Consider the following 54,798-nt stretch of genomic DNA (forward strand, 5'->3'; position numbering starts at 1 on the left):
TCACGTGGAGTTTGAACGCACCGCCGACCCGCGAGATGTAGGCCAACCACCGGCCATCGCCGCTGACAGATGGAGAAATGTTGTAGGTGCCGCTGAAGGTGACCCGTGTCGGATTGCCGCCGCTGGCGCTCATCTTGTAGATCTGGGGCGCGCCGCCACGGTCACTCACGAAGTAGATCGTGCTGCCGTCGGCCGAGTACACCGGCTCGGTGTCGATGCTCGAGCTCTGGGTGAGGCGGCGCGGTTCGCCGCCGCTGGCCGGGATGGTGTACAGCTGCGAGCCGCCGTCGCGGCTGAGCGTGACGGCCAGTGACCCGCCGTCGGGTGCCCAGGCCGGGGCGCTGTTGGAGCCCTTGAAGTTGGCGAGCAGACGGCGCTGGCCGCTGGCCACGTTGTGCACGTAGACCACGGGCTTGCGCGACTCGAAGGACACATACGCCAGCTGCTGGCCGTTGGACGACCAGCAGGGCGAGATGATCGGCTCGGGACTGGCAAGCGCAGCCTGCGCGTTCTCGCCGTCGGCATCGGCCACCCACAGCGAGTAGCGGCTGCCACCCTTGGTGACGTAGGCGATGCGGGTCGAGAAGATGCCCTTCTCGCCGGTCAGCTTCTCGTACACGTAGTCGGCGATGCGGTGCGCTGCCAGGCGCAGGTCGCCCTGCGGCACGGTGTAGCTCTGGCCGCCGAGGTCGCGGTCTTTCACGACGTCCCACAGGCGAAAGCGCACGTCGTAGCGGCCGTCGCCCAACCGGCTCACGCTGCCCACCACGAGCGAATCGGCGGTGCGCTGGCGCCACAGGGCGAGGTCGGGGCGCGAGGATTCGTCGAGCGCCTGGCCCGAGGCATCGACGCCACGGAACTGGCCGCTGCGTTCGAGGTCGGCCTGGACGATGTCGGAGATCTTCTGGGGCGAGGCGTCCTGCCCCCGGAAAGGCACGAGCGCGATCGGCAACTGCGTCAGCCCCACGCCCGACACCTCGACCCGGAACTGGGCCATGGCGGGAAGCATGGGAGAGGCAGCAAGGGCCGCGATGAGGCTGCGGCGTGCAATCAACGATGAAGAAGGAGTTGGGGAAAGATCTGGCAACGGCTTGTTCATGCGGTTCGGAGAGGTTTCCGGGTAAAAAGTTTCTCCCCGGCGTTTCACGGGCCACATGTTACACACTGGGTTGAACCCGCCGTCACAAAACGTTTATCCGGCGAAATGGTCCTACAGGCCTCTCGAAAGGCGGCCGGAGCGGCCCCGTAAAATCCGCCGCCATATGCAAGCATCCCCCGGCAGCGAGAGCGCCCGCCCTCCCCTCATGCGCCGGCTGGCGCGACTCATGACCTGGTTCGGCAGTTCGCGCCAATGGTGGGCCGTGGGGCTGATCGGCGCCCTGCTGGCCGCGCTCACCGAGCCGCTCATGGCCGCCCTGCTCAAGCCGCTGCTCGACCGGGGCTTCACGCGCGGCGAGATGCCGCTGTGGTTCATTCCGGCCGCCGTGCTGCTGCTGTTCGCGGTGCGCGGCATCGCGCAGTTCATTTCGCAGTACGCGCTCTCGCGCATCGCCAACGAAGGCATGCAGAAGCTGCGTCGCGTGCTGTTCGAGCGACTGCTCGGCGCCGAGCTGGCGCTGTTCGCGCGGCAGTCGGCCAGCGCGCTGTCGAACACGGTGGTGTACGAGGTGCAGACCGGCGCCATGCTGTTGGTGCAGGCGCTGCTCGGGCTCTCGCGCGACGGCTTCACGCTGATCGCGCTGCTGGGCTACCTGGTCTACCTGAACTGGAAGCTCACGCTCATCGTCGCCTTCCTGGTGCCCAGCATCTCCTGGATCATGAAGGTGTTCTCCAAGCGCCTGTACAAGCTCACGCAGCAAGGCCAGCAGGCCACCGACGAGCTGGCCTACGTGGTCGAGGAAAACGTGCTGGCCCACCGCGTCGTGCGGCTGCACGGCGCGGAGCAGGCGCAGGAGCGCCGCTTCGAACAATTGAGCCAGCGCCTGAATCGCCTGGCCGTGAAATCGACCATCGCCCAGGCCGCCACCACGCCGCTGACGCAGATGATGGCTTCGCTGGCGCTGTCGGTGGTGGTGATGATCGCGCTGTGGCAAAGCGGCAAGCAGGGCTTCACGGTGGGCGGCTTCGTCGCCTACATCACGGCCATGCTGATGCTGATCGCACCGATCCGCCGCCTGGCCGAAGTGGCCGGGCCGATCACGCGCGGCCTTGCAGCGCTGGAGCGCGGCTTGATCCTCATCGACGAGGTGGCGCCGGAATCGCAGGGCACCTTCAGCATCGCGCACGCGCAAGGCCACATCGAGCTACGCAACGTGCAGGTCAGCTACCGCGGCGACGACGAACAGCGCGCGCTCGACGGCGTGAACCTCGTCATCGAGCCCGGCCAGGTAGTGGCCTTCGTCGGCCCCTCGGGCTCGGGCAAGACCACGCTGGTCAACCTGCTGCCGCGCTTCGTGCAGCCCAGCGGCGGCCAGGTGCTGCTCGACGGCCACGACACCAGCGAGTGGCAGCTCAAGAGCCTGCGCGCCCAGTTCGCGATGGTGAGCCAGGACGTGGTGATGCTCAACGACACACTCGCCGCCAACGTGGCGCTGGGCGGCGACATCGACATCGCGCGCGTGCAGTCCTGCCTCGAGGCGGCCAACCTGAGCACGCACGTCGAGACGCTGCCGCAGGGCATCGACACCGTGCTGGGCCACAACGCCACGCAGCTCTCGGGCGGCCAGCGCCAGCGGCTGGCGATTGCCCGCGCGCTCTACAAGAACGCGCCCGTGCTGCTGCTCGACGAAGCCACGTCGGCGCTCGACACCGAATCGGAACGGCTGGTGCAGGACGCCTTGCAGCGCCTGATGCAGGGCCGCACCACGCTGATCGTGGCGCACCGCCTGTCGACCATCCAGCATGCCGACCGCATCATCGTGATGGAGCAAGGCCGCATCGCCGAGCAAGGCAGCCACGAGCAGCTCATGGCGAGCGACGGGCTCTATGCGCGGCTGCAGACGCTGGCGGTGCGCAGCGCGGCGCCGGGGCAGGACCCGACGCTCTGACCCTCAGCGCGCGCCGCGCGCTTTCTTCGCCGCCGGCGCAGCGTTCTGCGGCGGCAGCGTGCCATCGGACACCAGCACGCCCGTCGACAGGATGAATTCCGCGGCGCTTTCGATGTCGCCCTGCAGCGCGGCCCGGGCCTTGGCGCCATCGCGGCGCTTCAGCGCGGCCAGCAGCGCCGCATGGTGCGACATCGCCACCTTGTCCCCGACGCGGCGCGAGCCGGCCCGCAGGTCGTAGTTGAGGATGGGGCCGATGCGCAGCCACAGCGCCTCGATCATCTGCAACAACACCGGCATGTCGGCCGCGGCGTAGACCGCGAAGTGGAACTCCTTGTTGAAGGTGACGAGCTTCGAGCCGTCCGGGCTCGCCGCATTCATCTCGGCCGCGAACTCGTCGTGCCAGCGCGTGATGTCGCGCAGCGCCACCGCGCCCGACGCCGAGGCCGCCAGCTCCGTGGCCAACCCTTCGAGGTTGGTACGGATGGTGGTGATTTCCTTGAACTGCGCCGCCGTCATCCGGGGCACGCGCAAGGTGCGGCTGGGCGTGAGTTCGAGCGCCTGCTCGGCCACCAGGCGCTGCATCGCCTCGCGCACCGGCATCACGCTCACGCCCAGCGCCTCGGCCGCGCTGCGCAATGAAATCTGCTCGCCCGGCATCATCTGCCCGCTCATCACGAGGTCGCGCAACTGGTCGTAGACGTTGGCGCTGAGCGTCTGGCGCTTCAGGGGGGTGACGAGATCGGTGAGGCTCATGCGTCGAAGTATATGGCCGGGGTATTCCCTATGAATTATCTGTGATCACAGATATACGATCCCCGTCATTCCGAAATCGACCTCAAGGATCTCTTCAGCATGTGGAACAACAACTCCCTCGCCGGCCGGCGCGTGCTCGTCACCGCCGGTGCCAACGGCATCGGCCTGGACATCGTGCGCAGCTTCGCGGCGGCGGGCGCCAAGGTCTTCGTCTGCGATGTGCAGGCTGCCAGCCTCGACCAGCTCGCGCGTGAACTGCCCGAGGTGGGTCGCTGCGTCGCCGACGTGTCCAACGAGGACGACGTGGCCCGCCTCTTCGAGGCCGTCGACCGCGAACTCGGCGGCCTCGACGTGCTGGTGAACAACGCCGGCGTGGCCGGCCCCACCGGCCCGGTCGAGGCCGTCTCGCTCGCCGACTGGGAACGCACGATGGCCGTCAACGTCACCGGCCAGTTCCTCTGCGTGCGTCTGGCCGTGCCGCGGCTGCGCAAGGGCCGCCTGCCCGCCATCATCAACCTGTCCTCGGCCGCCGGGCACCTGGGCATGCCGGGGCGCTCGCCCTACTCCGCCTCGAAGTGGGCCGTCATCGGCTTCACGAAAACGCTGGCACTCGAGCTCGGGGCCGACGGCATCCGCGTCAACGCGATCCTGCCGGGCGCGGTCGACGGTCCGCGCATCCGCGCCGTGATCGCCGCCAAGGCCGAGGCGCTGGGCAAGCCGCTCGACGAAGTGACGCGCGCCTACACCGCGCAGGCCGCGCTGGGCCGCATGGTCACGGCCACGGACATCGCGAACATGGTGCTGTTCGCCGCCAGCGACCTGGCCGCCAGCGTCACGGGCCAGGAGCTCGTGGTGGACGGCCACACGCAAGCACTGAGCTGATCCATCCGCTCGCGCTCCCTTTCTTTCCCACTTCTTCTTTCCGGACACCTCATGGCCCAACGCCCCAAAGCCATCATCACCTGCGCCCCCACGGGCGCCATCCACACGCCCAGCATGTCGCCGCACCTTCCCGTGACGGCCGACGAGATTGCGCAAGCTTCGATCGAAGCCGCCCGCGCAGGCGCCGCGATCCTGCACCTGCATGCGCGCGACCCGAAGGACGGCCGCCCGTCGCAGGACCCGGACCTGTTCCGCCCCTTCCTCTCGAAGATCAAGGCCGCAACCGATGCGGTGATCAACATCACCACCGGCGGCAGCCCGCACATGAGCGTCGAGGAGCGCATGCGCCCGGCCACCACCTTCAAGCCCGAGCTCGCCTCGCTCAACATGGGCTCGATGAACTTCGGCCTCTTTCCGATGCTGGAGCGCTTCAAGTCCTTCGCGCATGAATGGGAGCGCGAGCACCTGGAGAACAGCCGCAACCTGATCTTCAAGAACACCTTCGCCGACATCGAGAACATCCTCAAGCTCGGCAACGCCAACGGCACGCGCTTCGAGTTCGAGTGCTACGACGTGAGCCACCTCAACAACCTGCGGCACTTCCTGGACCGCGGGCTGGTGCAGGTCCCGGTCTTCGTGCAGACGGTCTTCGGCATCCTGGGCGGTATCGGCGCCGATCCCGAAGACCTGATGCACATGCGCCGCACCGCCGTGCGGCTGTTCGGCGACCGCTTCGAGTGGTCGATCCTCGGCACCGGCCGCAACCAGCTGCCGCTGGCCACCATCGGCGCGGCCATGGGCGCGCATGTGCGCGTCGGGCTCGAAGACTCGCTGTGGATCGGCCCGGGCCGGCTCGCCGCGTCGAGCGCCGAACAGGTGCTGCGCATCCGCGCCGTGCTGGAGGCCCTGAACATCGACATCGCGACACCCGCCGAAGCCCGCGAGATCCTGGGCCTCAAGGGCGCGGCGAACGTCGACTTCTAGCCCTGCGCCAGAACCACTGACCCGACTCGGCCCGGCCCATGACCGGGCCGCATCTGCACGCCCGCCGGCGCCCGCCGACGACCTTCCGCCAGAACACGACAGGACAGGAGAGAGACATCCCATGCAACACCCATCCATCCCCGCCACGCCGCCGGGCCTGCGCGCCCGCCAGGCCGTCGACGAGCAGGCCTCGCTCAATGCGCTGATCTTCCGCAAGCTCATGCCGCTGCTGGTGCTGGCCTATGTGATCAGCTTCATCGACCGCACCAACATCGCGCTGGCCAAGAGCCACATGGCCGTGGACATCGGCATCTCGGCAGCCGCCTACGGGCTGGGCGCCGGGCTGTTCTTCCTGAGCTACGCGCTGCTCGAAGTGCCCAGCAATCTGGTGATGCACCGCGTGGGCGCCCGCTGGTGGATCGCCCGCATCATGATCACCTGGGGCCTGCTGTCGGCCGGCATGGCCTTCGTCACGGGCGAGACCTCGTTCTACGTGATGCGCATCCTGCTCGGCGCGGCGGAAGCCGGCCTGTTCCCGGGCGTGATGCTGTACCTGAACTACTGGTTCGGCAGCAAGGACCGCGCACGCGCCACGGGCTACTTCCTGCTCGGCGTGTGCATCGCGAACATCCTCAGCGGCCCGGTCGGCGGCGCGCTGCTGCAGATGGACGGCCTGTGGGGCTGGCACGGCTGGCAATGGATGTTCGTGCTCGAAGGCCTGCCCGCCGTGGCGCTGGCCTTCGTGGTCTGGCGCAAGCTGCCTGACGGCCCCTCCAGCGCCAGCTGGCTCACGCGCCCGCAGGCGCAGGCCATCGAACGCCAGCTCGCCGCCGAACGCGCCGAGGACGTGGCCAACGGCCAGGTCGGCGAATCATTCCGCGCCTGCCTGGTCGACCGGCAGATCTGGCTGGCGATCTTTGTCTACTTCTGCCACCAGATCAGCATCTACACGGTGATCTTCTTCCTGCCGAGCATCATCGGCACCTACGGCAAGCTCTCGCCGCTGGAGATCGGCGCGCTCAACTCGCTGCCCTGGGTGGCCGCCGCCGTCGGCGCCATTGCGCTGCCCCGGCTCGCGGTCACACCGCAGCGCGGCCGGCGCCTGCTGCTGGTCGGGCTGGTCTCGATGGCGGTGGGCTTGCTGATCGCAGCCTTCGCGAGCCCGGCCGTCGCGCTGGCCGGCTTCTGCCTCACGGGCTCGATGTTCTTCGTGGTGCAGTCCGTGATCTTCCTGTTCGCGTCGTCACGGCTGGCCGGCGTGGCGCTGGCAGGTGGACTCGCGCTGGTCAACACCTGCGGCCTCGTGGGCGGCTTCATCGGGCCGTCGGTGATGGGCTGGATCGAGCAGAGCACGGGCAGCACGAAGAACGGGCTGCTGCTGATTGCCGGGATGCTGGTGGCCGCCGCGCTGGCCAGCGTCTGGATGCGCCAAGGCCAGGAATCGAAGCGCTGACCCGTCGTTGCAACGGGCCGCGCGCTCCTGTCGTCAGAGCAGCACGATGTCGTACTGCCCCTGCCCGATCGCCGGCTCCGACTGCAGCGAGATCGGCTTGCCGATGAAGTCGCTCAACCCGGCGAGGTGCTGGCTTTCCTCGTCGAGGAACAGCTCGATGACCTGCGGCGACGAGACGATGCGGAACTCGCGCGGCGTGAACTGCCGCGCCTCGCGCAGGATCTCGCGCATCACGTCGTAGGCCACGCTGCGCGCGGTCTTCACGATGCCCTGCCCGCCGCAGGCCACGCAGGGCTCGCACAGCATGTGGGCCAGCGATTCGCGCGTGCGCTTGCGCGTCATCTCGACCAGGCCGAGCTGCGAGAAACCGCCGGCCGTGGTCTTCACGCGGTCGCGCGCGAGCTGCTTGCGGAACTCGGCCAGCACCTGCTCGCGGTGGTCGTCGCGCGCCATGTCGATGAAGTCGACGATGATGATCCCGCCCAGATTGCGCAGGCGCAGCTGCCGCGCAATGGCCTGCGCGGCCTCCAGGTTGGTCTTGAAGATGGTGTCGTCGAAGTTGCGCGCACCGACGAAGCCGCCGGTGTTCACGTCGACGGTGGTCAGCGCCTCGGTCTGGTCGACCACGAGGTAGCCGCCCGACTTCAGGTCGACGCGCCGGCCCAGCGCCTTCGCGATTTCCTCGTCCACCGAGTACAGGTCGAAGATCGGCCGCTCGCCCTTGTAGTGCTGCAGCTTGCCGGCCGCCTGCGGCATGAATTCGAGGCCGAACTTCAGCAGCACCTCGAACTGCTCGCGCGAGTCGATGCGGATGGTCTGCGTGTCTTCGCTCGTCATGTCGCGCAGCACGCGCTGCAGCAGGCTCAGGTCCTGGTGCAGCAGCGACATGGCCGGCATCCGGCTCGAGGCCTCGCGGATGCGCGTCCAGGTCTTGCGCAGGTAGGCGATGTCTTCGGCCAGTTCGGCATCGGCCGCGTCTTCGCCGTTGGTGCGCAGGATGAAGCCGCCGGTGTTGACCGGCACCACGCCGCCGCTCTCGGCGGCCGCGGCCGCTTCGATGAGCGCCAGCATGCGGTTGCGCAGCGACTCGCGCTGGTCGGGCGGGATCTTCTGCGACACGCCGATGTGGTTGTCCTGCGGCAGGAACACCAGCAGCCGGCCCGCGATGCTGATCTGCGTGGACAGCCGCGCGCCCTTGGTGCCGATCGGGTCCTTGATGACCTGCACCAGCAGCGACTGGCCCTCGAACACCTGCTTCTCGATGGGCACCATCGGCCCGCCGTTGCGGTGGTCGCGTTCGGGCGGCGCGGCGCTCGGGCGCGAGCCCGGCGTGAACGGCGAAACGATGTCGGCCACGTGCAGGAAGGCGGTGCGCTCCAGGCCGATGTCGATGAAGGCCGACTGCATGCCCGGCAGTACGCGCGAGACCTTGCCCAGGTAGATGTTGCCGACCAGCCCGCGCTCGAGCGTGCGCTCGACGTGCAGCTCTTGCACCGCGCCGTGCTCGACCAGCGCCACACGGGTCTCCTGCGGAGACCAGTTGATCAGGATGTCTTGCATGGATGTCTTAAGTATTGAAACCGACGCCTCGAAGCAGCTGCGCGGTCTCGAACATGGGGAGTCCCATGATGCCCGAATAGGAGCCGCTGATGTGCTCCACGAACGCCGCCGCCGCGCCCTGGATGGCGTAGGCGCCGGCCTTGCCGAACGGCTCGCCGCTGGCGGCGTAGGCCGCGACCTGCTTCTTCGTGAGCGTGGCGAAGCGCACGCGCGACACGCTCAGCGCCGCATGGCGGCGACGGCCGTTCTGCAGCGCGACCGCCGTGAGCACACGGTGCGTGGCGCCGGACAGGTGCGCCAGCATGCGCTCGGCATCGCGCGCGTCCTCGGGCTTGCCGAGGATGGTGCGGCCGAGCGCGACCGTGGTGTCGGCGCAGAGCACGGGCGCATCGGCCAGGCCCAGGCGCTTGCGGCGCGCAACGGCGGCATCGAGCTTGAGCGCGGTCACGCGCTGCACGTACGCTGTGGGCGACTCGTTCGGCAGCAAGACCTCGAGCGCCTCGGCGTCTTCGTCGGCGCCGGCCAGCAGCAGTTCGTGACGCACGCCGAGCTGGCCGAGCAATTGGGCGCGGCGCGGGCTTTGCGACGCGAGGTAGATGAAGTCAGGCAAGTTCAGGTCTCCGAGGTGGGCCCCACCGCCGGCCCCGTGGTCATTCCCGGTGGTACGGATGGCCCGCGTTGACCGACCACGCCCGATAGAGCTGCTCGACCAGCAGCACGCGCGCCATGGCATGCGGCAGGGTCAGGTCGGACAGGCGGATGCGTTCGTGCGCCGCGGCCTTGAAGGCCGGGTCGAGCCCGTCGGGGCCGCCGATGACCAGCGCGACGTCGTCGCCCTCGCCCTGCCAGGTCTGCAGCCGTGTGGCCAGCGCCTTGGTGGTGAGCGCGGTGCCGCGCTCGTCGAGCACGACGATGCGCATGCCGCGGGCAATGGCGCCTTCGATGCGCTCGCGCTCGGCGGCATACAGCGTTTCGAGTGTCTTGGAGCCGCGCGGCTCGGTCTTGACGGCGCGCAGCTCGAGCTTGAGCTCGGGCGGGAAGCGCTTGGCGTAGTCGTCCCAGGCAGTCTGCGCCCAGTCGGGCATGCGCTGCCCGACGGCGACCACCAGCAGCTTCATGCGCGGCGGGCTGGCGCCTTCTTGGCCGGCGCCTTCTTCGCAGCGGTCTTCTTGGCGGCCGGCTTGCCGACCACCTTCACCGGCACGCGTGCGGTGCCCGTGGCGGACTTCTTCGCAGGGGCCTTCTTGGCGGCGGTCTTGCCCGCGGTCTTCGATGCGGCCTTCTTCGCCGGGGCCTTGGCGGCCTTGGCTTCCTGCTCGGCCGCGCGGATCGCGGTCTTGGCGGCGCTCGAACGGCGCAGGCTCGGCGTCTTGGCGGCGGCCGTCTTCTTCTCTTCGGCGCCCTTGACGACGGACGAGGCGGTGGCCAGCGCGGGCTTGGTGGCACCGAGCTTGGCGCGCACCGGCTTGTCGCCCCAGATCTCTTCGAGGTGGTAGTACTGGCGGATGGCGGGCTGCATGATGTGCGCCACGGCCGCGCCGCAGTCCACGATGATCCACTCGCCGTTTTCCTCGCCCTCGGTGCGCGGCTTGGCAAAGCCGGCTTCACGCACGGCGTCGCGCACGCTCGACGCGAGCGCCTTGGTCTGGCGGTTGGAGGTGCCCGACGCCACGATCACGCGCTCGAACAGCGGCGAGAGGTGCTCCGTGTCGAATACCTGGATGTCCTGCGCCTTGACGTCTTCGAGACCATCGATGATGGCTCGCTGGAGTTTTTGGATGTCTTTTTTGGCGGCGGCTTCAGTGGTCATCAGGCAGAGCGGTAGAGGTGGTGTTGGTCAATATAGCGTGCAACCGTGGGCGGAACCAGCGAGGAAATGTCCACACCCGACGCCACACGCCGCCGGATATCGGTGGCGCTGGTGTCCATGGCGGCAGGCAGTTCAAGCGCCTCGAAACGCGCGCCAGCCGGGAGGCCGGGCAGCTGTTTCGGATCAAAACGAGTGACGTCACCCGTCGATAGTGCGCGATACGCTACAGAAACGATAGCAATACCGAGTATATCCTGCCAGCCGTGCCAGGTCGGCAAGGCCGCCGCCTGGTCCGCGCCCATCACCAGCACGAGCTGTGCGCCGGGTTGCTCTTTCTGCAATTCATGCAGCGTGTCGAGCGTGTAGGTCGGGCCGTCGCGCAACACCTCGCGGCTGTCGATGACGACCTTGCCTTGCAAGTTGCCGAAGGCCAGCCGCGCCATCGCCAGGCGGTCTTCCTTCGGCGTGAGCGTGCGGCTCTTGTGCCAGGCCTGCCCCGTGGGAATGACGTGCAACTCCGTCAGATCGAGTTGTGCCAATGCGGCTTCGGCCAAGGCGACGTGGGCGTTGTGCGGCGGGTCGAAGGCCCCGCCGAAGACGCCGATGCGCAAAGCGGAACCGGTGGGGCTCACACCCAGTCCCGGCGCACGATGAAGTCGCTGTACAGCGCGGCTTCGGGGCTGCCCGCTTCGGGCTGTTGCCGGTAGGCCCAGCTCGCGAGCGGCGGCATCGACAGCAGGATCGATTCGGTGCGTCCGCCCGACTGCAGGCCGAAGTGCGTGCCGCGGTCCCACACGAGGTTGAACTCGACGTAGCGTCCGCGCCGGTACAGCTGGAATTCGCGCTCGTGCTCGCCGTACGGCATGCCGCGGCGGCGCTCGACGATTGGCAGGTAGGCCTGCAGGAAGGCATCGCCGACCGAGCGGATCAGCGCAAAGCCGTTCTCGATGCCCCCCTCGGCGAAGTCGTCGAAGAAGATGCCACCGATGCCGCGCTGCTCGTTGCGGTGCTTGAGGAAAAAATACTCGTCGCACCACGTCTTGAAGCGCGGGTACTTGTCGGCGCCGAAGGGAGCGAGCGCATCGCGGCACACGGTGTGAAAGTGCACCGCGTCTTCTTCGAAGCCGTAGCACGGCGTGAGGTCCATGCCGCCACCGAACCAGCACACGGGATCGCCGCCGCCCGCGGGCTGCGCGGCCAGCATGCGCACGTTCATGTGGACGATCGGCACGTAAGGATTGCGCGGGTGGAACACCAGCGACACGCCCATGGCCTCGAACGGCGCGCCCGAGAGTTCGGGGCGGTTCTGCGTGGCCGAGGGCGGCAGCTTGGCGCCGCGCACCTGCGAGAAGCCGACGCCGGCGCGCTCGAACAGCGCGCCGCCTTCGAGGATGCAGGTCAGGCCGTTGCCCTGCAGCGGCTCGCCGGGCTCTTTCTGCCAAGCGTCGCGCACCGCACTGCCGCCATCCGCCGCCTCGACCGCCGAGATGATCGATTGCTGCAGTCCGCGCAGGTAGTCGCCGACCGCCTTCGGCTGGGTGGCAGGCATCAGGCGTGGGGCGTGTTGCGCGCGTTGACGGCGCGGTAGCCGATGTCCTTGCGGTACTGCGCACCGTCGAACTGCACGCGCGCCGCGACCTCGTAGGCGCGCTGCTGCGCCTGCTTGACGCTGTCGGCCAGCACGGTCACGCAGAGCACGCGGCCGCCGCTGGTCTTGAGCTCACCGTTCTCGAGCGTGGTGCCCGCATGGAACACCACGGCATCGGGTGCCTCGGCCGGGATGCCGCTGATGCGGTCGCCCTTGCGCGGCGACAGCGGGTAGCCGTGCGCGGCCATCACCACGCCCAGCGCCACGCGCCGGTCCCACTGCAGCTCGACCTGGTCGAGCGTGCCGTCGGTGGCGTGCCAGAACACCTCGAACAGGTCGGACTTCAGGCGCATCATGATCGGCTGCGTCTCGGGGTCGCCCATGCGGCAGTTGAATTCGAGCGTCTTGGGCTGGCCGGCCGCGTCGATCATGAGACCGGCATAGAGGAAGCCGGTGAACGGAATGCCGTCCTTTTCCATGCCGCGGATGGTTGGCAGGATGATCTCGCGCATCGCACGCGCATGCACCTCGGCCGTGACGACCGGTGCGGGCGAGTACGCGCCCATGCCGCCGGTGTTCGGGCCTTCGTCGCCATCGAGCAGGCGCTTGTGGTCCTGGCTGGTGGCCAGCGCGGCAACGTTCTTGCCGTCGCACATCACGATGAAGCTGGCTTCTTCGCCCTGCAAGAATTCTTCGATGACGACGCGCGCGCCGCCTTCGTTGTGCGACACGCCAAACTTGTTGTCGACCAGCATGAAGTCGACGGCCTCATGGGCTTCCTGCGTGGTCATGGCAACCACCACGCCCTTGCCGGCGGCCAGGCCGTCGGCCTTGACGACGATCGGCGCGCCCTTGGCGTCGATGTACGCATGGGCCGCGGCGGCGTCGGTGAAGGCCTCGTATTCGGCCGTTGGGATCTTGTGGCGCTTCATGAAGGCCTTCGAGAAGGCCTTGGAGCTTTCGAGCTGCGCAGCCGCCTGCGTCGGGCCGAAGATGCGCAGGCCGTGCGCGCGGAACTCGTCCACCACGCCGGCCGCCAGTGGCCCCTCGGGGCCGACCACGGTCAGCGCGATTTTCTCGGCCATCGCCCACTCGCGCAGCGCGGCGGGTTCGGTGATGTCGATGCAGTCGTAGCGTTCGTCGCTCACGGTGCCGCCGTTGCCGGGCGCCACGTAGACGCGGCTGACCCGGTTGCCCTGCGCCAGCCGCCACGCCAGTGCGTGCTCGCGGCCCCCTCCTCCAATCACCAGTACCTTCATTCGCGGGCTTTCGTTTGTCGCTGTGGATCCATCATTCATTCGTTCAGTCGGACAGTGCGGCGTTGTGATACACGTCCTGCACGTCGTCCAAGTCCTCGAGCACGTCGAGGAGCTTCTGCATCCTGGCGGCGTCTTCGCCGGTCACGTCCACGGTGTTCTCGGCACGCATCGTGATTTCGGCGGCGTCGGGCTTCAGGCCTGCGGCTTCGAGCGCGTTTTTCACGGCCTCGAAGTCGCCGATGGCGGTGAGCACCTCGATGGCGCCGTCGTCGTCGGTGATCACGTCCTCGGCGCCGGCTTCGAGGGCCACTTCCATGACCTTGTCCTCGCTGGTGCCGGGCGCAAAGATGATCTGGCCGCAGTGCTTGAACTGGAAGGCCACCGAGCCTTCGGTGCCCATGTTGCCGCCGTGCTTGGAGAAGGCGTGGCGCACTTCGGCCACGGTGCGCACGCGGTTGTCGGTCATGGTGTCGACGATGATCGCCGCGCCGCCGATGCCGTACCCTTCGTAACGAATTTCTTCGTAATTGACGCCTTCGAGGTTGCCCGTGGCCTTGTCGATGTTGCGCTTGACGGTGTCGATGGGCAGGTTGACCGCCTTGGCCTTTTCGACCGCCAGCCGCAGCCGGGGGTTGGCGCTGAGGTCTGCGCCGCCGGCGCGTGCCGCCACCGTGATTTCACGGATGGCGCGGGTCCAGAGCTTGCCCCGTTTCTCGTCCTGGCGGCCCTTGCGGTGCTGAATATTTGCCCACTTGCTATGTCCGGCCATGGCTATCTCTCTCGCTGTCGTGTGTTTTCAAAGCAAGTGTGGAGTTTACTGTCCGGCGCACACAACGCTCCCCCGGCGCCCGGGATTTCCGCCCGGACCTTTTGGTGATAATTGTTCGATGACGCCATCGCCCATTGCCGGTACGGGAAATCCCGACGCCCTGCCGCCGCACGCCCCGCTGCCGCTGTACTACAACACCGAAGCGGAGCATCAGGCGTTCCTGCGGCGCATCTTCGACAGCACGGCCGCGGACTACGACCGCATCGAAGCCGTGCTGGCCTTCGGCACCGGCCCCGCGTACCGGCGCGACGCGCTGAAGCAAGCCGGCCTCGCGGCGGGCGCGCAGGTGCTCGACGTGGGCATCGGCACCGGGCTCGTCGCCCGCGAAGCCCTGAAGCTCATCGGATCCACCGGCAAGCTCACCGGCGTCGACCCCAGCGTGGGCATGATGGGCCAGGTCCGGCTGCCCGGCGTCGAACTGATTCAAGGCGTCGCCGAGGCCCTGCCCCGGCCCGACGCCAGCTGCGATTTCGTGAGCATGGGCTACGCCATGCGCCACATCAGCGACGTGGCCGCCGCCTTTTCCGAATTCCACCGCGTGCTGCGCCCGGGCGGGCGCGTGGTGGTGCTCGAGATCACCAAGCCCAAAGGCCGCATCGCGACCGCGCTGCTCAAGGGCTACATGCGCGCCGTGGTGCCGCTGATCGCCCGCGTGGTCGGCCGCCGCAGCGACACCTCGGAGCTGTGGCGCTATTACTGGGACACGATCGAGGCCTGCATCCCGCCCGAGCGCGTCATGCAGGCGCTGGGCGCCGCCGGCTTCAGCGACGTGCGCCGGCATGCGAGCCTCGGGGTCTTCTCTGCCTACACCGGCCGCAAGCCCGAATCCACCGCCGACGAGGTTCGCTGAACGTGCGCCCCCAGGACGACCGCCTTCATTCCCCCCTGCGCGTGGAGCGCCTCTCGCTGCCGGACAGCCTCGCGCTGGCCACGCACAGCCATGCGCCCTTCGCCGCGCTCGGCTACGGCACGCCGCACGGTGTCGCCTGGATGCCCACGGTCAACGCGCGCGTGCTGTCGCCGCAAGGCGCGATGGCCGATGTGTGGCACGTGGGCGACGGCACCCAGGTCCGGTCGGGCACCACCGGCATCGCGCGCTGGCGCACCGACGGGCACTGGCTGCTCGGCGCCATCGACCTCGATGAAGCCGTCGAAGGCCAGGGCCTGACCGAACTCGCGCAGCGTGCCTACCGCGACCTGTTCCGCACGCTCGAGCAGGCGGGCACGCCGCACCTGCAGCGCATCTGGAACTACCTGCCGCGCATCAACGCCGATGGCGGCGGGCTGGAGCGGTATCGCCAGTTCAACCTCGGTCGGCAAGAGGCCTTCTTCGAGGCCGGCCGCGCCGCCTTCGAGGGTGCCCCGGCTGCCTGTGCGCTGGGCATCCGCCAGGGCGCGCTGTCGATCCGTTTTCTCGCGGGACGCGCCGCGCCGCTGCCGGTCGAGAACCCGCGGCAGGTGTCGGCCTACCGCTACCCCGAAACCTACGGCCCGCGCTCGCCGACCTTCTCGCGCGCCGCGCTGGCGGACATCGGCGACGGCCAGGTGGCGCTGTTCATCTCGGGCACGGCGAGCATCGTCGGGCACGAAACGGTGCACCACGGCGACGTGCGTGAGCAGGCCCGCGAAACGCTGCGCAACCTCGAGGCCGTGATCGCCTCCGCCCATGCGCAGACCACGGCGCGCTTCTCGCTCGATGCGCTCGACTGCGTGGTGTACGTGCGGCATCCGTCGGACACCGACGCCGTTCGCGAGGTGATCGAAGCCGCGCTCGGCGCCCAGTCGCCGATGGCCCGCCATGCGGTGTACCTGGAAGCCGACATCTGCCGCAGCGATCTGCTGGTCGAGATCGAGGCCCACACGGTTGCCGCCGGCCGGCTGCAGGCCGCCTGAGCGGCCCGCCGTCCGCCTGCTCGACCGACACCACCCATGAACGTGCTGCGTCTTCTCACGTCGATCCCGCTCGCGCTGATGCTCTATGCGCTGCTGCTGTTCCTCGGCCTGATCTCGCTGGTCTGGAACTTCGTCGCCATGCTGCTGTACCCGGTGATGCCGGCCGCGCCGGCGCGCGCGCTGGGCCGCATGACCATCGCCTTTGCCTACCGGATGTTCTGGTGGCTCGCCTCGGTCACCGGCATGATGCGCATCGACGCCGCGTGCCTGGACCCGATGCGCAACGAGCCCGGCGTGATCTTCGTGGCCAACCACCCGACCATGCTCGATGCGCTGCTGCTGGTGGCGCGGCTGCCGCGCAGCGCCTGCATCATGAAGGCCGAGCTGATGGGCAACATCTTCCTCGGCGCCGGAGCCCGGCTGGCGCGCTACATCAGCAACAAGTCGGCCCGCACGATGGTGCGCCTGGCGGTCAACGACCTGCGCCAGGGCGGCCAGCTCGTGATCTTTCCCGAGGGCACGCGCACGGTGACGCCGCCGCTGAACCCCTTCCGCCCCGGCACCACGCTGATCGCCAAGCTGGCGCAGGCGCCGATCCAGACCGTGTTCATCGACACCGACTCGCCCTACCTCGGCAAGGGCTGGCCGCTGTGGCGCGTGCCGCCGCTGCCCATCGTCTTCACGTTGCGGCTGGGCAAGCGCTTCGCGCCGACGCAGGACAGCGACGCGTTGCAGGTCGAGCTGGAACACTATTTCCGTCAACACATGGAGCAGCGCGCCACCGACGCGTCCCCCGAATGCCAGCAGACGCCTCGCGCACCCACCTTGTCCTGATTCCCAGCTACAACACGGGCGAGCGCCTGTTCTCGACGGTCGCGGCCGCGCGGGCGCAATGGAACCCGGTGTGGGTGGTGATCGACGGCAGCGACGACGGCACGGGCGAGCGGCTGCAGCAGATGGCAGCCAGCGATCCGGGGCTGCGTGTGTGGGTGCTGCCGCAGAACCAGGGCAAGGGCTCGGCGGTGCTGCACGGCTTGCGGGCCGCGAAAGAAGCGGGCTTCACGCACGCGCTCACGATGGATTCCGACGGGCAGCATCCGGCGGACCTGATCCCCTCTTTCATGAACGCCTCGCTGGCGCGGCCCGAGACGATGGTGCTGGGTCGACCCGTGTTCGACGCCAGCGCGCCGCTTTTGCGGGTGCGCGGGCGGCGGGTGTCGAACGGCTGGACGCAGCTCGAGACGCTGTTCGCGGGCGTGGGCGATTCGCTCTACGGCTTTCGCGTGTACCCGGTGGTCGACCTGATCGCCGTGATGGCGCGGCAACCGTGGATGCGGCGCTTCGACTTCGACACCGAAGCGGTCGTGCGGCTGGCCTGGCGCGGGGTCAAGCCGGTGAACATCGATGCGCCTGTGAAGTACCTGACGGCGGAGGAAGGCGGGGTGTCGCACTTTCGCTATGGGCGGGACAACGTGCTGCTGACTTGGATGCACACGCGGTTGATGGTGGAGTTTGTTTTGCGGTTGCCTGGGTTGCTCTTTCGCAAATTGCGGGGGGCGCCGCCGTTTCAGGCCTAGCCTCTTTTTGAGGGGCGCCCGGCAGGCGGTACGGCGCGGTCGACCCCACTGTGCCGGCCGCTTCGCGGCTGCCCTGCGGTGCTCGCGTTTCGCGGGGTCTCGCAGAACTCGCTTCGCTCAAACAGCTGCGAGCCCTGATCCGCGAAACGCTGCGCTCCTCGGCGGCACAGAGGGGCCGCCCACACCGCACCGCCTGCCGGGCACCTGCCGTGGCTTGGGAGCCGTTCCTCTCTTCCTACTCGACGGTGGCCGCGCCGCCCAGCGCCTTGTACAACGTCATCGTGGCGTTGAGCTGGTTCAGCCGGTTCTGTGCCAGTGACACCTCCGCGGCGCGGCGCTTGTCCTTGGCGTCGAGCACGGGCTGCAACGCGGTGGCGCCGGCGCGGTAGCGCACTTCCGACAAGGCTTCCGCGCGTTGCGCTTGCTGCAACGCCAGGGCCAGCTTCACGCTTTCGTCCTGCAGCTGGGTGCGCGACGACAGCGTGTTCTCGACCTCGGACAGCGCGGTGTACAGCGACTGGCGGAACCCGACGACCGCTTCTTCGTACTGCGTCTGCGACACGGCGACGGTCAGCCGCGCGGTGTTCCATTGCAGGAAGGGCAACACCAGACCGGCGCCCAGCGTGGCGATCGGGTTCTTCAGCACCTCGCCCAGGGCATTGCTCCCCCCGCCCAGCGAACCCGTGAGGCTCAGCACCGGATAGAAACTGGTGCGCGTGGCATCGACGTTCGCCAGCGAGGACCGCAAGCGCTGCTCCGCGGCGCGCAGGTCGGGCCGGCGGCCCAGCAGGCTGGCGGGCAGTCCGGCATCGATCACGGGCAAGGCGGCGTCCGGCAGCTGCGAGGGTTCCTCCCTCGGGGTCTCAGGCGGCATGTCGAACAGGATGGCCAGTGCGTTGCGCGCCTCGACGCGCTGCTGCAGCAGCTGCGTGTGCGCGGCCTCCTGGCTCGCAAGGTTCTGGCCCGCCTGCGCGACATCGAGGCCGGACACGGCGCCCGCCGCGTACTTGGCGCGCACCAGCGCCTGGATGCGCCGTGCATCAGCCATGCCGGCTTCGCTCAGTGCGATACGGTGGTTCAGGTAGCCGGTCTGCCAGTAGAGCCCGGCCGTCGTGCCCACCAGCGCCAGCGCCGTGGCTTCGCGGTCGGACTGGGTGGCCTGCAGTTCCCAGTCGGCAACGCTGCGCTGCGCCGACAGGCGGCCCCACAGGTCGACTTCGTAGCTCAGGCTCAGTGAAGAGTTCGCGCTCGATGCGGCCACGCCGCCGCGCTTCAGGTCGAAGCTGCGTTGGGTGCCCAGTTGCCCCGTCACGCCCGGCGTGAGGTTGGTGTTCGCCAGGCCGGCCTGCAGCTGCGCCCGCTGCACGCGGATGCCGGCGGCGGCGAGGTTGTTGTTGGTGCGCAAGGCGCTGTCGATGAGGGTGTCGAGCCGCGCGTCGTGGAAGGCGGTCCACCAGCGGGCCTGCGGCACGGCCGCTGCGTTCTGCGGCAGGGGCTGTTGCTGCTGCCAGGCCTGCGGCACGCCGAGCGGTCGGTGTTCGCGCCGTTCCGGCGCGAACAACGTGCAGCCGCCGAGCGCCAGCGCGATGGCGAGGCCCGCCAGGGTCGGTCGCGCGCTACTCACGCGCCAGCGCCTCGATGGGGTCGAGCCGCGCGGCGTTGCGCGCCGGCAGGTACCCGAAGAGCACGCCGATGAGCGACGCGCACAAAAAAGCCGACACCACGGCCCCGAGCGAAAAGATCATTTGCCATTGCTTCACGAACAGCGAGAACACAAAGCTGATGCCGTACGACAGCAGCACGCCGATGAAACCGCCGACCAGGCACACGAGCACGGCCTCGGTCAGGAACTGCTGCAGCACGTCGCTCTGGCGCGCGCCCACGGCCATGCGGATGCCGATCTCGCGGGTGCGCTCGGTCACCGACACCAGCATGATGTTCATCACGCCGATGCCGCCCACCACGAGCGAGATCACCGCGATCAGCGACAGCAGCAGCGTGAGCGACTGGCTCGTGCGCTCGGCCGTCTTCACGATGCTGTCCATGTTGAATGTGAAGAAGTCCTTGCCGCCGTGGCGCAGCGTGAGAAGCCGCACGATGCTCTCTTCGGCCGCCTTGGTCGGCTGGTCGTCGCGGATGCGCACGGTGATGCTGTCGAAGTGCTGCTGGCCGAACAGGCGGCTTGCACCCGTGCTGTAGGGCAGCCAGATGTTGAGCGACTTGTTCTCGCCGAACATGCTCTTCTTTTCCTGCGCCACGCCGATCACGGTGCACGGCAGGCTGCCCACGAGGATGATCTTGCCCACGGGGTCGGTGCCGTCGGGAAAGAGCTTGCGCCGCGTGTTCTGGTCGATCACCACCACCTGCGACTGGTGCCGCACGTCGTTGGCGTCGAAGTCCGTGCCGCTGGCCATTTGGATGTCGCGCACGCTGAAGAAGTTGTCGCTGACGCCGTTCACGTTGCCGTTCACGTCGGCGCTGCGGTAGCGCAGGCGCAGGCTGCGCATGGTGGTCGGCGTGACGCTGTGCACGTAGGGCTGCGCGGCGATGGCCTGCAGGTCGGCGGGCAGCAGCGTGCGGATGCTCGCGGCCTTGTCGTCGCCGAAGTCGTGGCCCGGGTAGATGTCGAGCGTGTTGGTGCCGATGGCCTTGATGTCGGCCAGCACGAAGCGCTTGGCGCCCTCCCCGATGGCCACGATCGACACCACCGAGGTGATGCCGATGATGATGCCCAGCATGGTCAGCGCCGTGCGCATGCGGTGCGCCATCATCGAGCGCCAGGCCATGCGGAAGGCTTCGGAGAAACGCGCCCAGCCGGTGCTGAAGCGCGCGATACCCAGCGTGGGGCGGGTCATCGCGGGCGGCGTGGGGGTGTCGTCGCCGACGGTCTGCGCGGGCGCGGCCACGGTCGGCACGTTCGGCCGGTCGCCCACGATCGCGCCGTCGGCGATCTCGATGATGCGTTCGGTGCAGCGCGCCACCTGCATGTCGTGCGTCACGATGATGATGGTGTGCCCCTGCGCATGCAGCTCGCGCAGGATGCCGATGACCTCCTGGCCGCTCTTGCTGTCGAGCGCGCCGGTGGGCTCGTCGGCCAGGATGACCTGCCCGCCGTTCATCAGCGCGCGCGCGATGCTCACGCGCTGCTGCTGGCCGCCCGAGAGCTGGCTCGGCCGGTGCTCGGTGCGGTCTTCCAGGCCCAGGCGCGCGAGCAGTTGCCGCGCCCGCGCGTCGCGCGCCGAGCCCTCGGTGCCGGCATACACGGCGGGCACCTCGACGTTGCCGGTGGCCGTCAGGTGCTGCATGAGGTGGTAGCGCTGGAAGATGAAGCCGAAGTGCTCGCGCCGCAGTGCGGCGAGCGCGTCGCTGTCGAGCGTGCCGACGTCCTGGCCCGACACGGTGTAGGTGCCGGTGGTCGGCCGGTCGAGGCAGCCGAGGATGTTCATCAGCGTCGACTTGCCCGAGCCCGAGGCGCCGACGATGGCCAGCATTTCGCCGTGGCCGACGTCCAGGTCGACGTCCTTCAGCACCTGGACCTCCTGCTCGCCCGAGGGAAAGCTGCGGCCGATGCCGCGCAGGGTCAGCAGCGGTTGCGTCACTGGCGCGGCCTCCGGTTGCCGCTGTCATTGCCGTCGGTTTTCTCCAGCGCCGAGGCGTCGCCGGTGATGACGTTGTCGCCCTCCTTCAGGCCTTCGAGCACCTGCGCCTGGAAGTTGTTGCTGATGCCCACGCGCACCTGCCGCTTTTCCACGCGCTGGTCGGGCAGGAGCACGCGCACTTCGTGGCGGCCATCCTTGTCGCGCGTGCCGAGCGCGGTGAGCGGCACGGTCAGCGCCTGCTTGGCCTCGCCCAGCAGGATGGCGACCTGCGCCGTCATGTCGACGCGCAGCGTGCGCTCGGGGTTGGGCACGTCGAACAGCGCGTTGAAGAACACGGCGTTGTTGATCTTCTCGGGCGAAGGTTGCACCGCGCGCAGCGTGCCGTGGTAGCGCGTGTCGGGGTCGCCCAGGATGGTGAAGTAAACCGGCTGGCCGGCCTTCACGCGCACCACGTCGGCCTCGGACACCTGGGCCTTCACGGTCATGGTCGACAGGTCGGCCAGCTTCATCAGCGTGGGCACCTGGAACGAGGCCACCACGGTCTGGCCTTCGAGCGTGCTGATGGACACCACGTCGCCGTCGATGGGCGCGACGATGCGCGTGTACGACAGGTTGGTCTGCGCCGAGGCCAGGGCCAGCTTCTGCTGGCGGATCTGCGCGTCGAGCGAGACGGCGTCGGCGCGCAGCGCGCGCAGCTCGGTGTCGGCGCTTTCCAGGTCCTGGCGCGCGGCGGCGTCCTGCGCCAGCATCTCGCGCTGGCGCGCCCAGGTGAGTTCGGCCTGCTTCACGCGCACTTCCTTCGCGAGCTTCTGGGCCTGCAGGTTCTCCAGCTTGGCCTGCTCCTGCGCGAGCGTGTTCTGCGAGATGACGGGGTCGATCTCGGCCAGCCAGTCGCCCTTCTTCACCGTCTGGCCGAGCACCACCTTCAGCGACTTGAGCTGGCCGGACACCTGCGCGCCCACCTCGACCTGCTTGAGGGCCTGCAGCACGCCGGTGGCGAGCACCGCGTTCTCCAGGTCGCTGCGCTGCACGGTGGCGGTCAGGTAGTCGCTTTTCTTCGGCGGGCTCAGCCAGAAGAAGGCCGCGATGGCCAGCACGATGAGCAAGGCCAGGCCGACAAGGAGCTTGCGCGATCGTCGCGAAGGAGTGGTGGGCATGCAGTGAAGAAGTGGGATGAAACGGGCGGCGAGGCCCGGGAAAGGATGCGGTTCATCCTAGCCCCGGTTGCTGAAGGCCTGCTAAAGCATGCGTTTTGGTGGGCTTTTTGCACGGGCCTGCGCAGCGACCCATGAAAACGGCGTGGCCCGCTGCCCTCGAAGGACAGCGGGCCACGCCGCAACAACTACTGAAAAAGAACTCAGCGCGCGGTGCGCCGGCGCAAGAGCAAGGTGAGGAGCAACAGCGCCAGCACCGTGAACGCGATGAACGACCAGTTCGCCAGCGTCAGGCCGAACAGCGACCAGTCGATCTTGGAACAGTCGCCGCCGCCGCGGAAGATCATCGGCAGCGCGCGCTTGAGCGGGAAGGTCTCGATCATCCCGTACAGGTCGCGCCCGCACGAGACGACTTCGGGCGGATACCACTGCAGCCAGCTCTGCTGCGCCGCCGTGTAGGCACCGCCCACCGCCGCCGCCAGCGCCAGCACCCCGCCCGTCACCTGCAGGCCGCGGCTGCTGAACAGCGCCGCCAAGCCGGTGAACAGCGCCACCAGCATCAGCGCATAGCGCTGCACGATGCACATCGGGCAGGGTTCGAGCCCGACCACGTGCTGCAGATACAGCCCGAAGGCCAGCATGAGGACACAGGCCAGGCAGATCAGCCCGAGCGCGCGGCGCGGCGCGCCGAAGTACCAATGGATCAAGGAGATACCCAATCTTCTTCTACGAACACCCTGGCCTTGCGGGGGTTGGCGACGACGGTGTCGCCTTCCTTCAAGCCCAGGTCGCGGAACTGTTGCGCAGGGAGTTGCGCTTCGATGATGGTTCCGGAGCCCGGATTATCTGGATTCGTTTCGGTGGGCTCAAGTTCCAGCCGCGCGATCGGTCCGACCACGATCGCACGCGACAGCGTGGCGACGATGCCCGTGGCACCCGACACGTAGCGTGTCACATCCAGGTCATGCGGACGCACGTAGGCCAGCGCCTTGGCGTCGCGCGCGCTGCTGTGCTCGGGCGAGTCGATCCGCATGCCGTCCAGTTGCACGGCACCGTTGTCGGCCCGGCCGTGGAACAGGTTCACGTCGCCCAGGAAGCCGTAGACGAACGGGCTCGCGGGCTTGTCCCACACGTCCTGCGGCGAGCCGACCTGCTCGATGCGGCCCTTGTTGATGACCACCACGCGGTCGGCCACTTCGAGTGCTTCTTCCTGGTCGTGCGTGACGAAGATCGAAGTGACATGCAGCTCGTCGTGCAGCCGGCGCAGCCAGCGGCGCAGTTCCTTGCGCACCTTGGCGTCGAGCGCGCCGAAGGGTTCGTCCAGCAGCAGCACCTTGGGCTCCACCGCCAGCGCGCGGGCCAGCGCGATGCGCTGGCGCTGGCCGCCGGACAGCTGCGACGGGTAGCGGTCGGCCAGCCAGTCGAGCTGCACCAGCTTGAGCAGGTCGGTCACCTTGGCCTTGATCTGCGCGTCGCTCGGGCGCTCCTTGCGCGGCTTCACGCGCAGGCCGAAGGCCACGTTCTCGAACACGGTCATGTGGCGGAACAGCGCGTAGTGCTGGAACACGAAGCCGACCTGGCGTTCGCGCACGTGCACGTCGGTCGTGTCTTCGCCCGAGAAATGGATGCTGCCGGTGTCGGCCGTTTCCAGGCCCGCGATGATGCGCAGCAGCGTGGTCTTGCCGCAGCCCGAGGGGCCGAGCAGCGCGACCAGTTCGCCCGACTCGACGTCGAGGTTCACGTTGTTCAGCGCGCGGAAGTCGCCGAACTGCTTGCTGATGTTGCGGATTTCGATGCTCATGGTCTTGTTCTCTCGTCTTCTCAGGCCGCCGAAGGCTCGGGGGGACGCTCGGGCGGCAGCTCGGCGATGGATTTCATTTCGCGCTCATGGCGCCACTCGATGACCGACTTGATCACCAGGGTGACCAGCGCCAGGATCGCCAGCAGCGAGGCCACCGCGAAGGCGGCCACCGACTGGTATTCGTTGTAGAGCACCTCGACGTGCAGCGGCATGGTGTTGGTCTGGCCGCGGATGTGGCCCGACACCACCGACACCGCGCCGAACTCGCCCATGGCGCGCGCGTTGCACAGGATCACGCCGTACAGCAGGCCCCACTTGATGTTGGGCAAGGTCACGCGCCGGAAGGTCTGCCAGCCGGTCGCGCCGAGCACGATGGCGGCCTGTTCCTCGTCGGTGCCCTGCGCCTGCATCAGCGGAATGAGTTCGCGCGCAATGAAGGGAAAGGTCACGAACACGGTGGCCAGCACGATGCCGGGCACGGCGAAGATGATCTTGATGTCGTGCTCCGCCAGCCACGGGCCGAACCAGCCCTGCGCGCCGAACACCAGCACGTAGATCAGGCCCGCCACCACCGGCGACACCGCGAACGGCAGGTCGATCAGCGTGGTGAGAAAGGCCTTGCCGCGGAACTCGAACTTGGCGATGGCCCAGGCCGCGGCCACGCCGAACACGAGGTTCATCGGCACCGCGATGGCGGCGGTGATCAGCGTGAGGCGGATCGCGCTCCACGCATCGGGTTCCTTCAGCGCCTCGAGGTAGGCGTTCAGGCCCTTGCGCAGCGCCTCGACCGCCACGGCCGCCAGCGGCAGCACGAGGAACAGGAACATGAACGCCAGGGCGATGCCGATCAGCGTCCAGCGGACCCAGGCCGACTCGGTGGTGCCGGCCTGCGCGCGGCGGATGATTTTCGAAGGTGCGCTCATGTCATGCCCCCGCGCGCTTGCGCTGCCACGCTTGCAGGCCGTTGATGACCAGCAGCAGGATGAACGACAGCACCAGCATCACCAGCGCGACCGCGGTGGCGCCCGTGTAGTCGTACTGCTCCAGCTTGCCGATGATGATGAGCGGCGTGATCTCGGAAATCATCGGCATGTTGCCGGCGATGAAGATCACGGAGCCGTACTCGCCGATGGCGCGTGCGAAGGCCATCGCGAAGCCCGTCAGCAGCGCAGGCGCGATCGACGGGAAGATCACCTTCGTGAAGGTCTGCAGGCGCGTGGCGCCCAGCGAGGTGGCGGCTTCTTCGAGTTCCTTCTCGGCGTCTTCGAGCACCGGCTGCACCGTGCGCACCACGAAGGGCAGTCCGATGAAGATCAGCGCGATCACGATGCCCGCCGGCGTGAACGCCAGCTTGATGCCGTGCGGCTCCAGCAGTTGCCCGATCCAGCCGTTGCCCGCGAGCAGCGCCGTCAGCGAGATGCCGGCCACGGCCGTGGGCAGCGCGAACGGCAGGTCGACCAGCGCATCGACGATGCGCTTGCCCGGGAACTTGTAGCGCACCAGCACCCAGGCCACCAGCAGGCCGAACACCGCGTTCACCATCGCGGCGATCAGCGATGCGCCGAAGGTCAGGCGGTACGAGGCCATCACGCGCGGCGCGGTCACCGACACCCAGAAGTGCTCCCAGGTCATCGTGAAGGTCTTGAAGACCAGCGCCGACAGCGGGATCAGCACGATCAGGCACAGGTAGAAGACCGTGAAGCCGAGCGTGATGTGGAAACCGGGCAGCACGCGCTTGGCGCCCCCTGCCCGGTTGGCACGTGAAAAAGGCGCTCCCGCTGCCGGGAGCGCCGAAGAAGCAGCGCCGCTCATTTACTTCGCGCCGGGCGTGTAGAGCTTGTCGAACTGGCCGCCGTCATTGAAGTGCACCTTCTGCGCTTCGCTCAGGCTGCCGAACAGTTCCTGCACCGTGAACAGCTGCAGCGGCTTGAAGGTCGAGGCGTACTTCTTGAGCACGGTCTGCGAACGCGGGCGCAGCGCATGCTTGGCGGCGATTTCCTGCGCTTCTTCGGAGTACAGCCAGTCGAGGTAGGCCTTGGCCAGCTCGCCCGTGCCCTTCTTCTTGACGGTGCGCTCGACGATGGCGACCGGGTTCTCGGCCACGATGGAGATCGACGGGTACACCGAGTCGACCTTGCCGGTGCCGAATTCGCGGTCGATCGAGACCACTTCCGATTCGAAGGTGATCAGCGCGTCGCCGATGTTGCGTTGCAGGAAGGCGGTGGTCGCGTCGCGGCCGCCGCGTGCCAGCACCGGCACGTTCTTGAACAGCTTGCCGACGAACTCGGCGGCCTGGGCGTCGGTGCCGCCCTTCTTCTTGATGTAGCCCCAGGCGGCCAGGTAGGCGTAGCGGCCGTTGCCGCCGGTCTTGGGGTTGACGATCACGACCTGCACGCCCGGCTTGACCAGGTCGTCCCAGTCCTTGATGCCCTTGGGGTTGCCGTTGCGCACCAGCAGCAGCATGGTCGAGGTGGTGGGCGATGCGTTCTCGGGGAACTTCTTGTTCCAGTCCTTGGCGACCACGCCGGCGTTGGCCAGGAAGTCGATGTCGGTCGAGGTGTTCATGGTGACCACGTCGGCATCGAGGCCGTCGGCCACGGCGCGCGCCTGGGCGCTGGAGCCGCCGTGCGACTGGTCGATCTTGACGTCCTTGCCCGTGGCCTTCTTGTAGTTCGCCACGAAGGCCGCGTTGTAGTCCTTGTAGAACTCGCGGGCCACGTCGTACGAGGCGTTCAGCAGCCCCGTGCCTTGTGCGAAGGCGGTGCTGCCGGCGAGTGCGGAGGACGCCAGCGCGAGCACGGCGACGAAGGTCTTGATTCTGGAAGTCATGTGGTTGCCAGGTTTTCTGAAAATTCACGTCCCGCCGACCAGGCGGCGGGTTCGTCGGTCAACGATTGCAGCAGGGCCAGGCCGAGCGGCCAGTCTCCGTGCCCCGAATCGATGTTGATGTGCCCCGCATTCTGCATGCGCACGAACTCGCTGCCCCAGGCGCGCGAATAGGCGCCCGCCAGGCGGATCGGGCAATAGGGATCGTTGCTGCTCGCCACCACGATGCTGCGGTACGGCAGCGCCGCGTAGGGCACGGGTGCGAAGTCGGACAGCACCGCGCGGCGCTCGGGGTCGGCCGGCGCCACCAGCAGCGCGCCCTGGATGCGGGCGGCGGCCTCGGGCGGCAGGTGCGCCGTGGCGATGCAGCCCAGGCTGTGCGCCGCGATGACCACCGGGCCTTCGCTTTCGAGCACCAGTTTGGCCAGCGCGGGCACCCAGGCGTCGCGCTTGGGCGAAGCCCAGTCGTCCTGCGCCACCCGCGCCGCGCCCGGAATGCGTTCTTCCCACAGGCTCTGCCAATGGCCGGGCCCGGAGTCGCGCCAACCGGGCACGATGACGACACGAGTCTGCATGACGGCGCGGTCCTGCGGCTTCTTACTTGTTGGGCTGCGGCGTGATGCGCAGGTAAGGCTTGACGGCCTTGAAGCCCTTGGGGAAGCGCTCGGCCAGCTCGGCCGGGTCCTGGATGCTCGGCACGATCACGACGTCGTCGCCGTCCTTCCAGTTCACGGGCGTGGCGACCTTGTGGCTGTCGGTGAGCTGCAGCGAGTCGATGACGCGCAGGATCTCGTCGAAGTTGCGGCCGGTCGACGCCGGGTAGGTGATGGTGGTGCGGATGACCTTCTTGGGGTCGATGATGTAGACGCTGCGCACCGTGGCCGTGGTCGAGGCGTTCGGGTGGATCAGGTCGTACAGGTCGGCCACCTTGCGGTCGGCGTCCGCAATGATCGGGAAGTTGACGGTGGTGTTCTGCGTCTCGTTGATGTCGCCGATCCACTCCTTGTGCTTGGTGGCCGGGTCGACGCTCAGCGCGATGGGCTTCACGCCACGCTTGACGAACTCGCCCGACAGCGCTGCCGTCTTGCCGAGTTCGGTGGTGCACACGGGCGTGAAATCGGCCGGGTGCGAGAAGAACACGATCCACGAATCGCCGGCCCACTGGTAGAAGTCGATCGGGCCTTCGCTGGAGTCCTGGGTGAAATTGGGGGCGGTGTCGCCGAGTCGCAGGGTTGCCATGGTCGCTCCAAGGAGGGGGTGAAGCCCTGGATTGTGCGAATCGCTGCTTCAATGGCAAACGAATATCTGTTTGTTTGGATATGACGTTTTTCGCATATAGAACCTGCGCAGGCCCACTATGGCGCTATCTTTTAGATAGCAATCTGCCTCAAAACATCCGCATCTGCTCGCTTTGCAGGTGTTCGGACAGGAAGTCGATCAGCCGCCGCACCGCCGGCACCAACGCCCGCCGCGCCGGAAACACCATGTGCGCCACCACCGGCGACGGCCCCCAGCCGGGCAGCACCCGCACCAGCCGGCCCGCCTCGATGTCGGCGCTGCACATGTAGTCGGGCAGCAGGGTCACGCCGACGCCGCCCAGCGCGCCGAACTGCAGTGTGGCCAGGTCATCCGCCACGTAGCGCGGCGTGTGCACATGCACGTGGCTGCGGCCTTCCGGGCCTTCGAGCCGCCACTCCGAGCGCCCTTCCCCGTTGACCGACATGGCCGCCGTGGGCAGCTTCGCGAGGTCGGCGGGCGTGTCGACCGGGCCCTGGCTGGCCAGCAGCGTCGGGCTCGCGACCAGCACGCCGCGGCTGTGGCCGAAGGTCTTGGCCACCAGCACCGTGCTGTCCTCGATGGTCGGGCGCACGCGCAGCGCGATGTCGATGCCCTCCTCGATCAGGTCCACCGGCCGGTTGATGACGCGCATGTCGACGCGCACCGCCGGGTGGCGCGCCATGAACACCGGCATCAGCTGCGCCAGCCCGCTGTGCGAGATGGTGACCGGGCAGGTCAGCCGCACCAGCCCGCTCGGCTCGGTCTGCACCTGCGCCACCGCCTCGGCCGCCGCCTGAGCCGCGTCGCGCATCGCCGAGGCATGCCGCAGGTAGATCTCGCCGGCCGGCGTGAGCGACAGGCGCCGCGTGCTGCGCTGCATCAGCTGCACGCCCAGCCGTTCCTCGAGCTCGGCCACGCGGCGCGACAGCCGCGATTTGGGGATGCCCAGCGCCCGGCTGGCGGCGGCAAAGCCGCCCCGCTCGGCCACCTCGGCGAAGAACACCATGTCGTTGAGGTCTTGCATGGCTTCATTGTCCTGCAAACAGAACGATCTGATCAAATTTTGGCTACTTATCAGCCACTCACATCAAAAATAGAATTCTCCCAACGCCGGCCACTTCTCAGCGCCGACACCTTGCACAGAAAGTGATTGATTGACATGAAGCTGCTCCACATCGACTCCAGCATCCTCGCCGCCGGCTCCACCTCGCGCCAGCTGACCGCCGAAACCGTCGCCGCATGGCGCGCCGCCCACCCCGACACCCAGGTCGAGTACCTCGACCTCGCCGTGGACGCGCCCTCGCACTTCGGCGTCGACGCCCTCGGCATCAAGACCGGCGTGCAGGCCCAGCCGACCGAAGCGCAACTGCGCGAGAACGCCCTGTCGGAAAAGCTGGTGAGCCAGTTCCTGGCCGCCGACGTCGTCGTGCTCGGCGCGCCGCTGTACAACTTCACCATCCCGACCCAGCTCAAGGCCTGGATCGACCGCCTCGCGCAAGCCGGCCGCACCTTCAAGTACACCGAGAAGGGCCCCGTGGGCCTGGCCGGCGGCAAGACGGTGATCGTGGCTTCGAGCCGCGGCGGCATCTACTCGACCTCGGAAGGCGGCCAGGCGGCCGAGCACCAGGAAAGCTACCTGAAGGTGATCTTCGGCTTCTTCGGCGTCACCGACGTGCGCTTCGTGCGCGCCGAGGGCATCGCGATGGGTGACGCGCCCAAGGCCGCCGCGCTGGCCGCCGCCCGCGCCGACATCCTCGTGGCCACGACCGAAGCTGCGAACCAGACGACGGTCGCGCAAGCGGCCTGAGTCTTCCGCCGCCGGAACGAAAAAGCCGCCCCACGGGGCGGCTTTTTCATGGGCGATGGCCTTGCGATCAGGCCGCGGAATGGGCCTTGACCCACGCCACGTACTTGTCCATCCAGCCCTGCAGGAATTTCTGCGTGCCTTCGTTGCCGATATGGCCCTTGTCGTCGAACAGGCCGTCCTTGGCCTGCAGGAAGACCTCGGGGCCGCCCATCGTGGGCGCGTCGAGATACGCCAGGATGTTGCGCAGGTGCTGCTGCGCCAGCGCGGTGCCGATGGCGCCCACCGAAATGCCGAGCACGCCGGTCGGCTTGCCGGCCCAGACGCTCTGGCCATAGGGGCGCGAGGCGTGGTCGATGGCGTTCTTCAGCACGCCGGGGATCGAGCGGTTGTATTCGGGCGTGACGAACAGCACGCCCTGCGCGGCAGCCACTTCGCTCTTGAGGCGCTTCACGGGGGCGGCCTGGTTGCCGTCGTCGTCCTGGTTGTACAGCGGCAGGTCGTCGATGCGCAGGGTCTCGAACGTGAAGTCCGACGGCGCGAGATGCGCCAGGGCCAGGGCCAGCTTGTGGTTGAACGAATCCTTGCGCAGGCTGCCGACGATGACGGCGATCCGGGTCTGTGCCATGGGTGGAACTCCTTGAAATGGAAAAGGCTGTCGGAATGACCGGGACGATTATGCGAAGCGCTCAAGACCTTTTCCAGAAAAGTTCATGACAACCGGCGCACCCGCCTGCGCGCGGCGCACGACCCCGTGGGCCAGCCGGTCCAGCCCGGTGCACAGCAGCCAGTAGATCGCGCCCACCAGCACGAAGATCTCCGCCGGGTAGACCATGGTGCGCGCATTCACCTGCGAGGCCACGAACGACAGCTCGCCCACGCCCACCACGTACGCCAGCGAGCTGTCTTTCACGAGCGTGACCCATTGGTTGACGAACGACGGCAGCATCATCCGCAGCGCCTGCGGCAGCACGACGTGGCGCAGCGTGCCCCAGCGCGTGAGCCCGAGCGACAGCCCCGCCGCCCACTGCCCCGCCCCGATGCCGCGGATGCCCGCATGCACGGCGTGCGCCAGGTAGGCGCCGCCCACCAGCGAGAGCGCGCACATCACCGACAGCACGCCCGGCACGCTCACGCCCAGCGCGAACGGCAGCAGGAAGTAGGTCCAGAAGATCAGCATCAGCACCGGGATCGCACGCAGGAAGGCCAGCCCCAGCGTCAGCACGCGCTTGAGCGGCCCCCGCGCCATGGCCAGCCCGATGCCCCACGCCAAGCCGAGTAGCGCCGACGCAATGCCCGAGCCTGCGCTCAGCAGCACCGTCAGCGCCGCACCGCCCAGCTCGCCCTGCGGAAAGGCGCCCCACAGCAGGTACGGCAGGCTGTCCCACAGCATGTGCAGCGCATCGGTCATGCCGTCGCCCTCCCCGGCACCGCCGACTGCCGACGCGCAGCCCACGCCGCCAACAGCTCGATCGCGCCGATGGTCACGATGTAGAGCAGCGTCGCCACGCCGAAGGCCTGGAAGGTCTTGAAGGTTTCCGCCTCGACCTGGCGCGAGGCGTACGACAGCTCGACCAGCCCCACGGCCATCGCGAGCGAGGTGTTCTTGACGATGTTCATGTACTGCCCCAGCAGCGGCGGCAGCGCGATGCGCAGCGCCTGCGGCAGCACCACCTGCGCCAGCACCTGTGCGCGCGTGAAGCCCAGCGCCTGCGCCGCCAGCGTCTGCCCCTCGGGCACGCCGCGGATGCCCGAGCGGATGTCCTCCCCCACGTAGGCCGCCGCATACAGCGTGAGACCGAGCAGCGCCGACAGAAGTTCGAAGGAAATGAAACGCCCGGCCAGCAGCCCTTCGCGCAGCGCCTCGGGCAGCAGGCTGGGCGCGCCGAAGTACCAGAAGAAGAGCTGCACCAGCAGCGGCGTGTTGCGAAACAGCGAGACGTACGCACCGCTCGCGCGCAGCCACACGGGCCGGCTCGACGAGCGCCCCGCCGCCACGACCACACCCAGCAGCGTGGCGCCCGCCGCCACCAGCAGCGAGGCGCCCACGGTCACGAGCCAGCCGTCGAGCAGCCAGCCGAGGTAATGGGGCGCGAGCAGGTGCTCGCGCAGGAAATCGCTCAAGGCCTCATCGATCCGGTCGTTGCGTGCCCCATCAGTTGGCGGCCACGCGCTGGTCGCCGATCTTCAGCAGGCGCGGCAGCGGCGCCTTGCTGTTGGGGCCGAACCAGGTGTCGTAGATCGCCACGGCGCGGCCGTTCTTCTCGCTGTCGACCAGCCAGGCGTTGAGCGTCTCGAGCAGGCGCGTCTCGCCCTTGGCCACGGCTGCGCCGAGGTACTCCTTCGACACCGTGATCGCCGGGATCTCGTACTTCTCCTTGTCGGGAATCGCGTTCCACTGCGCCGTGAGCTTCACGCCGTCGTTGGTGATGGCCTGCACGTTGCCGTTGCGCAGCGCGGCCAGCGCAAAGGGCGAATCGTCGTAGAGCACGACCTTGGCGTCGGGGTAGTTCTTGCGCAGGTTCGACTCCATCGTCGTGCCCTTCTCGGTGCCGATGCGGATGTCCTTGATCTGCGCGGCCTCCTTCAGCACGCCCTTCTTCGCCAGGAACTGCTGGCCGACCAGGAAGTACGGCGTGGTGAAGTCCACTGCCTTGGCACGCTCGTCGGTGATGGTGAAGCTGGCGAACACCACGTCGGCCTTGCCCGAGGTGAGCAGCGGGATGCGGTTGGCCGGGTTGGTCGGCACCAGCTCGATCTTCACGCCCAGGCTCTTCGCGAACTCGGTCGCCAGGTCGATGTCGTGGCCCACCTGCTTCTTGCTGGCCGGGTCGATGTAGCCGAAGGGCGGGTTGCCGTCGAACGCGGCCACGCGCAGCACGCCGGCCTTGCGGATGTCGTCGAGCTTGTCGGCCCAGGCGATGTTGCCCAGGGTGGTGAGAGCGCCGATTGCCAGGGCCAGGCTGGAAACGGTGAAAGAGTGGGTGTTTCGGGTCATGCCTGCGCTTCGCTGGAAGTGGAAAAAGAGAGCGCGACTCTAGGCAGCGCCGCGTGCGGCGCCAACGAAGCAATTTCCGCTTGCATATGCAGCGATGAGTTGCGCATGAACAAATGACAAAAGCTTCGTGGCGCGCGAAGGCATCGATCCCTAGAGTGGCCAGCCTCTGCCTTCCGACTGACTGCTTTTTTCTTCTTCGGCCGCGCGACGCGGCCCCGCTCTTCTCATGCACTTCCCACGCTCTTCCTCGCCCGCCGTCTCCCGGCGCCTTCTGCTTCGCGCCGGCGTCGGCGCTGCCGCCGTGGCCGCGTCGGCCCCGCTGTTCGCGCAGACGCGCGCCCGCACGCTGCGCATCGGCTACCAGAAGTTCAACACGCTCAACATCCTCAAGGGCACGGGCCAGCTCGAGAAGGCGCTCGCGCCGGCCGGCGTGAACGTCGAGTGGCGCGAGTTCCTCGGCGGCAGCCAGCTGTCGGAAGCGCTGGCGGCCGGCGCCATCGACTTCGGCCACGCCTCCGACGGCATCGGCGTGTTCCAGCAGGCCAGCGGCAAGGGCCTGGCCTACCTCGCGGCCGAAAGCCCCTACCCCGGCGGCGTCGGCTTCCTGGTGCCGCGCGACTCGCCGATCCGCAGCGTGCGCGACCTCAAGGGCAAGAAGGTCGTCACCGGCCGCGGCTACAACACGCAGTACGTGCTGATCCGCGCACTCGAGGCGGCCGGCCTGCGCTACGAAGACATCGAGCCGGTCTACATCGTCACGGCCTCCGATACCGTGGCCGCCTACCAGTCGGGCAGCGTCGCGGCCATCGGCCTGTGGGACCCATTCCTGGCCGGCGCACAGGTGGCAACCGAATCGCGCCTGCTGTTCGACGGCACCGGCCTGAGCGGCAACCGCACCTACCACTTCGCGCAGCCCGCCTTCGCGCGCGCCAACGCCGCCACGCTGCGCACCGTGTTCGCCGAACTGCGCAAGGCCAACGACTGGGCCCAGGCCCACCCCGGCGAGGTGGTGGCCACGCTCGCGCCGCAGCTGAAGGTCGAACCCAAGGTGCTGGCGCTGGCGACCGAACGGCGGCACTATGGCGTCGTGGCGCTCACGCCCGCCATCGCCCGCGAGCAGCAGGGCCTGGCCGACGTGTTCGCGCAGCTGAAGCTCATTCCCCAGCCCATCGCGGTGAAGGATGCGTTTCTCGACCTGAACCTTGTGTGACGACGAAACCTCTCGCCCCGTGACCCGTTCTCCTACCCACTACGACGCGATCGTCATCGGCCTGGGCGCCCTCGGCGCGGCCACCCTCTACCAGCTCTCGCAACGCGGTGCGCGCGTGCTCGGCATCGACCAGTTCGCACCGCCGCACGACCGCGGCTCCTCGCACGGCGATTCGCGCATCACGCGGCTGGCCGTCGGCGAAGGCGACGAGTACGTGCCGCTGGTGCACCGCTCGCACGCCATCTGGCGCGAACTCGAGGCGCGCACCGGCCGACCGCTGATGACCATCACCGGCGGCCTCATCCTCGCGCCGCGCGACCGCGTGGCCGCGCACCACGGCAAGTCCGACTTCGTGCGCCGCACCATCGCCTGCGCCGAGCGCTTCGACATCGCGCACGAGGTGCTCGACGCGGCCGGCATCCGCGCGCGCTACCCGCAGTTCCACCTGCAGGGCGACGAGATCGGCTACCTCGAGCGCGACGCCGGCTTCGTGCGCCCCGAAGACGCCATCGCCGCGCAACTCGCCGTGGCCCGCGCCGACGGCGCACAGACCCGCACCGGCGAGCGCGTGCTGGGCGTCGAGCCCGTGGGCAACGGCGACACCGTGCGCGTGCGCACCGAGACCGCGAGCTTCACCGCCGACCAGGTGGTGGTCGCGGCCGGCGCCTGGCTGCCCGAGTTCCTCGGCCGTCAGGCGCGCACCGACTGGCAGGCCCACTTCTCGGTGCACCGCCAGGTGATGCACTGGTTCGACACCGGCCCCGCCGCCGCGGCCGACTTTGCGCCCGGGCGTTTTCCCATCTTCATCTGGATGTTCGGCGACGCGCAGGAAGACTACATGTACGGTTTTCCGGCCTCCGACGCGTCGCAGCCCGCGCTGAAGGTCGCCACCGAGCAGTACGTCGACGCCACCACGCCCGACGCGCTCGACCGCGACGTGAGTGCCGAAGAAACCGCCGCCATGTACCGCCACCGCGTCGCCGGGCGCTTTCCGCAGATCGGGGGGCATGCGCTCAAGGCCCGCGCCTGCATGTACACCGTCACGCCCGACCGCCGCTTCGTGATCGACGCGCTCGACGGCCTGCGCAACGTGCTGATCGTCTCGGCCTGCTCCGGCCACGGCTTCAAGCACTCGGCCGGGCTGGGCGACGCCATCGCCGACCGGGTGCTGGGGCGCGAAAGCGCGCACGGCCTCGACCTGCGGCCCTTTGCCCGCGAGCGGCTGGCGACCTCGCAACACCCCTGAGGCGCCCGCGCGCGATCCGGGGCATCATCGCTTCCGATCTTCAGTTTCTTCGGAGGCAGCGCGCGATGCGATTCCTGATGGTGGGTGCGGGAGCACTCGGTGGTTACTTCGGCGCACGCCTGCTCGCGGCAGGCCGCGATGTGACCTTTCTACTGCGTCCCGGCCGCGCGGCCCAGCTGGCCACGACCGGGCTCGTGGTGCGCAGCCCCTTCGGCGACCTCGACCTGCCCACGCCGAAGCACGTGCTGGCCGAGCAGATCGATGGCCCCTACGACGTGGTCGTGGTCGGCTGCAAGGCCTACGACCTCGACGCCACCATGGATTCGTTCGCGCCCGCCGTCGGGCCCGACACCGTCATCCTCCCGCTGCTCAACGGCCTAGGCCACATCGACCGGCTGGTCGCGCGCTTCGGCGAGGCGCGCGTGCTCGGCGGCCTGTGCATGATCTCCGCCACCCTCGACGACGAGGGCCGCGTGCAGCACCTGAACGACATGCACAGCCTGAGCTACGGTGAACGCGCGGGCGGGCGCTCGCCGCGCATCGACGCCATCGCGGCCCAGTTCGCCGGCGCGAACTTCACCGCCACCGCGAGCGAGACCATCGCGCAGGACATGTGGGAGAAGTGGGTCTTCATCGCCTCGGCCGCGGGCCTCACGAGCCTGATGCACGCCTCCATCGGCGACATCGTGGCGGCCGGCGGCGAAGACGTGGCGCTGGCGATCTTCGACGAGTGCTGCGCCATCGCCGCCCACAACGGCTTTGCCCCACGGCCCGGCGCCATCACGCGCGGCCGCGCGGTGGTCACGACCGCCGGCTCGCCCATGACCGCCTCGATGTACAAGGACATGGCCCGCGGCGCGCGCGTCGAGGCCGACCACATCCTGGGCGACCTGCTGGCCCGCGCGCCGCGCAGCGCATCGGCCACGCCGTCGGTGCTGCGCACGGCCTACGTGCACCTGAAGGCCTACGAGTTCCGGCGCGCCCGCGAGGCCGGTTGAACGGCAGCCACGTCATGGCCGACACGCTCGCCTTCCTCCATACCGCGCAGGTGCATGTGCAGACCTTCGGCAGCCTGGCCCGCGAGATCGCGCCCGAGCTGCGCGTGCAGCACCTGGTGATGGAAGAGCTGCTCGCCGATGCGCGCACCCTGGGCGTCGACCACGCCGGCCTGGTGGCGCGCGTCCACGAAGCCATGCGCGACGCCGCCTCGGACGGCGCCTCGGTGGTCGTGTGCACCTGCTCGACCATCGGCGGCATCGCCGAAAAGACCGCCACCGGCGGCGCCTTCGCCGCCCTGCGCATCGACCGCGCCATGGCCGACCGCGCCGTGCGCAACGGCCCGCGCGTGCTGATCGTCGGCGCCGTCGAAAGCACCATCGACCCGACGCTGTCGCTCGTGCTCTCCGCTGCCCGGCAGGCCGGCGTCGGCATCCGCGCCAGCACGCTGCTCGTCGAGGATGCCTGGGTGCATTTCCAGTCCGGCGACATCGCGCGCTACGTGGCCACGCTGGCCGAATCGATCCGCGCCGCAGCCGATGGCACTGATGTGATCGTGCTGGCGCAGGCGTCGATGGCGCCGGTGACGGGGTTGCTGGCGGACCTCAAGGTCGAGGTGCTCAGCAGCCCGCAACTGGGGGTGGCGCATGCGGTGGCGACGTTGCGAGCGTCGAACACCGCGTGGGCATCCGCCCGTACCGGCCTGACGGGCTGGTAGCCCCGCGGCGCGAACCCGGCCCGCGGCCCGCCTAGTCCGACTTGAGGATCGTCTCCCCCTTCAACGCCCCCATGTCGCGGATGTTGAAGCGGTGACGCTTCCACCCCGCCCAGGTGCGGCGGAAGTTGGCGAGGGAGATGCCGTAGTACAGCACCTTGAACATGCGCAGCGCGCCCCACATCGGCGTGCCCTTGTAGATGTCGCCGGCCAGCAGCGACATCAGCGCCTCCTTCACCCGGAACGGGTTGCCGGGGTACATGAACATGTCGCGGATGGTGGGGTTGGTCACGCGGTAGATGAACCACGAGTACTCGCGCGGGCCCTTGCGCATCATGGCCTCGAAGCCTTCTCGGGCGCGGGCCAGTTCGGCCGGCTGGTCGAGCGCGGTGGCCACCAGCTCGGCGCCGTCGAAGGCGCTGTGCATCGCCAGGTACACGCCCGAGGAGAACATCGGGTCGATGAAGGTGAAGGCGTCGCCCAGCAGCAGGTAGTTGTCGCCGGTGGCGTGCGTGCTCGAGTACGAGAAGTTGCCCGTGGCGTGCACGGCGTCGTCGACCAGCGTGGCGTTCTTCAGGCGGTCGGCCAGCACGGGGCACAGCGCGATGGTGTCGTAGAAGAATTCCTTCAGCGATTTTTCGCGCGTCTTCAGGTAGTAGGGCCAGCACACCGCGCCCACGCTGGTCGTGCCGTCAGCCAGCGGAATGAACCAGAACCAGCCGTGCGGAAACCAGCAGATGCTGATGTTGCCTTCCTTCTTGCCCTCGAGCCGCTCGGCATTCGTGAAGTGGCCGAACAGCGCGGTGCTGTTGTGGTCGGGGTTCTTCTGCTTGCAGCGGAATTTGTTGGCCAGCAGCGTGTCGCGACCCGTGGCGTCGACCACGAAGCGTGCGCGCCAGCTGCGCTTGGCGCCGTCGTCCATCACGGCCTGCACGGTGGCGCCGTCGGCGTCGAAGGCCACGTCGCGCACCTTGCAGCCCTCGAAGGCCTGGGCGCCGCGCGTGGCGGCGTTGCGGAACAGCAGCTCGTCGAGCTCGGAGCGGCGCACCTGCCAGGCGGAGTCGAGCGACTTGTCCCAGCCTTCGGCGAACTCGACGTAGCTGCGGTGCTCATGCTCGGGCGAGACGAACTCGATGCCGAACTTCGGCATGCCGATCTTCTCGACCTGGTCGCGCACGCCGAGCTTGTCGAACAGCTCGACGTTCGCGGGCAGCAGCGATTCGCCGATGTGAAAACGCGGGTGGTGCTCTTTCTCGACCAGCACCACCCTGCGCCCCTGCTGCGCCAGCAGCGCCGCGACGGTCGAACCTGCGGGGCCGCCGCCGATCACGAACACATCGCAGGAATCGCTGACAGAAGAAGGAGCACCGGAAGAAGAAACCTGAGGCTGGGACATGCGAAGACAAGCAGCGTGATGGACAGCGACAGAGCATAGCGCGCCCGCATCGCACGACGCAAAACGGGCTGGCGGCGCGGGGCCGGAGGCGGCACACTGGCGGCCCGTTCAGCCCCCTACCCCTTGCGCACCATGACCCTGCACCGCCTTGCCCTGCTCGCCGCCCTCTGTGTGTCTGCTGCATGGAGCCATGCGGCGGGGTTCAGCTTCATCGAGGTGCCGGCCGACAAGGACGGGCCGGCCTTGCGCGGCGCGGTGTGGACGCCTTGCGAGGCGGCGCCCAGCGAGATCGCGTTCGGCCTGATCGCCATTTCGGCCGCCAAGGACTGCCCCGTCGCCGGCACGCGGCTGCCGCTGGTGCTGATGTCGCACGGCTCGGGCGGCTCGTTCCTCGGGCACCACGACACGGCGGCGGCGCTGGCCGACGCGGGCTTCGTGGTCGCCGCCACCAACCATCCGAACGACAACTTCCAGGACATGGAGCGCCGGGGCCATCTCTCGACATTTGCCGCGCGGCCCGTCGACATGCGCCGGCTGGCGGATCACATGCTCAAGACGTGGCCCGGCCACACGAAGATCGCCGCCGACCGGGTCGGCTTCTTCGGCTTCTCGCGCGGCGGCTACACCGGCCTCGTGGCGACGGGCGCGGTGCCCGACTTCAAGCTGGGCCTGCGCTTTTGCACGCCGGCATCGAAGATTCCGTTCTGCGGCCAGATCCAGCGCCAGGAACTGCCTGCGCCGCCGGTGCGCGATGCGCGCATCAAGGCGGCGGTGATCGTCGACCCGTTGAGCTTTTTCGATGCCGAGGGGCTGAAGCAGGTCACGGTGCCCATCCAGCTCTGGGCCTCCGCGCGCGGCGGCGACGGGGTGACGCTGGACGACGTCGAAGCGGTTCGCCGCAACCTGCCTACGGCGCCGGACTGGTACGTGCCCGCGAACACCGCGCACTTCGCCTTCCTGGCGCCCTGCGCGCCGGCCATGGCCAAGGCCTTGCCGGAGATCTGCAGCGATGCCGGCGGCTTCGACCGCGTCGCCTTCCATGCCGACTTCAATGCCAAGGTGCTCGCCTTCTTCAGGCAGCACCTGGCATCGAAGCCCTGAGCCTGCTCAGCGCGTGCGCCGCTGGCCGGCGAGCCGCCGCACCACCGTCACCAGCCGATCGATCTCGTCGAAGGTGTTGTAGAACGCCAGCGACGGCCGCACCGTGGTCTCGACGCCGAAGCGCCGCAGGATCGGCTGCGCGCAGTGGTGCCCCGTGCGCACCGCGATGCCTTCGTCGTTGAGCGCGTGGCCCACCTCCTCGGTGGTGTAGCCGTCGAGCACGAAGGACATCACGCTCGCCTTGTCTGCCGCCGTGCCGATCAGCCGCACGCCGGGAATCGCGCCCAGTTGCGCCATGCCGTACACCAGCAGGTCGTGCTCGTAGCGCGCGATGTTCTCGATGCCGACCTTGTTCACGTAGTCGATGGCCGCGCCCAGGCCCACGGCATCGGCGATGTTGCCCGTGCCGGCCTCGAACTTGTTCGGGATCGGCTGGAACACGGTCTTCTCGAAGGTCACGTCGGCAATCATGTTGCCGCCGCCCTGCCACGGGGGCATGTCTTCGAGCACCTCGCGCTTGCCCCAGACCACGCCGATGCCGGTCGGGCCGAACACCTTGTGGCCGGAGAACACGAAGAAGTCGGCACCCAGGTCCTGCACATCGACGCGCATGTGCGAGACCGACTGAGCGCCATCGACCAGCGCCTTGGCGCCCGCGCGGTGCGCCAGCTCGACGATCTCCTTCACCGGCACCACAGTGCCCAGTGCGTTCGAGACCTGCGTGACGGCCACGATCTTCGTGCGGTCGTTCAGCAGCTTGCGGTATTCGTCGAGCAGCACCTGGCCCGAGTCGTCCACCGGAATCACGCGCAGCTTCGCGCCCTTGGCGGCGGCGAGCTGCTGCCACGGCACGATGTTGGCGTGGTGCTCCAGGTTCGACACGATGATCTCGTCGCCCTCGCCCACGTGCTGGCCGCCCCAGCTCTTGGCCACGAGGTTGATGGCCTCGGTGGTGCCGCGCACGAAGATCACCTCGTCGACTTCGGGTGCGTTGATGAACTTGCGCACGCGCTCGCGTGCGCCTTCGTAGGCATCGGTCGCACGCGCAGCGAGTTCATGCGCCGCGCGATGGATGTTCGAGTTCTCGTGCGCGTAGAAGTACGCGATGCGATCGATGACCGACTGCGGCTTGTGCGTGGTGGCCGCGTTGTCGAACCACACGAGCTGCTTGCCGTTCACCCGCTCCTGCAGGATCGGGAAGTCGCGTCGCACGGCGTGCACGTCGAACGGCGGATGCTGGCCGCTGCCGGCCAGCGGCACCGCGTCGGGGCCGCGCGGATCGGGCTTGGCTGGCGTGACGAAGCCGTTGGGCAGGCGCACCGCATCGACGAAGTAGAACTGCGCGTCGCGTCCGGCCGGCGCCGAAGGCGGGCTCGGTGGCAATGCAGGCTGTGCCGTCGGCGCGGCAAGGCCCGCGAACGGATCGTGGATCGCAAAGCCATCGCCGGCGGTGCCTGCCGTCGGATGTCCGTAGCTGTGGTTCAGGAAGTAGAACGGCGATGCGGAGGCGGCCTGCGGCGACACAGGCGCCCCCACCTGCTGCGGCACGCCCTGCACCACGCCGCCCGAACGCGGCTCGAAGGCCGGCGCCACCGACAGCACCGTGTCCGGCACGCCGTTGCCCGCCACCGCATGCGGCAGCAAGGCCGGCGCGCGGCTCGCGAGCGACGGCAGCTGGGTCGGCGATGCGGGCAGCACATTGGCGCCCGGAATCTGCCCCTGCGGGATCGGCGTGCCCGGCACGCTCGGCCCGAAGCCGGCGGGGCTCACCAGCGGCGAGCCCGGCGGCGCGATGTTGGCGGGAAACTGCGCGCCCGGCGGCGCGGAGAACATGGCGCTGGCCATGCGCGCGAGAACGGCCGGATCGAACGGCGCCTCGCCCGGGAACGTGGGTGTGCTGCTCACCGCGGCTTACTTGTAGGTGTCGGGATAGTCGTGGTACTTGCCGATCTCGACGTCGTCGAGCACGGCCAGCGCGTCGGTGGTCAGCACCGCGAGCGAGCAGTACAGCGAGATCAGGTACGACGCGATCGCATGGTTGTTGATGCCCATGAAGCGCACCGACAGCCCCGGGCTCTGCTCGCCCGACAGGCCCGGCTGGAACAGGCCCACCACGCCCTGGCGCTTGTCGCCCACGCGCAGCAGCAGGATCTTGCTCTTTCCATCCGCCACCGGCACCTTGTTCGACGGAATCAGCGGAATGCCGCGCCAGGTGATGAACTGCGAACCGAACAGGCTCACCGTGGGCGGCGGCGTGCCGCGGCGCGTGGCTTCACGACCGAACGCGGCAATGGCCAGTGGGTGCGTGAGGAAGAACGCGGGCTCCTTCCACACCTTGGTCAGCAGCTCGTCCAGGTCGTCGGGCGTGGGCGCGCCGGTCAGCGGGAAGATGCGCTGCTCTTCGCTCACCTGCGCCAGCAGGCCGTAGTCGGGGTTGTTGATGAGCTCGCTCTCCTGGTTCTCCTTGATCGTCTCGATCGTCAGGCGCAGCTGCTCCTTGATCTGGTCGTGCGGGCTGCTGTAGAGGTCGGAGATGCGGGTGTGCACGTCGAGCACGGTGCTCACGGCATTGAGGTAGTGCTCGCGCGGGTTCTCTTCGTAGTCGACGAAGGTGCGCGGCAGCTGGTTCTCTTCTTCGCGCGAGGTGCACGTGACCTTGATCGACTCGGGGTTCTTGACCTTGTTGACGCGGTAGATGCCCGCCTCCACCGGCACCCATTGCAGCAGGTGCGTCAGCCAGCGCGGGCTGATGGTCTCGAGTTGGGGAACGGTCTTGGTGGCGTTGGCTAGCTGGCGGGCGGCGTTGTCGCCAAGGGCGGTGGTACCACCGACTGTTGCACTCATGGATCAAGGCTCCGTGGGTTGAGGAAAAAGTGATCGCCAGTGTCTGGCGACCACGGGTTTCCCCTCAACAGGCTATAGCCGCCAAGTTGATCCGCCGTGCAAGGCGCGACTGCTCCAGTTGCTCGCAACGCGCGAGCAGGTTGACGATGTTGATGCCCAGCGCGGTGGCCAGCTTCTGCGCCGTGACGATCGACGGGATCACGCGCCCGCGCTCGATCTCGCCCACGTACGAGCGGTTCAGATCGGAACGCTCGGCCAGCTCTTCCTGCGACCAGCCCTGCCCTTCGCGCAGCTGGCGCACGGTGACGCCGAAGTCTTCGACAAAGGCCTTCATACGCTGCCCGCCTTCGGTGCGCTGTTGTTCTGCAGGCTGGCCTGCGTGACGCTGGCACCGGGCTTCACGTCGTCGGTGATCCACACGTTGCCGCCGATGACTGCGCCCTTGCCGAGCGTCACGCGGCCCAGGATGGTGGCGCCCGCGTAGATGACCACGTCGTCCTCCACCACCGGATGCCGCGGCAGGCCCTTCTGCAGGTTGCCTTCGGCGTCGGTGGGGAAGCGCTTGGCGCCGAGCGTGACGGCCTGGTACAGCCGCACGCGCTTGCCGATGACGGCCGTCTCGCCGATCACGACGCCGGTGCCGTGGTCCATGAAGAAGCCCGCATCGATCGTCGCGCCCGGGTGGATGTCGATGCCGGTCTGCGCATGCGCCAGCTCGGCGACGATGCGCGCGAGCAGCGGCAGGCCGAGCTCGTAGAGCCGGTGCGCGAGGCGGTGATGGATCATCGCCAGCACGCCCGGATAGCACAGCAACACCTCGTCGACGCTGCGCGCGGCCGGGTCGCCCTGGTAGGCCGCGAGCACGTCGCTGTCGAGCAGCCGGCGCAGGCCCGGCAGCGCGTTCGCGAACTGGCGCACGGCTTCGGTGGCCGCAGCGTCGATCTCGCTCGCGGGGCGCGGTGCCAGCCGTGCGTTGAAGTTCAGCTCGAGCCGGGCCTGCACCAGCAGCGCCTGCAAGGCGGCGTCGAGCGTGTGGCCCACGTAGAAATCCTCGCTCTCGTGGCGCAGGTCCGGCGGGCCCAGCCGCATCGGAAAGAGCGCGCCCTTGAGCGACTCGACGATCTGCGCCAGCGCATCGCGCGACGGAAACTCGCGCGCACCGGGCTCGCGTGAGCGGCGCTGCGAATCGCGCCACTCGTCGCGCACCTCGTGCAGTGCGCGCACGATGTCGCTCACTTCGAATTGAGCCATGTGTGTTTTCCTCCCGTGTGTTTCTATCGATGGGGGTTCAGTCCTGCACCCACGGCAGGCCATGGAAGCGCCAGCCGTCGGAACCGCCCCGGTGCTGCCGCGCATCGATCTCGCCCTCGAAGCCTTCGAGCACGTTGAACACCTGCGTGAAGCCGGCCTTGGCAGCGGCTTCGGCCGCCAGTGCGGAGCGCTTGCCGCTGCGACACAGCAGCAGCACCACGGCTTCCTTGCCGCCGTCCTTCGCCACCTTGGCTTCGAGCTCGCGCACGAAGCGCGGGTTGCGGGTGAGCGCGGTGCCCGTGGCCCAGGCCACATGCAGGCTGTCGGGCACGTGGCCGACGAACTTGCGTTCTTCGCCGGAGCGCACGTCCACGAGCAAGGCGTGGCCGTCCTGCACCAGCTGCCAGGCCACGGGGGGCGTCACACCGCCGGCGTAGGGCCAGTTCTTTTCGATGGCTTGCGCGCGCGCCTGTTCGAGGGCGGGCGGCAAGGCGATGACATCTTCAACTTCCACGGACATGCGGTTCGGCTCCTGTTGTACGTTGGTCATTCCATCTTCCTTGATGGCGATAACCACCACTGTAGGAGTGCGAAGGCCAAGGTCAAACGACTCAAAAGTCGATTCTTAACAACCTTGTGATCTATGGGGTGCTGGGTCTGGGTGCTTCAGGGCGCGCTCCCGCCGACGGGGTACCTTGCTCCGCGAATGTCCCCCGCCCTTCGGGCTCCTCCTTGATTTCGCTGCGCAAGGCACCCCATCGACGTGAGCGTCATGCGCAGCGGTCGTTGATCGGCGAGCACAACGACAGCGCTCGGTGTGCTCAGGACACTGGGTGCTTCCCGCAGCGAAATTAAGGGGGAGGCCGCAGGCCGGAGGACATTCGCGGAGGGAAGTACCCGGTGGCCTGGGCACACGCCCCGAACCAGCGACCTCAAACGAAAAACCCCGGCACCAAAGACAGCACCGGGGAATCGCAAAGCCCGAGGGTCCGTCAGAGCTTGGCGATCGAAACTTCGGTCGACTTCACGAGTGCGACCACGTCGGAACCCACCTTCAGCTGCAGCTCGTCGACCGAGCGCGTGGTGATGACGGAGGTGACGATGCCCCAGGCGGTTTCGACATCGACTTCGGAGACGACGTCGCCGCGGATGATCTCGCGGACCTTGCCCTTGAACTGGTTGCGGACGTTGATGGCTTGGATGGACATGGTGATTTCTCTTTCAGGGTTGACAGGGGTTGTGAGTGAAAACGGCCGGCGGTCAGACGATCTCGGCCACGTCGTCGAACGCCAGCCGGGGCCCGCGTTCGAAAGTGCCGGCGTGGTCGGCCACGCCGAGGTTGACGAGGAAGTTCGCGCGATAGCGGCCGTCGGGGAAGAAGGCCTTGTCGACCAGGTCGGCGTTGAAGCCCGACTGCGGCCCCGCGTCGAGCCCGAGCGCGCGCGCCGCCAGGATCAGGTAGGCCCCCTGCAGGCTGCTGTTGCGAAAGGCCGTGGCCTGCGCGGCGTCGGCGCTCTTCTCGAAGAAGGGCTTGGCGTCGTAGGCCGGGAACAGGCTGGGCAGGTGCTCGTAGAAGCGCGTGTCTTGCGCCACGATCACCGTCACGCCAGCCTGCAGCGTCTGCGCGGTGTTGCCCGTCGACACCGCCGGCTTCAGCTTGGCCTTGGCTTCTTCGCTGCGCACGAACACGTAGCGCGCGGGCTGGGCGTTGTAGGCGGTCGGGCCCCACTTCACGAGGTCATACAGCTGATGGATCAGCGCGTCGGGCACGGGCACCGGCTTGAAGGCGTGCACGGTGCGCGCCTTGCGAAACAGCTGGTCCAGCGCGGCGTCAGGGATGGCTTGCAATGTGGTCATTTCTTGGAACGCTGTGTCAGTTCGATGCGGCGGCCAGGGCCTGGTCGAGGTCGGCGATCAGGTCGTCGATGTGCTCGATGCCCACCGACAGGCGCACCGTGTCCTCCGTGACGCCGGCCTGGGCCAGTTCTGCGGGCGACAGCTGGCGGTGCGTGGTCGATGCGGGGTGCGTGGCGAGCGAGCGCACGTCGCCGATGTTCACCAGGCGCGTGAAGAGCTTCAGCGCATCGAGGAACTTCGCCCCACCCTCGCGACCCGCGCCGATGCCGAAGGTCAGCACGCCACTCGAACGACCGCCGAAGTACTTCTTCGCCAGCGGGTAGTCGGCATGGTCTTCGAGCGCGGCATAGTTCACCCAGTTGACGGCCTTGCTCTGCTTCAGGTGCTGCGCCACCGCCAGCGCATTGCTGCTGATGCGGTCCATGCGCAGCGCCAGCGTCTCAATGCCCTGCAGGATCAGGAAGGCGTTGAACGGCGAGATGGCCGCGCCCGTGTTGCGCAGCGGCACCACGCGCGCACGGCCGATGTAGGCGGCCGGGCCCAGCGCCTCGGTGTAGACCACGCCGTGGTAGCTCACGTCGGGTTCGTTCAGGCGCTTGAAGCGCTCCTTGTGTTCGGCCCACGGGAACTTGCCCGAATCGACGATGGCACCACCGATGCTGGTGCCGTGGCCGCCCAGGTACTTGGTGAGCGAGTGCACCACGATGTCGGCGCCGTGCTCGATGGGCCGGCTCAGGTACGGCGAGGGCACGGTGTTGTCGACGATGAGCGGCACGCCGTGGCGGTGCGCAATTTCGGCGATGGCCGCGATGTCGGTCACGTTGCCGGCCGGGTTGCCCAGCGACTCGACGAACACCGCCTTGGTGCGCTCGTCGAACAGCTTCTCGAAACTGCTCGGGTCGCGATGGTCCGCGAAGCGCGTGGTGATGCCGAACTGCGGCAGCGTGTGGGCGAACAGGTTGTAGGTGCCACCGTACAGCGCCGTGCTGCTGATGATGTTGTCACCGGCTTCGGCGATGGTCTGGATCGCGTAGGTCACGGCCGCCTGGCCCGAGGCCAGCGCCAGCGCCGCGATGCCGCCTTCGAGCGCGGCCACGCGCTGTTCCAGCACGTCCTGCGTCGGGTTGTTGATGCGGGTGTAGATGTTGCCCGGCACCTTCAGGTCGAACAGGTCGGCACCGTGCTGCGCGCTGTCGAAGGCGTAGGCCACGGTCTGGTAGATCGGCGGCGCGACCGCGCGGGTGGTCGGTTCGGGCGAGTAGCCGGCGTGGACCGACAGGGTTTCGAATTTCCAGTTCTGCGACATGCGACTGCCTTTCAAAGGGGGAATGGATGAAACGACTCAGATCGCCCAGCGCAGGGCGTGGGCCTGGGGCGTGAGCCAGCTGGCATCGGTGCTTTCCACATCGGTCTCTTCGGACTTCTGCAGCACCCGGTCGAGGATTCGTTTTTCAATCGCGGCAAAGGCCGGGTCGCCCTGCGAGCGCGGGCGGGCCAGCGCGATGTTCTCGTCGAGCGCGATGCGGCCGTCCTCGATGAGGATCACGCGGTCGGCCAGCGCCACGGCTTCCTGCACGTCGTGCGTCACCAGCAGCGCGGTGAAGCGATGGCGCTGCCACAGGTTCTCGATGAGGCGGTGCATCTCGATGCGCGTGAGCGCGTCGAGCGCGCCCAGCGGCTCGTCGAGCAGCAGCAGGCGCGGGTGGTGCACCAGCGCGCGCGCCAGGGCCACGCGCTGGCGCTGCCCGCCCGACAGGCGCGCCGGCCATTCGTTCTCGCGATCGGCCAGGCCGACCTGCGCGAGCACTTCCTTGCCGCGCGCCTTGGCGTCGTTCGGCAGGCCCAGCGTCACGTTGTCGAGCACGCGGCGCCAGGGCAACAGGCGCGCCTCCTGGAACATGATGCGCGTGTCGTCGTGCAGGCCGCTCACGGCCTTGCCGTCGGTGCAGAGGCCGCCAGAGGTGGCTTCTTCCAGGCCCGCGATGAGCCGCAGCAGCGTGCTCTTGCCGCAGCCGCTGCGCCCCACGATGGCGATGAACTGGCCCGGCTCGATGGTCAGCTGCGTGTTGCGCAGCACCTCGCGCGCGCCATAGCGCTTGTGCAGGCCGCGCGCCTCGAGGCGCACGCCGCCGGCAATGGCTTGGGGTTGGATGTCTTTGAGAACGGCACTCATGAATTCAGGCCCCGGGGTTGAACAGCGCCACGTTCAGCGCATCGATTTTTCTGGGCAGCAGCTTCTCGGCGAAGAAGGCATCGGCGATGCGCTGCTGTTCGGCCAGCCCGCCGGCCACCACCGGCCGCACGGCGTAGCTGCGGCGGCTGTTGGCCTGCTCGATGGTCGGGGCGTCGAGCCCCCACACGGGCGCGAGCAGGGCCGCGGCTTCCTTCGGGTGCTGCTTGACCCACTTGCCGGTCTTCTCCAACTCGGCGTAGACCACGCGCAGCACGTCGGGCCGCGCCTTCGCGAACTTGGTGCTCGCCAGGTAGTAGCGCTGGTACGACGCGATGCCCGCGCCGTCGGCCAGGATGCGCACCTTCGACTGGCGCTGGGCCGCGGCCAGGAACGGGTCCCACACCACCCAGGCGTCGATAGCGCCCTTCTCGAAGGCGGCGCGACCATCGGCGGGCGTGAGGTACGCAGGCTCGATGTCCTTGAACGACAGGCCGGCCTTCTCGAGCGCGGCGATCAGCAGGTAGTGCGCGCCGGCCGCTTTCGCAAAGCCGACCTTCTTGCCTTTGAGATCCGCCACGGTCTTGAGCGGCGACTCGTCGCGCACGACGATGGCCTGCGCGGCCGGCGATGGGGCTTCCTGCGCCAGAAAGGTCAGGTCGGCGCCGGCCGCTTGCGCGAACACGGGCACGGTGTCGGCCACGTCGGCGCTGATGTCGAGGTTGTCGAGGTTCAGCGCCTCGAGCAGCGGCAGGCCGCTGGTGAACTCGTGCCAGCTCAGCGAAACGTTGAGCGGCGCGAGCTGCTTCTCGAGCGTGCCCTGCACCTTCAGCAGTGCGATCAGCGTGGACGACTTCTGGTAGCCGAAGCGCACGGTGGCGGGCCGTTGCTGCTGCGCCAGAACGGCACCTGCGCTGAGCGCACCCAGCGTCGCAATGGCGGTACGGCGATTGATGAGGATGTGGTTCATGTGCCCTGCCCTCACTTCGCCGGCTTCTTCTGGTAGCCCGGGTGCCAGCGCAGCCACCATTGCTCCAGGCCGCGTGCGAACAGGTCGGCCAGCTTGCCGAGCAGCGCGTACAGCAGGATGCCCACGAGCACGATGTCGGTCTGCAGGAACTCGCGGGCGTTCATCGTGAGGTAGCCGATGCCGGCCTGCGCCGAGATGGTCTCGGCCACGATGAGGATCACCCACATCAGGCCCAGCGAGAAACGCAGCCCCACGAGGATCGACGACAGCGCGCCCGGCAGGATCACCTCGCGGTAAAGCTGCCAGCGCGACAGGCCGTAGGTGCGCCCCATCTCGATGAGCTGCGGGTCGACGTTGCGGATGCCGTGGAAGGTGTTCAGGTAGATCGGGAAGAACACCGACACCGAGATCAAAAACAGCTTGGCCGACTCGTCGATGCCGAACCACAGGATCACCAGCGGAATGAGCGCCAATGCCGGGATGTTGCGCACCATCTGGATGGTGGAGTCGAGCAGCGTCTCGAAGAACTTCACCGAGCCCGTGAGCAGGCCCAGCGCCAGCCCTGCGCCGCCGCCGATGGCGAGCCCCGCAAGCGCACGGCCCGCGCTCACCTTCACGTGCGTCCAGAGCTCGCCGGACACGGTGAGCGACCACGCGGCCTTGACCACGTCCAGCGGTGCCGGCAGCACCCGCGTCGAAAGCCAGCCCAGCGACGAGGCGATCTGCCAGACGACGATCAGCCCCACCGGCACCAGCCACGGGATGAGCCGCTTCGCGACGTTGAGGCCGAAGCCCCGCAGCGCACTGCCTGCATCGCTTGTGTTCGATGCCGGCGCCACCGCCGGCAGTTCCTGTACTTGTTCGGTCATGCGTGTCCTCAGCTTTGGGAGACGAGGCGCGAGGGCGCGTCGAGGTTGGCGACGACTTCGCCGAAGGGACCGCTCAGCGAGCCGCCCGCGAGCTGCGTCTTCGCCTTGCGCGAGAGCAGCGGGAACACCAACTCGGCAAAGCGGTAGGCCTCTTCGAGGTGCGGGTAGCCCGAGAAGATGAACTTGTCGATGCCCAGCGCCGCGTACTCCTCGATGCGCGCCGCCACGGTATTGGCGTCGCCGACCAGTGCCGTGCCCGCGCCACCACGCACCAGGCCCACGCCGGCCCAGAGGTTGGGCGCGATCTCCAGGTCGGCGCGCCCGCGCTTGGCGCCGCCGGCGTGCAGCGCGGCCATGCGGCGCTGGCCTTCGGAATCCATGCGCGCAAAGGCGGCCTGGGCGCGCGCGACGGTTTCGTCGTCGACGCGGCTGATGAGTTCTTCGGCGGCCTTCCAGGCGGCGTCTTCGGTCTCGCGCACGATCACGTGCAGGCGGATACCGAACTGCACGCTGCGGCCCTGGCGTTCGGCGCGGGCGCGCACGTCAGCGATCTTCTTGGACACTTCCGCGGGCGGCTCGCCCCAGGTCAGGTAGGCATCGACCTGCTCGGCCGCGAGGTCGTGCGCCGCCGCAGAAGAGCCGCCGAACCACACGGGCGGATACGGTTTCTGCACCGGCGGAAACAGCAGCCGCGCGCCCTTCACGCTCAGGTGCTTGCCTTCGTAGTCGTAGGTGCCGGTCTCGTGGCTGCGCGCAATGATCTCGCGCCAGATGCGGATGAACTCGGCCGACTGCTCGTAGCGCGCCGCATGGTCGAGGTACACGCCGTCGCCTTCCAGCTCGGCCTGGTCGCCGCCGGTGACGAGGTTCACGAGCAGGCGCCCGCCCGAGAGCCGGTCGAAGGTCGCGGCCATGCGCGCGGCCAGGCTGGGCTGGTGCAGGCCGGGGCGCACCGCCACCAGAAACTTGAGCTTCTTCGTCGCGCCGATGAGGCTGGAGGCGATCACCCACGGGTCTTCGCAGGAGCGGCCGGTGGGAATCAGGACGCCTTCGTAGCCGAGGTGGTCGGCGGCGCCGGCGATCTGCTGCAGGTACGGCAGGTCGACGGCGCGCGCGCCTTCGCTCGTGCCGAGGTAACGGCTGTCGCCGTGCGTGGGGAGGAACCAGAAGATCTGCATCGGAAACTCTCGATCGTTCGTTGGCTTGCCCGTTCAGACGGCAAGCAGGAAAGGAAGGCGGCGCGCCGCGGACACGACGCCCCAGGCGCGCGCCGTGATGGCCAGCACCTGGCCGGCGCGTTCGTGCAGCGCAGTCGACACGGCGGTCATCACGCGATCCCCGCGCCGGCGGCTTCGAGCACGTTGATCTTTCTGGGGATCAGCTTGAGCGCGAAGAAGGTGTCGGCGATCTGCTGCTGCTCGGCCAGGATGGCCTTGGTGATCGGGCCGGTGCCGTAGGCGGTGCGGCCTTGCGACAGGTCGGCCACGGCCTTGGGCAGGCCCCAGATCGCCGACAGCTCGGTCGCCAGTTCGTTGCGATGGGCGGCGCCCCACTGGTCGATCTTGTTGACCTCTTCGATCGCAACGGCCAGCACGTCGGCGTTCTTCGCCACGTAGTCGAGCGACGAGAAATAGTAGGCGCGGTTGCCGACCACGCCCACGGCGTCGGCCAGGATGCGTGCGTCGAGCGACTGCTGCGCAGCGGCCAGGAACGGGTCCCAGATCACCCAGGCGTCGACCGAGCCTTTTTCGAAGGCGGCGCGCGCATCGGCCGGCGGCAGGTAGACCAGGTTCAGGTCGCTGTACGCCAGGCCGTGCTTCTCGAACAGCTTGACGATGAAGTAGTGGACGTTCGAGCCCTTGTTGAGCGCGATCTTCTTGCCCTTGAGGTCGGCCACGGTCTGGATGGCCGAGCCCTTGGGCACCAGCACCGCCTCGGTCTTCGGGCGCGGCACCGTGGCGCCCACGTAGGCCAGCGGCGCGCCGGCGGCCTGCGCGAAGATGGGCGGCGCTTCGCCCACGTCGCCGAAGTCGATCGAGCCGACGTTCAGCGCCTCGAGCTGCACCGGGCCGGCCGTGAACTCGGTCCACTTCACGGTGGCGCCCAACGGCGCGAGCCGCTTCTCGAGCGTGCCGCGGGCCTTGAGCACGCTCAGGTAGCCCTTCTGGTGGCCGATGCGCAACTGGCGCGCGGGGGCCTGCGCCAGGGCGGCGAACGACGATGGCAGCGCGAGGGCGGCGGCTGCGCCCTGCAGCAGGCGGCGGCGGGGAATGGCAATGCGGGTCATGGAATGGGGTCCTTCGAAACTGTTCAGGGCTGGGCCGTGACGACCGCGTCGCTGACCTTGATGGGCTTGGGAATGAGCTTCAGCGCGAAGAAGGTGTCGGCGATCTGCTGCTGGTCGGCCGCGACGGCCGCGGTGATCGGCTTCACGTTGAACTCGTAGCGGCGCAGCGCCAGCTCGACCACGTCCACGGGCAGGCCCTGCAGCGGCGCGATGAGCTCGGCGGCCTGGCGCAGGTTCTTCTTGAGCCAGATGCCCTGCTCCACCGAATCGGCGAACAGCGCGTCGATCACCTGCGGGTGCTTCTTCACGAAGCCGCGCTCGCCCAGGTAGAACTGGTAGTTGTTGACCACGTCCGGTGCGCCATCGACCAGCACGCGGGCGCCGGTGGCTTTCTCGGCGGCGGCCTGGAACGGGTCCCAGATCACCCAGGCGTCGACGTTCTTGCTCTCGAAGGCGGCGCGGCCATCGGCGGGTGCGAGGTACACGGGCTGGATGTCGGACAGCTTCAGGCCGTTCTTCTCGAGCTGCTTCACGAGCAGGTAGTGCACGTTGCTGCCCTTGTTGAGCGCGACCTTCTTGCCCTTGAGGTCGGCCACGGAGCGGATGGGCGAATCCTTGGTGACCAGGATGGCCTCGGCGCGCGGCGCGGCCGGGTCGTAGCCGAAGTACACGAACTTCGCCCCCGCGGCCTGCGCGAAGATGGGCGGCGCCTCGCCGACATAGCCCACATCGACCGCGCCGACGTTCAGCCCTTCGAGCAGCTGCGGCCCGGCCGGGAACTCGACCCACTTCACGCCGAAGCCCAGCGGCGAGAGCTTCTTCTCGAGCGTGCCCTGCGCCTTCTGCAACACGAACAGGCTGGCCGACTTCTGGTAGCCGATGCGCAGCTCGCCCCTGGCCTTCGTCTGCGTCTGGGCGTGCGCCGAGGCGGCGGAGATGAAGCTCACGATGAGCGCGATGGCGGTGACGACGATGGCGCTGATGGCCAGGTCGCGCAGCGCCTGCCAGAAGGAGCGCGGCGCGACTTCGAACACGGAGTCTTCGGGAGCGACGGGGTTCATGCGAAATTCCTTGGTGCAAAAACGTGAGGCAAAGCGATCCCCGGCCGCACACAGGCGGCTTCGAAAAACGGGGAACGGAAAGAGGTCTGGCCGGGGCCGGGTTCAGCGAGGAACCCGGTCGTCAGACGCTACATCGCACACGGGAAAAGGGAACCGGCTCGAAGCCATGGGTCGCCGGCAGCTTCAGGCCTTCGGTCGCGAGCACCTCGACGGCCTCGTTCAGGCGCTCCGCCAGGTCGTGGTGCACCTGGTAGGCGTTCTCGGGCGTCAGCGCGATCTGCGAATCGCTCGCGTAGACGCCCGGCAGGATGTGGCGCGCCGACAGCGACTGCAGCACGGGCCGCAGTGCGTAGTCGAGCGCGAGCATGTGGTGTGGGCTGCCGCCGGTGGCCAGCGGCAGCACCGTCTTGCCCTTGAGCGCGTTCTGCGAGAGCAGGTCGAGAAAGACCTTCAGCACGCCGCTGTACGCCGCTTTGTAGACCGGCGTGGCCACCACGATCACGCGCGCCGCCGCCACCTGGGCAATGGCTCGCTCGATGGCCGGATGCGCCCACTCGGCCAGCAGCAGCGCCTGCGCCGGCAGGTCGCGGATCGCGAGCCGCTCGATGCGCGCATGGCGTTGGGCCAGCCGCTCGCCCACCGCGTCGAGCAAGGCGGTGGAACGGGACGGGGCCGAAGGGCTGCCGGCAATCAGGAGAACGGACACGAGAAACTTTCGTTGGGCTTCAGGAGAAATTCAGGGCGAAGCGATCCCCGGCGCCCTCCCACGGGGTGCCACCAGCGATCGATTCCGGAACAGCTGCGCTTACTTCTGCTTGGGCGCGTAAATCTGGTCGAAGGAGCCGCCGTCGGCGAAATGCTCCTTGTCGGCCTTCGCCCAGCCACCGAAGGCCTGGTCGATGGTCACCAGCGTCAGCTTGGGGAACTGCTTGTCGTACTTGGCCTTGGCCTTGTCAGACGTCGGGCGGTAGAAGTTGCGGCCGGCGATGTCCTGGCCTTCGTCGGAGTACAGGTACTTCAGGTACTCCTCGGCCACGGCGCGCGTGCCCTTCTTGTCCACCACCTTGTCGACCACCGCCACGCTGGGCTCGGCCAGGATGGAGATGGACGGCACGACGATCTCGAACTTCTCGGGGCCGAATTCCTTCAGCGCCAGGAAGGCTTCGTTTTCCCAGGCCAGCAGCACATCGCCCACGCCGCGCTGCACGAAGGTGATGGTCGAGCCGCGCGCGCCGGTGTCGAGCACGGGCACGTTCTTGTACAGGTTGCCGACGAATTCCTTGGCCTTGGCGTCACCGCCGTACTTGCGCTTGGCGAATTCCCAGGCCGCGAGGTAGTTCCAGCGGGCGCCGCCCGAGGTCTTGGGGTTGGGCGTGATCACCTGCACGCCGGGCTTGACCAGGTCGTCCCAGTCCTTCAGGCCCTTGGGGTTGCCCTTCTTCACCAGGAACACGATGGTCGAGGTGTAGGGGGCGGAGTTGTGCGGCAGGCGCTTTTGCCAGTCGGCCTTGACGAGACCGCCGTGCGTGGCCAGGGCGTCGATGTCGCCGCCCAGCGCCAGCGTGGCCACGTCGGAATCGATGCCGTCGATGATCGAACGGGCCTGCTTGCCCGAGCCGCCGTGCGACTGCTTGACGCTCACGTCCTGGCCAGTCTTGGCCTTCCAGTACTTGGCGAAGGCCTGGTTGTAGTCCACATACAGCTCGCGGGTCGGGTCGTACGACACGTTC

At 68.3% G+C, this 54,798-nt stretch carries 56 protein-coding genes (2 of these 56 running past the window's edge); 14 read left to right on the top strand and 42 right to left on the bottom strand.

Features of this window, described 5'->3' with window-relative positions; all coding sequences use genetic code 11:
• Positions 1-1,099: the 5' portion of a Tol-Pal system beta propeller repeat protein TolB gene (gene tolB, locus AC07SQ_RS02340; protein ID WP_095745431.1), read on the bottom strand. It extends 218 nt beyond the left edge of the window; only the first 1,099 of its 1,317 coding nucleotides appear in the window; the start codon lies at positions 1,097-1,099; its stop codon lies beyond the left edge, outside the window.
• Between the two features lie 163 nt (positions 1,100-1,262).
• On the opposite strand from tolB, the gene msbA reads away from it, so the two are divergent.
• A complete protein-coding gene (msbA, locus tag AC07SQ_RS02345) occupies positions 1,263-3,047 on the top strand; it encodes a lipid A export permease/ATP-binding protein MsbA (protein ID WP_307588499.1) in 1,785 nt (594 codons plus the stop codon).
• A gap of 3 nt (positions 3,048-3,050) precedes the next feature.
• Here the strand turns inward: msbA and AC07SQ_RS02350 are convergent, their stop codons facing one another.
• The gene (locus tag AC07SQ_RS02350) at positions 3,051-3,800 is read right to left on the bottom strand and encodes a GntR family transcriptional regulator (RefSeq protein WP_495270829.1); all 750 of its coding nucleotides are present in this window, start codon (positions 3,798-3,800) and stop codon (positions 3,051-3,053) included.
• A gap of 99 nt (positions 3,801-3,899) precedes the next feature.
• Here AC07SQ_RS02350 and AC07SQ_RS02355 point away from each other — a divergent pair, with 99 nt between their 5' ends.
• The 3 genes from AC07SQ_RS02355 to AC07SQ_RS02365 all read left to right on the top strand — a co-directional run bounded on the left by AC07SQ_RS02355 (position 3,900) and on the right by AC07SQ_RS02365 (position 7,119).
• Positions 3,900-4,682: an SDR family oxidoreductase gene (locus AC07SQ_RS02355; protein WP_495270828.1), complete on the top strand. Its 783-nt coding sequence runs from the start codon at positions 3,900-3,902 to the stop codon at positions 4,680-4,682.
• A gap of 51 nt (positions 4,683-4,733) precedes the next feature.
• Positions 4,734-5,666 carry a 3,5-dioxohexanoate:acetyl-CoA acetone transferase gene (gene kce, locus AC07SQ_RS02360; protein WP_495270827.1) on the top strand — a complete coding sequence of 311 codons (933 nt, stop codon included), beginning with the start codon at positions 4,734-4,736 and terminating at the stop codon, positions 5,664-5,666.
• 121 nt (positions 5,667-5,787) lie between these two features.
• Positions 5,788-7,119 carry an MFS transporter gene (locus tag AC07SQ_RS02365; RefSeq protein WP_495270826.1) on the top strand — a complete coding sequence of 444 codons (1,332 nt, stop codon included), beginning with the start codon at positions 5,788-5,790 and terminating at the stop codon, positions 7,117-7,119.
• A gap of 33 nt (positions 7,120-7,152) precedes the next feature.
• On the opposite strand, the gene rng is transcribed toward AC07SQ_RS02365, so the two are convergent.
• The 8 genes from rng to AC07SQ_RS02405 are packed head-to-tail and all read right to left on the bottom strand — an operon-like array spanning position 7,153 to position 14,105.
• Complete coding sequence (gene rng / locus AC07SQ_RS02370; protein WP_062470121.1) at positions 7,153-8,679, bottom strand: ribonuclease G; 1,527 nt, start codon at positions 8,677-8,679, stop codon at positions 7,153-7,155.
• A 7-nt stretch (positions 8,680-8,686) separates the two neighbouring features.
• The gene (locus tag AC07SQ_RS02375) at positions 8,687-9,289 is read right to left on the bottom strand and encodes a Maf family protein (protein WP_495270825.1); all 603 of its coding nucleotides are present in this window, start codon (positions 9,287-9,289) and stop codon (positions 8,687-8,689) included.
• Positions 9,290-9,329: 40 nt separating this feature from the next.
• The gene (gene rlmH, locus AC07SQ_RS02380; RefSeq protein ID WP_159276828.1) at positions 9,330-9,797 is read right to left on the bottom strand and encodes a 23S rRNA (pseudouridine(1915)-N(3))-methyltransferase RlmH; all 468 of its coding nucleotides are present in this window, start codon (positions 9,795-9,797) and stop codon (positions 9,330-9,332) included.
• Positions 9,794-10,489: a ribosome silencing factor gene (rsfS, locus tag AC07SQ_RS02385; protein WP_062470113.1), complete on the bottom strand. Its 696-nt coding sequence runs from the start codon at positions 10,487-10,489 to the stop codon at positions 9,794-9,796. Before rsfS ends, rlmH begins: the two co-directional genes overlap by 4 nt.
• Positions 10,489-11,121: a nicotinate (nicotinamide) nucleotide adenylyltransferase gene (gene nadD, locus AC07SQ_RS02390; protein ID WP_095948654.1), complete on the bottom strand. Its 633-nt coding sequence runs from the start codon at positions 11,119-11,121 to the stop codon at positions 10,489-10,491. Before nadD ends, rsfS begins: the two co-directional genes overlap by 1 nt.
• Positions 11,118-12,038: an oxygen-dependent coproporphyrinogen oxidase gene (gene hemF, locus AC07SQ_RS02395; protein ID WP_307588508.1), complete on the bottom strand. Its 921-nt coding sequence runs from the start codon at positions 12,036-12,038 to the stop codon at positions 11,118-11,120. Before hemF ends, nadD begins: the two co-directional genes overlap by 4 nt.
• Complete coding sequence (gene purD / locus AC07SQ_RS02400; protein ID WP_495270824.1) at positions 12,038-13,336, bottom strand: phosphoribosylamine--glycine ligase; 1,299 nt, start codon at positions 13,334-13,336, stop codon at positions 12,038-12,040. Before purD ends, hemF begins: the two co-directional genes overlap by 1 nt.
• 43 nt (positions 13,337-13,379) lie before the next feature.
• The gene (locus tag AC07SQ_RS02405; protein ID WP_056580425.1) at positions 13,380-14,105 is read right to left on the bottom strand and encodes a YebC/PmpR family DNA-binding transcriptional regulator; all 726 of its coding nucleotides are present in this window, start codon (positions 14,103-14,105) and stop codon (positions 13,380-13,382) included.
• A gap of 118 nt (positions 14,106-14,223) precedes the next feature.
• Between AC07SQ_RS02405 and AC07SQ_RS02410 the strand changes: the two genes are divergently transcribed.
• From AC07SQ_RS02410 to AC07SQ_RS02425, 4 genes are read left to right on the top strand one after another with little or no spacing between them, the layout of a single operon-like run.
• Positions 14,224-15,015 carry a class I SAM-dependent methyltransferase gene (locus tag AC07SQ_RS02410; protein WP_495270823.1) on the top strand — a complete coding sequence of 264 codons (792 nt, stop codon included), beginning with the start codon at positions 14,224-14,226 and terminating at the stop codon, positions 15,013-15,015.
• A gap of 2 nt (positions 15,016-15,017) precedes the next feature.
• Positions 15,018-16,058: a chorismate transformation FkbO/Hyg5 family protein gene (locus AC07SQ_RS02415; protein ID WP_495270822.1), complete on the top strand. Its 1,041-nt coding sequence runs from the start codon at positions 15,018-15,020 to the stop codon at positions 16,056-16,058.
• Between the two features lie 36 nt (positions 16,059-16,094).
• The gene (locus AC07SQ_RS02420; RefSeq protein ID WP_495270821.1) at positions 16,095-16,892 is read left to right on the top strand and encodes a lysophospholipid acyltransferase family protein; all 798 of its coding nucleotides are present in this window, start codon (positions 16,095-16,097) and stop codon (positions 16,890-16,892) included.
• Entirely contained in the window at positions 16,856-17,635 is a 780-nt protein-coding gene (locus AC07SQ_RS02425) for a glycosyltransferase family 2 protein (RefSeq protein WP_489061324.1), read from the top strand. The genes AC07SQ_RS02420 and AC07SQ_RS02425 overlap by 37 nt, the downstream gene beginning before the upstream one ends.
• 235 nt (positions 17,636-17,870) lie before the next feature.
• Here AC07SQ_RS02425 and AC07SQ_RS02430 read toward each other — a convergent pair whose 3' ends face one another.
• The 11 genes from AC07SQ_RS02430 to AC07SQ_RS02480 all read right to left on the bottom strand — a co-directional run bounded on the left by AC07SQ_RS02430 (position 17,871) and on the right by AC07SQ_RS02480 (position 29,317).
• Positions 17,871-19,259: an efflux transporter outer membrane subunit gene (locus tag AC07SQ_RS02430; RefSeq protein ID WP_495270820.1), complete on the bottom strand. Its 1,389-nt coding sequence runs from the start codon at positions 19,257-19,259 to the stop codon at positions 17,871-17,873.
• On the bottom strand, positions 19,252-21,234 hold the full coding sequence (gene macB / locus AC07SQ_RS02435) for a macrolide ABC transporter ATP-binding protein/permease MacB (protein WP_495270819.1): 1,983 nt from the start codon (positions 21,232-21,234) through the stop codon (positions 19,252-19,254). Before macB ends, AC07SQ_RS02430 begins: the two co-directional genes overlap by 8 nt.
• Positions 21,231-22,391: a macrolide transporter subunit MacA gene (macA, locus tag AC07SQ_RS02440; protein ID WP_495270818.1), complete on the bottom strand. Its 1,161-nt coding sequence runs from the start codon at positions 22,389-22,391 to the stop codon at positions 21,231-21,233. The genes macB and macA overlap by 4 nt, the downstream gene beginning before the upstream one ends.
• A 200-nt stretch (positions 22,392-22,591) precedes the next feature.
• A complete protein-coding gene (locus AC07SQ_RS02445; protein ID WP_492676922.1) occupies positions 22,592-23,095 on the bottom strand; it encodes a disulfide bond formation protein B in 504 nt (167 codons plus the stop codon).
• Positions 23,092-24,189, bottom strand: a complete 1,098-nt coding sequence (locus AC07SQ_RS02450; RefSeq protein ID WP_062470081.1) for a sulfate/molybdate ABC transporter ATP-binding protein — start codon at positions 24,187-24,189, stop codon at positions 23,092-23,094. The genes AC07SQ_RS02445 and AC07SQ_RS02450 overlap by 4 nt, the downstream gene beginning before the upstream one ends.
• A gap of 20 nt (positions 24,190-24,209) precedes the next feature.
• Positions 24,210-25,112, bottom strand: a complete 903-nt coding sequence (cysW, locus tag AC07SQ_RS02455) for a sulfate ABC transporter permease subunit CysW (protein ID WP_495270817.1) — start codon at positions 25,110-25,112, stop codon at positions 24,210-24,212.
• Between the two features lies 1 nt (position 25,113).
• Positions 25,114-26,001: a sulfate ABC transporter permease subunit CysT gene (cysT, locus tag AC07SQ_RS02460; protein ID WP_062470075.1), complete on the bottom strand. Its 888-nt coding sequence runs from the start codon at positions 25,999-26,001 to the stop codon at positions 25,114-25,116.
• On the bottom strand, positions 26,002-27,018 hold the full coding sequence (locus tag AC07SQ_RS02465) for a sulfate ABC transporter substrate-binding protein (protein ID WP_062470072.1): 1,017 nt from the start codon (positions 27,016-27,018) through the stop codon (positions 26,002-26,004).
• Entirely contained in the window at positions 27,015-27,590 is a 576-nt protein-coding gene (locus tag AC07SQ_RS02470; protein WP_056580397.1) for an RBBP9/YdeN family alpha/beta hydrolase, read from the bottom strand. The genes AC07SQ_RS02465 and AC07SQ_RS02470 overlap by 4 nt, the downstream gene beginning before the upstream one ends.
• 22 nt (positions 27,591-27,612) lie before the next feature.
• Positions 27,613-28,254, bottom strand: coding sequence for a peroxiredoxin (locus AC07SQ_RS02475; RefSeq protein ID WP_495270816.1), 642 nt, complete (start codon positions 28,252-28,254; stop codon positions 27,613-27,615).
• Between the two features lie 148 nt (positions 28,255-28,402).
• Positions 28,403-29,317 carry a LysR family transcriptional regulator gene (locus AC07SQ_RS02480; protein ID WP_492697077.1) on the bottom strand — a complete coding sequence of 305 codons (915 nt, stop codon included), beginning with the start codon at positions 29,315-29,317 and terminating at the stop codon, positions 28,403-28,405.
• A gap of 135 nt (positions 29,318-29,452) precedes the next feature.
• On the opposite strand from AC07SQ_RS02480, the gene AC07SQ_RS02485 reads away from it, so the two are divergent.
• Positions 29,453-30,100, top strand: a complete 648-nt coding sequence (locus tag AC07SQ_RS02485) for an FMN-dependent NADH-azoreductase (protein ID WP_495270815.1) — start codon at positions 29,453-29,455, stop codon at positions 30,098-30,100.
• A 67-nt stretch (positions 30,101-30,167) separates the two neighbouring features.
• Here the strand turns inward: AC07SQ_RS02485 and AC07SQ_RS02490 are convergent, their stop codons facing one another.
• From AC07SQ_RS02490 to AC07SQ_RS02505, 4 genes are read right to left on the bottom strand one after another with little or no spacing between them, the layout of a single operon-like run.
• Positions 30,168-30,725, bottom strand: a complete 558-nt coding sequence (locus tag AC07SQ_RS02490; RefSeq protein WP_495270814.1) for an NADPH-dependent FMN reductase — start codon at positions 30,723-30,725, stop codon at positions 30,168-30,170.
• A gap of 48 nt (positions 30,726-30,773) precedes the next feature.
• A complete protein-coding gene (locus AC07SQ_RS02495) occupies positions 30,774-31,508 on the bottom strand; it encodes an amino acid ABC transporter permease (protein ID WP_095745447.1) in 735 nt (244 codons plus the stop codon).
• Positions 31,505-32,221 carry an amino acid ABC transporter permease gene (locus tag AC07SQ_RS02500; protein WP_216846539.1) on the bottom strand — a complete coding sequence of 239 codons (717 nt, stop codon included), beginning with the start codon at positions 32,219-32,221 and terminating at the stop codon, positions 31,505-31,507. The genes AC07SQ_RS02495 and AC07SQ_RS02500 overlap by 4 nt, the downstream gene beginning before the upstream one ends.
• 31 nt (positions 32,222-32,252) lie before the next feature.
• A complete protein-coding gene (locus AC07SQ_RS02505) occupies positions 32,253-33,095 on the bottom strand; it encodes a transporter substrate-binding domain-containing protein (protein WP_062470056.1) in 843 nt (280 codons plus the stop codon).
• Positions 33,096-33,321: 226 nt separating this feature from the next.
• Between AC07SQ_RS02505 and AC07SQ_RS02510 the strand changes: the two genes are divergently transcribed.
• From AC07SQ_RS02510 to AC07SQ_RS02525, 4 genes are all read left to right on the top strand, one after another.
• On the top strand, positions 33,322-34,305 hold the full coding sequence (locus AC07SQ_RS02510) for an aliphatic sulfonate ABC transporter substrate-binding protein (protein ID WP_495270813.1): 984 nt from the start codon (positions 33,322-33,324) through the stop codon (positions 34,303-34,305).
• 19 nt (positions 34,306-34,324) lie between these two features.
• Positions 34,325-35,551, top strand: coding sequence for an N-methyl-L-tryptophan oxidase (gene solA / locus AC07SQ_RS02515; RefSeq protein ID WP_495270812.1), 1,227 nt, complete (start codon positions 34,325-34,327; stop codon positions 35,549-35,551).
• Between the two features lie 65 nt (positions 35,552-35,616).
• Positions 35,617-36,549, top strand: coding sequence for a 2-dehydropantoate 2-reductase (gene panE / locus AC07SQ_RS02520; protein WP_495270811.1), 933 nt, complete (start codon positions 35,617-35,619; stop codon positions 36,547-36,549).
• Positions 36,550-36,563: 14 nt separating this feature from the next.
• Positions 36,564-37,265 (top strand): aspartate/glutamate racemase family protein, encoded by a 702-nt coding sequence (locus tag AC07SQ_RS02525; protein ID WP_495270810.1) that lies wholly within the window; start codon positions 36,564-36,566, stop codon positions 37,263-37,265.
• Between the two features lie 31 nt (positions 37,266-37,296).
• Here the strand turns inward: AC07SQ_RS02525 and AC07SQ_RS02530 are convergent, their stop codons facing one another.
• Complete coding sequence (locus AC07SQ_RS02530) at positions 37,297-38,658, bottom strand: NAD(P)/FAD-dependent oxidoreductase (protein ID WP_493192200.1); 1,362 nt, start codon at positions 38,656-38,658, stop codon at positions 37,297-37,299.
• A 132-nt stretch (positions 38,659-38,790) separates the two neighbouring features.
• On the opposite strand from AC07SQ_RS02530, the gene AC07SQ_RS02535 reads away from it, so the two are divergent.
• Positions 38,791-39,759 carry an alpha/beta hydrolase family protein gene (locus AC07SQ_RS02535; RefSeq protein WP_495270809.1) on the top strand — a complete coding sequence of 323 codons (969 nt, stop codon included), beginning with the start codon at positions 38,791-38,793 and terminating at the stop codon, positions 39,757-39,759.
• Between the two features lie 6 nt (positions 39,760-39,765).
• On the opposite strand, the gene AC07SQ_RS02540 is transcribed toward AC07SQ_RS02535, so the two are convergent.
• From AC07SQ_RS02540 to AC07SQ_RS02615, 16 genes are all read right to left on the bottom strand, one after another.
• On the bottom strand, positions 39,766-41,604 hold the full coding sequence (locus tag AC07SQ_RS02540) for a family 2A encapsulin nanocompartment cargo protein cysteine desulfurase (RefSeq protein ID WP_495270846.1): 1,839 nt from the start codon (positions 41,602-41,604) through the stop codon (positions 39,766-39,768).
• Between the two features lie 66 nt (positions 41,605-41,670).
• Positions 41,671-42,603: a family 2A encapsulin nanocompartment shell protein gene (locus tag AC07SQ_RS02545; RefSeq protein ID WP_042579703.1), complete on the bottom strand. Its 933-nt coding sequence runs from the start codon at positions 42,601-42,603 to the stop codon at positions 41,671-41,673.
• A gap of 64 nt (positions 42,604-42,667) precedes the next feature.
• Positions 42,668-42,937, bottom strand: a complete 270-nt coding sequence (locus AC07SQ_RS02550; protein WP_062470032.1) for a helix-turn-helix domain-containing protein — start codon at positions 42,935-42,937, stop codon at positions 42,668-42,670.
• Positions 42,934-43,854 (bottom strand): serine O-acetyltransferase EpsC, encoded by a 921-nt coding sequence (gene epsC, locus AC07SQ_RS02555; protein WP_062470029.1) that lies wholly within the window; start codon positions 43,852-43,854, stop codon positions 42,934-42,936. Before epsC ends, AC07SQ_RS02550 begins: the two co-directional genes overlap by 4 nt.
• 37 nt (positions 43,855-43,891) lie before the next feature.
• Complete coding sequence (locus AC07SQ_RS02560; RefSeq protein ID WP_062470259.1) at positions 43,892-44,374, bottom strand: rhodanese-like domain-containing protein; 483 nt, start codon at positions 44,372-44,374, stop codon at positions 43,892-43,894.
• Positions 44,375-44,846: 472 nt separating this feature from the next.
• Positions 44,847-45,062, bottom strand: a complete 216-nt coding sequence (locus AC07SQ_RS02565) for a TOBE domain-containing protein (protein ID WP_007829250.1) — start codon at positions 45,060-45,062, stop codon at positions 44,847-44,849.
• 52 nt (positions 45,063-45,114) lie between these two features.
• Positions 45,115-45,711 carry a malonic semialdehyde reductase gene (locus tag AC07SQ_RS02570; RefSeq protein WP_495270808.1) on the bottom strand — a complete coding sequence of 199 codons (597 nt, stop codon included), beginning with the start codon at positions 45,709-45,711 and terminating at the stop codon, positions 45,115-45,117.
• Between the two features lie 16 nt (positions 45,712-45,727).
• Positions 45,728-47,017: an O-acetylhomoserine aminocarboxypropyltransferase/cysteine synthase family protein gene (locus tag AC07SQ_RS02575; RefSeq protein WP_495270807.1), complete on the bottom strand. Its 1,290-nt coding sequence runs from the start codon at positions 47,015-47,017 to the stop codon at positions 45,728-45,730.
• Between the two features lie 36 nt (positions 47,018-47,053).
• Positions 47,054-47,884, bottom strand: coding sequence for an ATP-binding cassette domain-containing protein (locus AC07SQ_RS02580; RefSeq protein WP_495270806.1), 831 nt, complete (start codon positions 47,882-47,884; stop codon positions 47,054-47,056).
• Between the two features lie 4 nt (positions 47,885-47,888).
• A complete protein-coding gene (locus tag AC07SQ_RS02585) occupies positions 47,889-48,851 on the bottom strand; it encodes an aliphatic sulfonate ABC transporter substrate-binding protein (protein ID WP_495270805.1) in 963 nt (320 codons plus the stop codon).
• An 11-nt stretch (positions 48,852-48,862) separates the two neighbouring features.
• Complete coding sequence (ssuC, locus tag AC07SQ_RS02590; RefSeq protein WP_159271671.1) at positions 48,863-49,720, bottom strand: aliphatic sulfonate ABC transporter permease SsuC; 858 nt, start codon at positions 49,718-49,720, stop codon at positions 48,863-48,865.
• A gap of 8 nt (positions 49,721-49,728) precedes the next feature.
• Positions 49,729-50,898 (bottom strand): FMNH2-dependent alkanesulfonate monooxygenase, encoded by a 1,170-nt coding sequence (gene ssuD / locus AC07SQ_RS02595; RefSeq protein WP_495270804.1) that lies wholly within the window; start codon positions 50,896-50,898, stop codon positions 49,729-49,731.
• A gap of 149 nt (positions 50,899-51,047) precedes the next feature.
• Positions 51,048-52,007, bottom strand: a complete 960-nt coding sequence (locus AC07SQ_RS02600; RefSeq protein WP_062470010.1) for a sulfonate ABC transporter substrate-binding protein — start codon at positions 52,005-52,007, stop codon at positions 51,048-51,050.
• A gap of 23 nt (positions 52,008-52,030) precedes the next feature.
• Positions 52,031-53,068 carry a sulfonate ABC transporter substrate-binding protein gene (locus AC07SQ_RS02605; RefSeq protein ID WP_495270803.1) on the bottom strand — a complete coding sequence of 346 codons (1,038 nt, stop codon included), beginning with the start codon at positions 53,066-53,068 and terminating at the stop codon, positions 52,031-52,033.
• Between the two features lie 121 nt (positions 53,069-53,189).
• Entirely contained in the window at positions 53,190-53,774 is a 585-nt protein-coding gene (gene ssuE, locus AC07SQ_RS02610; RefSeq protein WP_070060842.1) for an NADPH-dependent FMN reductase, read from the bottom strand.
• A 99-nt stretch (positions 53,775-53,873) separates the two neighbouring features.
• A protein-coding gene (locus AC07SQ_RS02615; protein WP_070060843.1) for a sulfate ABC transporter substrate-binding protein crosses the window boundary here: on the bottom strand, positions 53,874-54,798 show its 3' portion. Its footprint extends 125 nt past the window's final position; only the last 925 of its 1,050 coding nucleotides appear in the window; its start codon lies beyond the right edge, outside the window — the gene reads right to left on this strand; the stop codon is at positions 53,874-53,876.

It is taken from the genome of Variovorax sp. GW821-FHT06D12 (genome assembly GCF_059419205.1).

What these genes read in the sequence shown, in the direction of transcription:
- msbA (WP_307588499.1), top strand. Translation starts at nt 1,263, where the DNA reads ATGCAAGCATCCCCCGGCAGCGAGAGCGCCCGCCCTCCCCTCATGCGC.
- AC07SQ_RS02350 (WP_495270829.1), bottom strand. Translation starts at nt 3,800, where the DNA reads ATGAGCCTCACCGATCTCGTCACCCCCCTGAAGCGCCAGACGCTCAGC.
- AC07SQ_RS02355 (WP_495270828.1), top strand. Translation starts at nt 3,900, where the DNA reads ATGTGGAACAACAACTCCCTCGCCGGCCGGCGCGTGCTCGTCACCGCC.
- kce (WP_495270827.1), top strand. Translation starts at nt 4,734, where the DNA reads ATGGCCCAACGCCCCAAAGCCATCATCACCTGCGCCCCCACGGGCGCC.
- AC07SQ_RS02365 (WP_495270826.1), top strand. Translation starts at nt 5,788, where the DNA reads ATGCAACACCCATCCATCCCCGCCACGCCGCCGGGCCTGCGCGCCCGC.
- rng (WP_062470121.1), bottom strand. Translation starts at nt 8,679, where the DNA reads ATGCAAGACATCCTGATCAACTGGTCTCCGCAGGAGACCCGTGTGGCG.
- rlmH (WP_159276828.1), bottom strand. Translation starts at nt 9,797, where the DNA reads ATGAAGCTGCTGGTGGTCGCCGTCGGGCAGCGCATGCCCGACTGGGCG.
- rsfS (WP_062470113.1), bottom strand. Translation starts at nt 10,489, where the DNA reads ATGACCACTGAAGCCGCCGCCAAAAAAGACATCCAAAAACTCCAGCGA.
- hemF (WP_307588508.1), bottom strand. Translation starts at nt 12,038, where the DNA reads ATGCCTGCCACCCAGCCGAAGGCGGTCGGCGACTACCTGCGCGGACTG.
- purD (WP_495270824.1), bottom strand. Translation starts at nt 13,336, where the DNA reads ATGAAGGTACTGGTGATTGGAGGAGGGGGCCGCGAGCACGCACTGGCG.
- AC07SQ_RS02405 (WP_056580425.1), bottom strand. Translation starts at nt 14,105, where the DNA reads ATGGCCGGACATAGCAAGTGGGCAAATATTCAGCACCGCAAGGGCCGC.
- AC07SQ_RS02410 (WP_495270823.1), top strand. Translation starts at nt 14,224, where the DNA reads ATGACGCCATCGCCCATTGCCGGTACGGGAAATCCCGACGCCCTGCCG.
- AC07SQ_RS02420 (WP_495270821.1), top strand. Translation starts at nt 16,095, where the DNA reads ATGAACGTGCTGCGTCTTCTCACGTCGATCCCGCTCGCGCTGATGCTC.
- AC07SQ_RS02425 (WP_489061324.1), top strand. Translation starts at nt 16,856, where the DNA reads ATGCCAGCAGACGCCTCGCGCACCCACCTTGTCCTGATTCCCAGCTAC.
- macA (WP_495270818.1), bottom strand. Translation starts at nt 22,391, where the DNA reads ATGCCCACCACTCCTTCGCGACGATCGCGCAAGCTCCTTGTCGGCCTG.
- AC07SQ_RS02450 (WP_062470081.1), bottom strand. Translation starts at nt 24,189, where the DNA reads ATGAGCATCGAAATCCGCAACATCAGCAAGCAGTTCGGCGACTTCCGC.
- cysW (WP_495270817.1), bottom strand. Translation starts at nt 25,112, where the DNA reads ATGAGCGCACCTTCGAAAATCATCCGCCGCGCGCAGGCCGGCACCACC.
- cysT (WP_062470075.1), bottom strand. Translation starts at nt 26,001, where the DNA reads ATGAGCGGCGCTGCTTCTTCGGCGCTCCCGGCAGCGGGAGCGCCTTTT.
- AC07SQ_RS02465 (WP_062470072.1), bottom strand. Translation starts at nt 27,018, where the DNA reads ATGACTTCCAGAATCAAGACCTTCGTCGCCGTGCTCGCGCTGGCGTCC.
- AC07SQ_RS02470 (WP_056580397.1), bottom strand. Translation starts at nt 27,590, where the DNA reads ATGCAGACTCGTGTCGTCATCGTGCCCGGTTGGCGCGACTCCGGGCCC.
- AC07SQ_RS02475 (WP_495270816.1), bottom strand. Translation starts at nt 28,254, where the DNA reads ATGGCAACCCTGCGACTCGGCGACACCGCCCCCAATTTCACCCAGGAC.
- AC07SQ_RS02480 (WP_492697077.1), bottom strand. Translation starts at nt 29,317, where the DNA reads ATGCAAGACCTCAACGACATGGTGTTCTTCGCCGAGGTGGCCGAGCGG.
- AC07SQ_RS02485 (WP_495270815.1), top strand. Translation starts at nt 29,453, where the DNA reads ATGAAGCTGCTCCACATCGACTCCAGCATCCTCGCCGCCGGCTCCACC.
- AC07SQ_RS02490 (WP_495270814.1), bottom strand. Translation starts at nt 30,725, where the DNA reads ATGGCACAGACCCGGATCGCCGTCATCGTCGGCAGCCTGCGCAAGGAT.
- AC07SQ_RS02495 (WP_095745447.1), bottom strand. Translation starts at nt 31,508, where the DNA reads ATGACCGATGCGCTGCACATGCTGTGGGACAGCCTGCCGTACCTGCTG.
- AC07SQ_RS02505 (WP_062470056.1), bottom strand. Translation starts at nt 33,095, where the DNA reads ATGACCCGAAACACCCACTCTTTCACCGTTTCCAGCCTGGCCCTGGCA.
- AC07SQ_RS02510 (WP_495270813.1), top strand. Translation starts at nt 33,322, where the DNA reads ATGCACTTCCCACGCTCTTCCTCGCCCGCCGTCTCCCGGCGCCTTCTG.
- panE (WP_495270811.1), top strand. Translation starts at nt 35,617, where the DNA reads ATGCGATTCCTGATGGTGGGTGCGGGAGCACTCGGTGGTTACTTCGGC.
- AC07SQ_RS02525 (WP_495270810.1), top strand. Translation starts at nt 36,564, where the DNA reads ATGGCCGACACGCTCGCCTTCCTCCATACCGCGCAGGTGCATGTGCAG.
- AC07SQ_RS02530 (WP_493192200.1), bottom strand. Translation starts at nt 38,658, where the DNA reads ATGTCCCAGCCTCAGGTTTCTTCTTCCGGTGCTCCTTCTTCTGTCAGC.
- AC07SQ_RS02535 (WP_495270809.1), top strand. Translation starts at nt 38,791, where the DNA reads ATGACCCTGCACCGCCTTGCCCTGCTCGCCGCCCTCTGTGTGTCTGCT.
- AC07SQ_RS02540 (WP_495270846.1), bottom strand. Translation starts at nt 41,604, where the DNA reads ATGGCCAGCGCCATGTTCTCCGCGCCGCCGGGCGCGCAGTTTCCCGCC.
- AC07SQ_RS02545 (WP_042579703.1), bottom strand. Translation starts at nt 42,603, where the DNA reads ATGAGTGCAACAGTCGGTGGTACCACCGCCCTTGGCGACAACGCCGCC.
- AC07SQ_RS02550 (WP_062470032.1), bottom strand. Translation starts at nt 42,937, where the DNA reads ATGAAGGCCTTTGTCGAAGACTTCGGCGTCACCGTGCGCCAGCTGCGC.
- epsC (WP_062470029.1), bottom strand. Translation starts at nt 43,854, where the DNA reads ATGGCTCAATTCGAAGTGAGCGACATCGTGCGCGCACTGCACGAGGTG.
- AC07SQ_RS02560 (WP_062470259.1), bottom strand. Translation starts at nt 44,374, where the DNA reads ATGTCCGTGGAAGTTGAAGATGTCATCGCCTTGCCGCCCGCCCTCGAA.
- AC07SQ_RS02565 (WP_007829250.1), bottom strand. Translation starts at nt 45,062, where the DNA reads ATGTCCATCCAAGCCATCAACGTCCGCAACCAGTTCAAGGGCAAGGTC.
- AC07SQ_RS02570 (WP_495270808.1), bottom strand. Translation starts at nt 45,711, where the DNA reads ATGACCACATTGCAAGCCATCCCTGACGCCGCGCTGGACCAGCTGTTT.
- AC07SQ_RS02575 (WP_495270807.1), bottom strand. Translation starts at nt 47,017, where the DNA reads ATGTCGCAGAACTGGAAATTCGAAACCCTGTCGGTCCACGCCGGCTAC.
- AC07SQ_RS02580 (WP_495270806.1), bottom strand. Translation starts at nt 47,884, where the DNA reads ATGAGTGCCGTTCTCAAAGACATCCAACCCCAAGCCATTGCCGGCGGC.
- AC07SQ_RS02585 (WP_495270805.1), bottom strand. Translation starts at nt 48,851, where the DNA reads ATGAACCACATCCTCATCAATCGCCGTACCGCCATTGCGACGCTGGGT.
- ssuC (WP_159271671.1), bottom strand. Translation starts at nt 49,720, where the DNA reads ATGACCGAACAAGTACAGGAACTGCCGGCGGTGGCGCCGGCATCGAAC.
- ssuD (WP_495270804.1), bottom strand. Translation starts at nt 50,898, where the DNA reads ATGCAGATCTTCTGGTTCCTCCCCACGCACGGCGACAGCCGTTACCTC.
- AC07SQ_RS02600 (WP_062470010.1), bottom strand. Translation starts at nt 52,007, where the DNA reads ATGACCCGCATTGCCATTCCCCGCCGCCGCCTGCTGCAGGGCGCAGCC.
- AC07SQ_RS02605 (WP_495270803.1), bottom strand. Translation starts at nt 53,068, where the DNA reads ATGAACCCCGTCGCTCCCGAAGACTCCGTGTTCGAAGTCGCGCCGCGC.